The sequence below is a fragment of the Domibacillus enclensis genome, assembly GCF_900156125.1.
GTDB classification, from domain to species: Bacteria; Bacillota; Bacilli; order Bacillales; family Domibacillaceae; genus Domibacillus; species Domibacillus enclensis.
Map to the genome: position 1 here is coordinate 1 of NZ_FTLX01000008.1, position 56,944 is coordinate 56,944.

General features: G+C 45.3%; 63 protein-coding genes and 1 tRNA gene (1 of these 64 cut by a window edge). 24 read left to right on the forward strand and 40 right to left on the reverse strand.

Annotated features, from left to right (window positions below):
• Positions 1–617 (reverse strand): aldehyde dehydrogenase family protein (locus tag BW952_RS15105; RefSeq protein WP_139325451.1); only part of this gene is annotated, 617 nt, incomplete at its 3' end.
• Positions 618–1,089: 472 nt separating this feature from the next.
• Here BW952_RS15105 and BW952_RS15110 point away from each other — a divergent pair.
• Complete coding sequence (locus tag BW952_RS15110) at positions 1,090–1,866, forward strand: 3-ketoacyl-ACP reductase (protein ID WP_045850681.1); 777 nt, start codon at positions 1,090–1,092, stop codon at positions 1,864–1,866.
• 54 nt (positions 1,867–1,920) lie between these two features.
• Here the strand turns inward: BW952_RS15110 and BW952_RS15115 are convergent, their stop codons facing one another.
• From BW952_RS15115 to BW952_RS15160, 10 genes are all read right to left on the reverse strand, one after another.
• Positions 1,921–2,913 (reverse strand): ABC transporter permease, encoded by a 993-nt coding sequence (locus BW952_RS15115; protein ID WP_045850680.1) that lies wholly within the window; start codon positions 2,911–2,913, stop codon positions 1,921–1,923.
• Positions 2,914–2,932: 19 nt separating this feature from the next.
• On the reverse strand, positions 2,933–4,453 hold the full coding sequence (locus BW952_RS15120) for a sugar ABC transporter ATP-binding protein (protein ID WP_045850679.1): 1,521 nt from the start codon (positions 4,451–4,453) through the stop codon (positions 2,933–2,935).
• Positions 4,454–4,511: 58 nt separating this feature from the next.
• The gene (locus tag BW952_RS15125) at positions 4,512–5,465 is read right to left on the reverse strand and encodes a sugar ABC transporter substrate-binding protein (protein ID WP_231581371.1); all 954 of its coding nucleotides are present in this window, start codon (positions 5,463–5,465) and stop codon (positions 4,512–4,514) included.
• A gap of 375 nt (positions 5,466–5,840) precedes the next feature.
• Complete coding sequence (locus BW952_RS15130; RefSeq protein ID WP_045850678.1) at positions 5,841–6,863, reverse strand: Gfo/Idh/MocA family protein; 1,023 nt, start codon at positions 6,861–6,863, stop codon at positions 5,841–5,843.
• Positions 6,864–6,926: 63 nt separating this feature from the next.
• Positions 6,927–8,132 (reverse strand): Gfo/Idh/MocA family protein, encoded by a 1,206-nt coding sequence (locus tag BW952_RS15135; protein ID WP_094031994.1) that lies wholly within the window; start codon positions 8,130–8,132, stop codon positions 6,927–6,929.
• A 32-nt stretch (positions 8,133–8,164) separates the two neighbouring features.
• Positions 8,165–9,028, reverse strand: coding sequence for an AraC family transcriptional regulator (locus BW952_RS15140; RefSeq protein ID WP_045850676.1), 864 nt, complete (start codon positions 9,026–9,028; stop codon positions 8,165–8,167).
• A 35-nt stretch (positions 9,029–9,063) separates the two neighbouring features.
• On the reverse strand, positions 9,064–10,032 hold the full coding sequence (locus BW952_RS15145) for a sugar phosphate isomerase/epimerase family protein (RefSeq protein WP_045850687.1): 969 nt from the start codon (positions 10,030–10,032) through the stop codon (positions 9,064–9,066).
• Positions 10,033–10,562: 530 nt separating this feature from the next.
• Positions 10,563–11,501 carry a sugar ABC transporter substrate-binding protein gene (locus BW952_RS15150; RefSeq protein ID WP_045850675.1) on the reverse strand — a complete coding sequence of 313 codons (939 nt, stop codon included), beginning with the start codon at positions 11,499–11,501 and terminating at the stop codon, positions 10,563–10,565.
• A 151-nt stretch (positions 11,502–11,652) separates the two neighbouring features.
• Positions 11,653–12,162 carry a cupin domain-containing protein gene (locus tag BW952_RS15155; RefSeq protein WP_045850674.1) on the reverse strand — a complete coding sequence of 170 codons (510 nt, stop codon included), beginning with the start codon at positions 12,160–12,162 and terminating at the stop codon, positions 11,653–11,655.
• A gap of 55 nt (positions 12,163–12,217) precedes the next feature.
• On the reverse strand, positions 12,218–12,607 hold the full coding sequence (locus tag BW952_RS15160) for a sporulation protein (protein ID WP_045850673.1): 390 nt from the start codon (positions 12,605–12,607) through the stop codon (positions 12,218–12,220).
• A gap of 229 nt (positions 12,608–12,836) precedes the next feature.
• Here BW952_RS15160 and BW952_RS19515 point away from each other — a divergent pair, with 229 nt between their 5' ends.
• On the forward strand, positions 12,837–12,983 hold the full coding sequence (locus BW952_RS19515; protein ID WP_169714112.1) for a hypothetical protein: 147 nt from the start codon (positions 12,837–12,839) through the stop codon (positions 12,981–12,983).
• Between the two features lie 94 nt (positions 12,984–13,077).
• Positions 13,078–13,404: a YolD-like family protein gene (locus tag BW952_RS15165; protein WP_045850672.1), complete on the forward strand. Its 327-nt coding sequence runs from the start codon at positions 13,078–13,080 to the stop codon at positions 13,402–13,404.
• A 9-nt stretch (positions 13,405–13,413) separates the two neighbouring features.
• On the opposite strand, the gene BW952_RS15170 is transcribed toward BW952_RS15165, so the two are convergent.
• Positions 13,414–13,605 (reverse strand): hypothetical protein, encoded by a 192-nt coding sequence (locus BW952_RS15170; RefSeq protein WP_045850671.1) that lies wholly within the window; start codon positions 13,603–13,605, stop codon positions 13,414–13,416.
• A 215-nt stretch (positions 13,606–13,820) separates the two neighbouring features.
• Here BW952_RS15170 and yyaC point away from each other — a divergent pair, with 215 nt between their 5' ends.
• From yyaC to BW952_RS15205, 7 genes are all read left to right on the forward strand, one after another.
• Entirely contained in the window at positions 13,821–14,381 is a 561-nt protein-coding gene (gene yyaC / locus BW952_RS15175) for a spore protease YyaC (RefSeq protein ID WP_045850670.1), read from the forward strand.
• Positions 14,382–14,469: 88 nt separating this feature from the next.
• Positions 14,470–15,255: an SDR family oxidoreductase gene (locus BW952_RS15180; RefSeq protein ID WP_045850669.1), complete on the forward strand. Its 786-nt coding sequence runs from the start codon at positions 14,470–14,472 to the stop codon at positions 15,253–15,255.
• Positions 15,256–15,386: 131 nt separating this feature from the next.
• Positions 15,387–16,220: an adenosylmethionine decarboxylase gene (speD, locus tag BW952_RS15185; RefSeq protein ID WP_045850668.1), complete on the forward strand. Its 834-nt coding sequence runs from the start codon at positions 15,387–15,389 to the stop codon at positions 16,218–16,220.
• Between the two features lie 203 nt (positions 16,221–16,423).
• Positions 16,424–17,431: an ABC transporter permease gene (locus tag BW952_RS15190; protein WP_045850667.1), complete on the forward strand. Its 1,008-nt coding sequence runs from the start codon at positions 16,424–16,426 to the stop codon at positions 17,429–17,431.
• Between the two features lies 1 nt (position 17,432).
• Entirely contained in the window at positions 17,433–18,128 is a 696-nt protein-coding gene (locus tag BW952_RS15195) for an ABC transporter ATP-binding protein (protein WP_045850666.1), read from the forward strand.
• A gap of 36 nt (positions 18,129–18,164) precedes the next feature.
• Positions 18,165–18,845: a response regulator transcription factor gene (locus BW952_RS15200; protein WP_045850665.1), complete on the forward strand. Its 681-nt coding sequence runs from the start codon at positions 18,165–18,167 to the stop codon at positions 18,843–18,845.
• A complete protein-coding gene (locus BW952_RS15205; protein WP_045850664.1) occupies positions 18,842–20,221 on the forward strand; it encodes a sensor histidine kinase in 1,380 nt (459 codons plus the stop codon). Before BW952_RS15200 ends, BW952_RS15205 begins: the two co-directional genes overlap by 4 nt.
• Positions 20,222–20,254: 33 nt before the next feature.
• On the opposite strand, the gene BW952_RS15210 is transcribed toward BW952_RS15205, so the two are convergent.
• Positions 20,255–20,842, reverse strand: a complete 588-nt coding sequence (locus BW952_RS15210) for an NAD(P)H-dependent oxidoreductase (RefSeq protein ID WP_045850663.1) — start codon at positions 20,840–20,842, stop codon at positions 20,255–20,257.
• Positions 20,843–20,962: 120 nt separating this feature from the next.
• Here BW952_RS15210 and BW952_RS15215 point away from each other — a divergent pair, with 120 nt between their 5' ends.
• Positions 20,963–21,391, forward strand: coding sequence for a MarR family winged helix-turn-helix transcriptional regulator (locus BW952_RS15215; protein WP_045850662.1), 429 nt, complete (start codon positions 20,963–20,965; stop codon positions 21,389–21,391).
• 76 nt (positions 21,392–21,467) lie between these two features.
• Here the strand turns inward: BW952_RS15215 and BW952_RS15220 are convergent, their stop codons facing one another.
• From BW952_RS15220 to BW952_RS15235, 4 genes are all read right to left on the reverse strand, one after another.
• The gene (locus BW952_RS15220) at positions 21,468–22,451 is read right to left on the reverse strand and encodes a tRNA dihydrouridine synthase (protein WP_045850661.1); all 984 of its coding nucleotides are present in this window, start codon (positions 22,449–22,451) and stop codon (positions 21,468–21,470) included.
• A 336-nt stretch (positions 22,452–22,787) separates the two neighbouring features.
• The gene (locus BW952_RS15225) at positions 22,788–24,227 is read right to left on the reverse strand and encodes a hypothetical protein (RefSeq protein ID WP_045850660.1); all 1,440 of its coding nucleotides are present in this window, start codon (positions 24,225–24,227) and stop codon (positions 22,788–22,790) included.
• A 534-nt stretch (positions 24,228–24,761) separates the two neighbouring features.
• Entirely contained in the window at positions 24,762–26,498 is a 1,737-nt protein-coding gene (locus BW952_RS15230; RefSeq protein WP_045850659.1) for an ATP-dependent helicase, read from the reverse strand.
• Positions 26,495–28,579, reverse strand: a complete 2,085-nt coding sequence (locus tag BW952_RS15235) for an ATP-dependent nuclease (RefSeq protein ID WP_045850658.1) — start codon at positions 28,577–28,579, stop codon at positions 26,495–26,497. Before BW952_RS15235 ends, BW952_RS15230 begins: the two co-directional genes overlap by 4 nt.
• A gap of 355 nt (positions 28,580–28,934) precedes the next feature.
• Between BW952_RS15235 and BW952_RS19890 the strand changes: the two genes are divergently transcribed.
• Entirely contained in the window at positions 28,935–29,225 is a 291-nt protein-coding gene (locus BW952_RS19890) for a tyrosine-type recombinase/integrase (RefSeq protein ID WP_052698425.1), read from the forward strand.
• A gap of 194 nt (positions 29,226–29,419) precedes the next feature.
• Positions 29,420–29,575 carry a site-specific integrase gene (locus tag BW952_RS19735; RefSeq protein WP_231581369.1) on the forward strand — a complete coding sequence of 52 codons (156 nt, stop codon included), beginning with the start codon at positions 29,420–29,422 and terminating at the stop codon, positions 29,573–29,575.
• A gap of 134 nt (positions 29,576–29,709) precedes the next feature.
• Here BW952_RS19735 and BW952_RS15250 read toward each other — a convergent pair.
• Positions 29,710–29,781: transfer RNA gene (locus tag BW952_RS15250), tRNA-Val, on the reverse strand.
• 195 nt (positions 29,782–29,976) lie between these two features.
• Between BW952_RS15250 and BW952_RS15255 the strand changes: the two genes are divergently transcribed.
• Positions 29,977–30,561, forward strand: coding sequence for an NADPH-dependent FMN reductase (locus tag BW952_RS15255; RefSeq protein ID WP_045850657.1), 585 nt, complete (start codon positions 29,977–29,979; stop codon positions 30,559–30,561).
• 234 nt (positions 30,562–30,795) lie between these two features.
• On the opposite strand, the gene BW952_RS15260 is transcribed toward BW952_RS15255, so the two are convergent.
• A complete protein-coding gene (locus tag BW952_RS15260; RefSeq protein ID WP_045850656.1) occupies positions 30,796–32,481 on the reverse strand; it encodes an ABC1 kinase family protein in 1,686 nt (561 codons plus the stop codon).
• A 79-nt stretch (positions 32,482–32,560) separates the two neighbouring features.
• Here BW952_RS15260 and BW952_RS15265 point away from each other — a divergent pair, with 79 nt between their 5' ends.
• The 3 genes from BW952_RS15265 (at position 32,561) to BW952_RS15275 (ending at position 34,303) form a co-directional block, all read left to right on the forward strand.
• On the forward strand, positions 32,561–33,274 hold the full coding sequence (locus BW952_RS15265) for an alpha/beta hydrolase (protein WP_094031995.1): 714 nt from the start codon (positions 32,561–32,563) through the stop codon (positions 33,272–33,274).
• Positions 33,275–33,354: 80 nt separating this feature from the next.
• A complete protein-coding gene (locus tag BW952_RS15270) occupies positions 33,355–33,870 on the forward strand; it encodes a YjcG family protein (RefSeq protein ID WP_045850654.1) in 516 nt (171 codons plus the stop codon).
• 4 nt (positions 33,871–33,874) lie between these two features.
• The gene (locus BW952_RS15275) at positions 33,875–34,303 is read left to right on the forward strand and encodes a GNAT family N-acetyltransferase (RefSeq protein ID WP_197075792.1); all 429 of its coding nucleotides are present in this window, start codon (positions 33,875–33,877) and stop codon (positions 34,301–34,303) included.
• A 48-nt stretch (positions 34,304–34,351) separates the two neighbouring features.
• Here the strand turns inward: BW952_RS15275 and BW952_RS15280 are convergent, their stop codons facing one another.
• The 5 genes from BW952_RS15280 to BW952_RS15300 all read right to left on the reverse strand — a co-directional run bounded on the left by BW952_RS15280 (position 34,352) and on the right by BW952_RS15300 (position 36,032).
• Positions 34,352–34,606 (reverse strand): hypothetical protein, encoded by a 255-nt coding sequence (locus BW952_RS15280; RefSeq protein WP_045850652.1) that lies wholly within the window; start codon positions 34,604–34,606, stop codon positions 34,352–34,354.
• A 156-nt stretch (positions 34,607–34,762) separates the two neighbouring features.
• Complete coding sequence (locus tag BW952_RS15285) at positions 34,763–35,011, reverse strand: stage VI sporulation protein F (protein WP_045850651.1); 249 nt, start codon at positions 35,009–35,011, stop codon at positions 34,763–34,765.
• A 23-nt stretch (positions 35,012–35,034) separates the two neighbouring features.
• Positions 35,035–35,142 carry a YjcZ family sporulation protein gene (locus tag BW952_RS15290; protein ID WP_045850650.1) on the reverse strand — a complete coding sequence of 36 codons (108 nt, stop codon included), beginning with the start codon at positions 35,140–35,142 and terminating at the stop codon, positions 35,035–35,037.
• 66 nt (positions 35,143–35,208) lie between these two features.
• Positions 35,209–35,565 carry a stage V sporulation protein AE gene (gene spoVAE, locus BW952_RS15295; protein ID WP_045850649.1) on the reverse strand — a complete coding sequence of 119 codons (357 nt, stop codon included), beginning with the start codon at positions 35,563–35,565 and terminating at the stop codon, positions 35,209–35,211.
• Positions 35,566–35,582: 17 nt separating this feature from the next.
• Entirely contained in the window at positions 35,583–36,032 is a 450-nt protein-coding gene (locus BW952_RS15300) for a YhcN/YlaJ family sporulation lipoprotein (protein ID WP_045850648.1), read from the reverse strand.
• A 133-nt stretch (positions 36,033–36,165) separates the two neighbouring features.
• Between BW952_RS15300 and BW952_RS15305 the strand changes: the two genes are divergently transcribed.
• Positions 36,166–36,675 (forward strand): CotY/CotZ family spore coat protein, encoded by a 510-nt coding sequence (locus BW952_RS15305; RefSeq protein WP_045850647.1) that lies wholly within the window; start codon positions 36,166–36,168, stop codon positions 36,673–36,675.
• Between the two features lie 32 nt (positions 36,676–36,707).
• Here the strand turns inward: BW952_RS15305 and BW952_RS15310 are convergent, their stop codons facing one another.
• Complete coding sequence (locus BW952_RS15310) at positions 36,708–37,088, reverse strand: CotO family spore coat protein (protein ID WP_045850646.1); 381 nt, start codon at positions 37,086–37,088, stop codon at positions 36,708–36,710.
• 74 nt (positions 37,089–37,162) lie between these two features.
• Positions 37,163–37,939, reverse strand: a complete 777-nt coding sequence (gene fabI / locus BW952_RS15315; protein ID WP_045850645.1) for an enoyl-ACP reductase FabI — start codon at positions 37,937–37,939, stop codon at positions 37,163–37,165.
• Positions 37,940–38,104: 165 nt separating this feature from the next.
• Here fabI and prpE point away from each other — a divergent pair, with 165 nt between their 5' ends.
• Positions 38,105–38,842, forward strand: a complete 738-nt coding sequence (gene prpE, locus BW952_RS15320) for a bis(5'-nucleosyl)-tetraphosphatase PrpE (protein WP_045850644.1) — start codon at positions 38,105–38,107, stop codon at positions 38,840–38,842.
• 257 nt (positions 38,843–39,099) lie between these two features.
• Here prpE and BW952_RS15325 read toward each other — a convergent pair whose 3' ends face one another.
• From BW952_RS15325 to BW952_RS15340, 4 genes are read right to left on the reverse strand one after another with little or no spacing between them, the layout of a single operon-like run.
• Complete coding sequence (locus BW952_RS15325; protein ID WP_045850643.1) at positions 39,100–40,035, reverse strand: RluA family pseudouridine synthase; 936 nt, start codon at positions 40,033–40,035, stop codon at positions 39,100–39,102.
• A complete protein-coding gene (locus BW952_RS15330) occupies positions 40,013–40,807 on the reverse strand; it encodes an NAD kinase (protein ID WP_045850642.1) in 795 nt (264 codons plus the stop codon). Before BW952_RS15330 ends, BW952_RS15325 begins: the two co-directional genes overlap by 23 nt.
• A gap of 26 nt (positions 40,808–40,833) precedes the next feature.
• A complete protein-coding gene (gene yjbM, locus BW952_RS15335) occupies positions 40,834–41,451 on the reverse strand; it encodes a GTP diphosphokinase (protein ID WP_045850641.1) in 618 nt (205 codons plus the stop codon).
• 11 nt (positions 41,452–41,462) lie between these two features.
• The gene (locus tag BW952_RS15340) at positions 41,463–41,843 is read right to left on the reverse strand and encodes a UPF0738 family protein (RefSeq protein ID WP_045850640.1); all 381 of its coding nucleotides are present in this window, start codon (positions 41,841–41,843) and stop codon (positions 41,463–41,465) included.
• Positions 41,844–41,976: 133 nt separating this feature from the next.
• Here BW952_RS15340 and BW952_RS15345 point away from each other — a divergent pair, with 133 nt between their 5' ends.
• The 4 genes from BW952_RS15345 to BW952_RS15360 all read left to right on the forward strand — a co-directional run bounded on the left by BW952_RS15345 (position 41,977) and on the right by BW952_RS15360 (position 44,492).
• Positions 41,977–42,549 (forward strand): CYTH domain-containing protein, encoded by a 573-nt coding sequence (locus BW952_RS15345; protein WP_045850639.1) that lies wholly within the window; start codon positions 41,977–41,979, stop codon positions 42,547–42,549.
• 1 nt (position 42,550) lies between these two features.
• Positions 42,551–43,150, forward strand: coding sequence for a lytic transglycosylase domain-containing protein (locus BW952_RS15350; protein WP_045850638.1), 600 nt, complete (start codon positions 42,551–42,553; stop codon positions 43,148–43,150).
• A gap of 119 nt (positions 43,151–43,269) precedes the next feature.
• Positions 43,270–43,668, forward strand: coding sequence for a globin domain-containing protein (locus BW952_RS15355; RefSeq protein ID WP_045850637.1), 399 nt, complete (start codon positions 43,270–43,272; stop codon positions 43,666–43,668).
• Positions 43,669–43,673: 5 nt separating this feature from the next.
• Entirely contained in the window at positions 43,674–44,492 is an 819-nt protein-coding gene (locus BW952_RS15360; protein ID WP_045850686.1) for a ClpXP adapter SpxH family protein, read from the forward strand.
• A 247-nt stretch (positions 44,493–44,739) separates the two neighbouring features.
• Here BW952_RS15360 and pepF read toward each other — a convergent pair whose 3' ends face one another.
• The 10 genes from pepF to BW952_RS15410 all read right to left on the reverse strand — a co-directional run bounded on the left by pepF (position 44,740) and on the right by BW952_RS15410 (position 56,350).
• Entirely contained in the window at positions 44,740–46,554 is a 1,815-nt protein-coding gene (gene pepF, locus BW952_RS15365) for an oligoendopeptidase F (protein WP_045850636.1), read from the reverse strand.
• 64 nt (positions 46,555–46,618) lie between these two features.
• A complete protein-coding gene (locus tag BW952_RS15370) occupies positions 46,619–47,740 on the reverse strand; it encodes a competence protein CoiA (RefSeq protein WP_052698424.1) in 1,122 nt (373 codons plus the stop codon).
• Positions 47,741–47,841: 101 nt separating this feature from the next.
• The gene (gene mecA / locus BW952_RS15375; RefSeq protein WP_045850635.1) at positions 47,842–48,483 is read right to left on the reverse strand and encodes an adaptor protein MecA; all 642 of its coding nucleotides are present in this window, start codon (positions 48,481–48,483) and stop codon (positions 47,842–47,844) included.
• Positions 48,484–48,700: 217 nt separating this feature from the next.
• Positions 48,701–49,096, reverse strand: a complete 396-nt coding sequence (gene spxA, locus BW952_RS15380) for a transcriptional regulator SpxA (protein ID WP_045850634.1) — start codon at positions 49,094–49,096, stop codon at positions 48,701–48,703.
• A 230-nt stretch (positions 49,097–49,326) separates the two neighbouring features.
• On the reverse strand, positions 49,327–49,917 hold the full coding sequence (locus BW952_RS15385) for a GNAT family N-acetyltransferase (RefSeq protein ID WP_045850633.1): 591 nt from the start codon (positions 49,915–49,917) through the stop codon (positions 49,327–49,329).
• 734 nt (positions 49,918–50,651) lie between these two features.
• The gene (locus BW952_RS15390; RefSeq protein ID WP_045850632.1) at positions 50,652–51,593 is read right to left on the reverse strand and encodes an ABC transporter ATP-binding protein; all 942 of its coding nucleotides are present in this window, start codon (positions 51,591–51,593) and stop codon (positions 50,652–50,654) included.
• A complete protein-coding gene (locus BW952_RS15395; RefSeq protein WP_045850631.1) occupies positions 51,590–52,657 on the reverse strand; it encodes an ABC transporter ATP-binding protein in 1,068 nt (355 codons plus the stop codon). The genes BW952_RS15390 and BW952_RS15395 overlap by 4 nt, the downstream gene beginning before the upstream one ends.
• 20 nt (positions 52,658–52,677) lie before the next feature.
• Positions 52,678–53,685, reverse strand: a complete 1,008-nt coding sequence (gene opp3C, locus BW952_RS15400; RefSeq protein ID WP_045850630.1) for an oligopeptide ABC transporter permease — start codon at positions 53,683–53,685, stop codon at positions 52,678–52,680.
• A complete protein-coding gene (opp3b, locus tag BW952_RS15405) occupies positions 53,682–54,614 on the reverse strand; it encodes an oligopeptide ABC transporter permease (RefSeq protein ID WP_045850629.1) in 933 nt (310 codons plus the stop codon). The genes opp3C and opp3b overlap by 4 nt, the downstream gene beginning before the upstream one ends.
• 80 nt (positions 54,615–54,694) lie before the next feature.
• Positions 54,695–56,350: a peptide ABC transporter substrate-binding protein gene (locus BW952_RS15410; protein WP_045850628.1), complete on the reverse strand. Its 1,656-nt coding sequence runs from the start codon at positions 56,348–56,350 to the stop codon at positions 54,695–54,697.
• A 350-nt stretch (positions 56,351–56,700) separates the two neighbouring features.
• On the opposite strand from BW952_RS15410, the gene BW952_RS15415 reads away from it, so the two are divergent.
• A protein-coding gene (locus BW952_RS15415; protein ID WP_045850627.1) for a DUF3899 domain-containing protein crosses the window boundary here: on the forward strand, positions 56,701–56,944 show its 5' portion. Its footprint extends 131 nt past the window's final position; only the first 244 of its 375 coding nucleotides appear in the window; it begins with the start codon at positions 56,701–56,703; the stop codon falls past the right edge of the window.

Consider the following 56,944-nt stretch of genomic DNA (forward strand, 5'->3'; position numbering starts at 1 on the left):
AGCACGCCGTCAGGAAGACCGGCTTCTTTAAACAAGTCGACCAATTTTGCCGCGAGCAACGGTGTACGCTCGGATGGCTTCAAAACAAATGTATTGCCGCACGCAATCGCCAGCGGGTACATCCAGCATGGCACCATCATCGGGAAGTTGAACGGCGTGATGCCGCCGACAACGCCAACCGGGTAGCGGTACATGCCGGACTCAATGTTCGTGGCAATATCCGGAAGCTGGCTGCCCATCATGAGGGTTGGCGCACCGGCGGCGAATTCCACACACTCGATGCCGCGCTGCACTTCGCCCATCGCTTCCGACAGGCTTTTGCCGTTTTCAATCGTGATCAGCTTCGCGAGTTCTTCCCAGTTGTCGACGAGCAGCTGCTGGTACTTGAACAGGATGCGGGCGCGCTTTGGCACCGCTGTCTGCGACCAGGATTGAAACGCTTTCTCTGCTGCTTCAACTGCCCGTTGAACATCCTCTTTTGACGACAATGGCACCTGTGCGATCTCTTCGCCGGTTGCCGGGTTGACGACCGTTTCGAATTTACCGGAAATCGAGTCGACCCATTCCCCATTTATATAGTTCTGCAATGTTTTTACTTCTGAATTCACAATTGTCATCTGTTCGTTCCTCCCTAAATTTCTTTTTCTTATTTTAGATTTTAACTGCAATCGTTTTCAAAACCATTTCAAAAAGAGTGTAGATAAAAACAAAGGTACACAGTCTATAAATAGAAGAGCTGAGAATCTATTACTGAAATCGATTTCAGTAATAGGGGTAAAAAAAGCGATTCCGCTGAATAACCTTTGAAAGCGCTGACTGAAATCGATTTCAGTGTTTGATATAAAAAATCGGTATGAAACTTTATAATTAGATTCTAAATGACAAAGAGCATTTTGTAAACACTTTTTTTGTAATTAAGAAAATATTCAGAACATAAGTCTTTTACTCGTTTTTGCGCTTCCCTATATACACTCCCCCAACGTTCGAAAATGTAAATGGAGATTCTTTTTCTCTCGTGCAAATCCGTTGTTGTCTGTATGCAGGACTGCTATGATAAATGAAGAAAATGTTCACATTGGAGGAATCACTATGGCACAGTCACTCAAAGGAAAAAAAGCGATTATTACGGGCGGCGGACGCGGCATCGGACGGGCGATCGCTGAAGCACTTGCAGCAGAAGGTGTACACATCGGATTGATTGGCCGGACGGAGGAGCACGTTCAGGCTGTTGCAGAGGATTTAGCCATCAATCCCGAGGTCGCCACACGAGATATGTGCGGCCGCCCAGTCTTATTGCCAGCGAAAACAGAAATCAAAACAGCTTTTGCTGCAGCTGATGTGTCCGATCTGGAGAACGTTACCGCAGCCGTTGAAAAAGTAAAAGCAGCACTCGGCGGAGTGGATATTTTAATCAACAACGCAGGTATTGCCAAATTCGGCGGCTTTCTTGAGCTGGAGCCCGATGAATGGAAAAAAATAATCGACGTCAACCTGATCGGTGCGTACAACGTAACACGGGCGGTTTTGCCTGGTTTGATCGAGCAGCAATCAGGGGACATCATTAACATTTCTTCTACTGCTGGCCAAAAAGGAGCCCCTGTGACGAGTGCTTACAGCGCCTCTAAATTTGGCCTCCTTGGGCTGACGGAATCTCTGGCGCTTGAAGTACGCAAGCATAACATTCGCGTCAGTGCGTTGACGCCGAGCACAGTAGCAACCGACCTGGCTGTTGAAAACAACTTAACAGACGGCAACCCGGACAGCGTGATGCAGCCGGAGGACATTGCTGAATTTGTGGTGGCACAGTTGAAATTAAACAGCCGCACTTTTATTAAGTCAGCGGGTCTTTGGTCAACTAATCCATAATGACGAAAAAGCCGAGCGACTGCTGCGTCGCTCGGCTTTTCCATGTGCTTCTTTTTACTTTTTCTTATGCTTGCGCGCATCAATATAAACCGCGACGGTAATAATGACACCCTTTAATATTTGCTGCCAATAGGAAGAAACGTTCATCAAATCAAGGCCGTTGTTCATGACCCCGATAATCAAGGCACCGATGACGGTCCCGCCGATTGTGCCGATGCCGCCTGTGAGGCTTGTTCCGCCAATAACAGCAGCGGCAATGGCATCAAGCTCATACATCGTTCCCGCTGTCGGCTGTCCCGAGGCAATACGTGCCGTCAAGATCATCCCCGCAAGACCTGATAACAGACCGGCATAGGAGTAAACAAGGATTTTCACCTTTGTGACATTGACCCCCGCGATCATCGCAGCCTGCTCATTGCCTCCAATAGCGTAGACATATTTACCGAATTTCGTTTTATTTAACAAGACGTAAGACACAATTCCAATAATCGCGAAAATAATAATCGGAACCGGAATGCCTAAAATCATTCCCTGGCCAAGAAACTGAAAGGAATCAGACAATCCCCCGATCGGCCGGCCTCCGCTGAACAAAAGGGCCAGGCCGCGTGCAGCCGTCATCATGCCGAGTGTTACGATAAAGGGCGCAATATTCCCCTTGGCAATTAAAAATCCGTTAAAAACGCCTGTTGCTGCACCCACCGCCACTGCTGCCAGAACAGCAACAATTAACGGATATGTTCCTTCTTGAGCGAAAGTGGCGACGATAACAGACGTTAATGCAATAACCGACCCGGATGACAAATCAATCCCGCTTGTAATAATAACGAACGTTACACCGATTGCCACAATGCCGATGACCGCCATTTGCCTGACGATATTAATAATATTATTCGAATTGATAAAGTTCGGCTCAAGCGCTGTCATAAGAGCAATGAGTGCAATTAAAATGATCAGCATACCGTATTTTTTGAACAGGACTGCAGCCTTCGATTCCTTGTGAAGCCCCGCATCAGATGTATTATTTGTGACAGTCGATAGATTGCTCATTTTTTCTCCCTCCACCTGTTTAAGATGTTTTCCGTTTGATCAATTCGCCGCGCGTTGCAAGCTCCATAATGGCTTCTTGTGTGGCGTCACTCCGGTCAAGCTCCCCTGTCTGGTACCCTTCGCTCATGACGACAATTCGATCACTGAGCCCGATCACCTCAGGCATTTCCGATGAAACAATAATGATCGCTTTTCCTTGTTTAGCAAGTTCGAAAATTAAGTTGTAAATTTCACTTTTGGCGCCGATATCAATGCCTCTTGTCGGTTCATCCAAAAACAATATATCTGGGTTATGCAGCAGCCAGCGGCCGATCAAAACCTTTTGCTGGTTTCCTCCGCTTAAGTTGCTGATCAGCTGATCCATATTCGGTGTTTTAATATTCATTTTCTTCTTTTGATCTTCACAGTCGTCTTCAATTCTTTTTTGATTAATAATGCCGTTTTTTGTGTATTTGTTAATATTAACCATAATCATATTATCCCGGACACTGAGCGGCAAAAAGCACCCTGTCAGCTTGCGGTCTTCTGTCAGCAAGCCAATTCCCGCGTTGATGGCGTCCTTTGGTGTCCGCATTTTTTTCTTCTGGCCGTTCACTTCGATGTCCCCTGCGTCCGCCTGCATCACGCCGAAAATCGTTTCCAGAATTTCGCTGCGGCCGGAGCCCATAAGTCCTGCGATACCAAGAACCTCGCCTTTTCGCACGTGAAAGTTTACATCGTAAAACTTGCCTTCTTTTGTTAAATTTTTCACTTCCAGCGCTACCTCATGACGGGCTGCGTGCTCTTTATCAAACGCATGGGAAAGTTCGCGCCCCACCATCATTTCAATGAGCCGTTCACGCGACATATTATCAATTGAATCCGTTCCGACATACTGTCCATCACGAAAAACGGTCAATGTATTTGCAATTTGCTTGAGCTCCTCCATCTTGTGCGTAATATAAATAATGCCGACATCCTTTTTCTGAAGAGAACGGATAATATCAAATAAGTGCGCAACCTCTTTGTCCGTAATGGCGGATGTAGGTTCATCCATAATAATGAGCTTCGAGTCAAACGAAACAGCTTTCGCGATTTCGACCAGCTGCATTTTTGCGACCGTCAGATCAATCATTTTTGCTTTCGGATTGATCGTTGTAATATTAAGACGTTCAAATAGCTCTTTTGTGTTGCGGATAAGCTGTTTCTGGTTTACGATCCCTGTTTTTCCATAGGTCGGTTCTCGGCCAAGAAAAATATTTTCAGCCACTGTCATCTCGGGCACGGGATTCAACTCCTGGTGGATCATGGAGATGCCTTTATCCAGCGCTTCGCTGACATTACTGATGCTTAATTTTTCCCCATCAAACACAACGGAGCCGGTATCTGCTGTATAAATGCCAATCAATATTTTCATCAACGTGGATTTGCCTGCCCCGTTTTCACCCATCAACGCATGAACCTCACCTTTTTTCACGTCCAGCTTGACGTTTTGCAGCGCTTTAACACCCGGAAAGCTTTTGGAAATGTCCGACATTTGCAAGATATACGGAGAAGTCATCTGTTCACCTCAAGAGTTATTTTTTGAAAAGAGGAGGCGGCATACAGCCGCCTCACGCTTATTGCCATTTTTCTACATACGTTTGAACGTTATCTGGTGTAATGAGTTCAAAATCGATAAAGTTCATTTTTTCTACTTCTTCACCCTGGGCAGCTTTTGCAGCTACTTCAAGCCCTTTAGATCCTTGTCCAGCCGCATCCTGAAAAACAGATACCTGCAGCTTTCCTGACTCAACATATTCAAGCGCATCCGGCGTGCCATCGATTCCCGCTACAACAACGCCATCCAGTTTGCCTGCTGCTTCAAGTGCCATAATCGCACCGATCGCCATTTCGTCATTATTGGCGACGACTGCGTCGATCTGGTCACCGGATTGAAGCCAGTTTTCCATTAAGGTCATTCCCTTTGCACGGTCAAAGTCTGCATTTTTCTCTAATACAACCTGCATGTCCGGATTTTCTTCGATCACTTGCTTATTTCCTTCTGTCCGCTTAATTTCAGCCTCATGTCCCGGTGTGCCGTTCATGATCGCGATATTGCCTTTCCCGCCTAACAGCTTTGCGACTTCCTCCATTTGAATAATGCCTGAATCAATAGAGTTGCCGCCTACGTAAGCGGTTGCATCTTCAATCCCCTCGTATACACGGTTCACAACAACAATCGGAATGTCTGCTCCATTCGCCATGTCGACAATTGTTCCCACAGATTCTGTATCAACCGGGACGATCGCAATCGCGTCTACACCTTGTGAAATGAATGTTTCCACCTGAGACATTTGCTTGGCCGCGTCGTTCATCGCATCAACATAAATTCCTTCAATATTGCCTGCTTCTTCTTCATACGTCGTCATGCCATCCTGTAAGTAGCTGAGCCATTTATCGTCAAAATCCGGCAGCGCGACACCGATCTTCAATTTTTCTTCTCCATCTGCACTTCCACCATCTCCACAGCCTGCAAGTGCCGATGTTAACACGAGCATCATAACCATGAACCCCAATACTTTCTTTTTCACGATGAATCCCCCCTGAGTGAATGTTTATAATAAAGATGAAATCGATTTCAATAAATTCACTTCGTTTATTTGCACGGCAAAGAAGCTGTGCAAAATAGAGGCGAAAAACTGAAATCGTTTTCACTATTATTATCTAAAAAAGATAGAGATCTCATTGAAGAAGCCTGCCAACACGGATTTAAGTCAGATTGGCAATGATTCTACTTGTCCATTATGAAATCGTTATCATTTTCCCCTTATAAAAGAAACCCACTGTAAAAAACGCTTGATTCTATACATTTCACTCGAAAACCAAGCTTAACTTATCAGAAAATTCTATTTTGTAAGGGCTTAACTAGATAATAATTCATCCTTCAGGAAAGAGCAATCTTTTTTTTATCTTTTTTCCGAAATGGGTTTTTCAGGACTTACAGAAACGAATGTGCCGCCTTTCGCTGACTGCCGGCATGCGTCCATGACAATCAAGTTATTAAGAGCATCTTCCATCAGATCTGCAGAAGGTGCGTTAGACAAAATACGCGCTGACATCCATTCTGCTTCCAGCTTATATTGATCGTCAGTCAAAGACTCGTTTCGCTTTTCTCCTTTTTCGTTTGTGACCGTTATGACGCCTTCGCCAGCAAACAAATGCGGGGTAAACGCCCTTTCCACCTCGATCATTCCATTCGTGCCAATGAGTTCATATTTGTCTGTTTTCATCCGGTCCATGGCCGCATCGAACAAAGCGGTCACGCCGTTTTCCATTTCCATCATTCCGGTCATTGTTGAATCCACCTTGTGAACGGGGTGCATGCTTCGTGAAGCGGCCACTCTCATCGGCTCTGACCGAGTCAGGTTGCGAATCGCATGAATACAATAGCAGCCGACGTCATACAAGCTGCCGCCGCCAAGCGCTGGATTCGTCCGAATGTTGTCAGCTTGATCATCTAGCGTAAACGATAAGCTGACCCGCATCGCCTTCACTTCCCCGATTTCTCCGGATTCGATTATTTCTCGAACTCGTTGATGCTGAGGATGAAACCGATACATGAAGCCTTCGAGAAATAGCACATTGTTTTTTATGCAAACCGTGAGCATCTCCTTTGCTTCTTTAGCCGTTAGCGCAGCGGGCTTTTCGCATAAAACATGCTTGCCTTTTTTAGCGGCTTTCTTCACCCATTCAGCATGAAGTGCGTTTGGCAGTGGAATGTATACCACGTCAATCTGGTCGTCCTCCAGCAGCTCCTCGTATGATCTGTGAATCGTCGGGATCCCAAACTTTTCGGCAATCTGGTCGACAGCAGGATTCGCACTTGCGATGGCTCCAATTTCTGCGTTTTCAGCTCGAGCAAGTGCAGGAAGCAAAAACTCACGGGCAATTTGTGCTGTACTTAATACGCCCCAGCGCACCTTTCGCATGTCTATCCTCTCCTCTCTGCTTTTTGAAAAAGAAGGTGGCACACAGAGCCACCTTCTCCTTTCTTACTTCGCGCTTCCCACCGGCTGGTCAGAGAAGTCCACCCACGCCGAGCCGTTTTCAGCGGAGCGCACACAATTTTCGAGCCAGCGGATGCCGTCGATGCCTGCATCGATGTCCGGATACACGAGGCTGTGAAGTGTTTCTTCGTCACCACGGTTTTTCGCGTCTATTGCGACGGCGAATTTCAGATAAATGTTCGACCAGGCATCTGATAAGCCTTCCATGTGCAGCGCACCGAGCCTCTCGTCTGCGTTGCATTGCTCGTCTAAATACGGCATTGCGCGAATCAACGTTTGAACCGGCTCGCCCTGTACTTCATAGCGCAGCTCGCTCGGCTTACTGTCCCACCATTCAAGACTTGCCTTCGATCCGACAATGCGGATGCGGTGTCCGTCCATGCAGCCCGCATTTACAGAAGAAGTCCACAACCGGCCGACGGCGCCATTTTCGTAATGCATCATCACAAAAGCATTGTCTTCTAGCGGCGCCCGGCTGCTGATAAAGCTCTGGCGGTCGCAAAGCAGCTTTTCAATTTTCATATCCGGCATGATCAGCTTTGACATGTAATACGTATGGGTCGACAAGTCTCCGAGCACAAAGGTCGGACCGGCAATTTTCGGATCAACCCGCCATTTCTGAGCATCGTTGAATTTATCGGCGTCTTCCGTCGAGCTGAAGCCGTGTGTATACTGCAGCTCCACTACCCGAATATCACCGATTTTGCCCTGCTCAATCATCGCGCGCATTTGAAGCAGCAGCTGGTTGCCGGAAAACCCGTAGGTGACACCAACAATTTTGCCTTTTTCCTCCGCAAGCGCCTTGATCTCCTCGCCTTCCGCTGATGTAAAGAACAGCGGCTTTTCGCAGATCACATGCAGGCCGGCTTCAAGCGCCGCTTTTGTAATTTCATAATGTGTGCCGTTTGGCGTGGCAATAGAAACGACTTCAAGCCCATCCTCTTTTTCTGCTTCCTGTGCAAACATCGTTTGATAGTTTTCGTAGCAGCGGCTTTCGTCTACACCTAGATTCACACCGAAGTCTTTGCCGCGCTCCGGATCGATATCAAACGCGCCGGCCACGAGCGTGAATGCGGTATTGTCACGCAGCGCACCAATCCGATGCTTGTAGCCGACTTGACCCAAACGTCCTCCTCCAACCATTCCCCAGCGCAGCGGTCTTGCAATCTTTTTTTCACCATTCAACATAATAAAAGCTCCTCTCTGTTTTTAAGATGATCCGTTTACACTTGATTTCTTCGCCTGTACTCTGCCGGGGTAATGCTCGTTTCCTGCATAAACACCCGGCAAAAATAATGAACCGATGTAAATCCGCACTCGTACGCAATCGATGTAATGGAGCGGCTTGTCGACCGAATCTTTTTCGATGCTTCTCTCACTCGTTCCTGCCGCACATAGGACGTATAGGAAATACCGGTTGTTTCACTGAATAACCGCGATAAATGACGAGGCGAAATATGAAAAAAGTTCGCCACTTCTTCAAGCGAAAGCGGCTGTGCCAGGTTGTCTTGAATAAACCGCTGCGCTTTTTCAACAATTTGCTCCTTGTTGTCATACATCGGCTTCGGTTTCTGGCTGTCGCCTACGCCGCAAAACAGCGATTGAAGCGAAAGTAGCAGGGCAGCCCCCATCGTGGCAAGTACACTTGATGACGCCTGCTGCTCCGCATGCATGAACAGTGTCAGCCATAAAAGGGCGGCCGGCTCGTTTGAAGCATCTGTTCTATACACATTTTTTTCTTGAGCGAGCTGATCAAACAAGTGCCGGTACTCCTTGGATGTGTGCTCTTTCTCCACCTCAAACGCCACCCACAAAAGATGCAGGTTATCGCCTTCATCGATTTTGTGAAGCTGATTCGGACGCGAGCAAAAGAAGGTGCCTTTTTCCAATCGGTACTCCTGTCCGTTTTCCATATAGGTTCCTTTGCCGTCCGCCACGTAGCAAATCTCGAAAAAAGAATGCTTATGAACGGGTGTATCCGCATGCTTGCGGTGCGCTCCCCAGTAGTGAACGCGTATCGAAAGATCCTGTCCGGTGCATACGTGCGCACCACGCTGCAGTGACCGGACAGCCGTATTTAAATTCATCGTAGCCGCCTCCTTTTTCACAGAATGTGCTTGGATTATCTGGCGACTACCGGATCCTTTGCTGCAAAATCTCTCGGCAGTGTGTCCTTCAGCATCTCCATCGATTTTTTCACGCCTGTCAGCGGCTCCATCGTCAAATCTTCCATTTCAAGTACAACCGGTCCTTCATAGCCGGTCATTTTGACAACCGTGAAAAATTCCTTCCACCAGGCTGTATCGTGCCCATATCCGAGTGCCACATAATTCCACGAACGGGAAGCAAAGCTTTCCATCGGCTTCACATCAATCAGCCCCTGTGCATCTACAATTCCCCGCTCAAGACGAACATCCTTTGCATGAACATGGTAAATCGCGTCGCCCAGCTCGCGTGCTGCCGCAATCGGATCCCCGCCCATCCAGAATAAATGACTCGGGTCAAGGTTCATGCCAACCATTGGCCCGACTTCGTTGCGAAGCTTTAGCAGCGTCTCCGCGTTATGAACAAGATTGTAGCCAAGGTTTTCAACCGCAATTTTCTGAACACCGTTTTCTTTTGCGGACTTGACCGCTTGTTCCCAATATGGAAGTGCGACATCATTCCACTGCCAGTCCAGCATCTCAAAGTGCTGAGGCAAGATAGGATGTGTCAGCCAGTTTGGCGTCTGATCCTGCGGGCCGCCTCCCGGACAGCCGGACATCATGACAACCGTTTCAACACCGAGCAGCCCGGCAAGCTGGAATGTTTTTTCTACGCCTTCTTTATGAAGCGCTCCTTCCACTGATGGATTTAGCTGATTGCCCGAGCAGTTCAGCGCCGCGATCGAAAGGCCTCGCTTCTCCAATGCAACCATAAATTCACGACGCTTGATAGCGCTTTCTAACAGATCGTCCAATTGAAGATGAGGTGCCTTCGACCAATTCCCGCAGCCAAGCTCTACTGATTCGATACCCAGCTCAACACATGTATCCAGCATCTCTTCAAACGACATATTTCCTAAAATATCTGTGACCAATCCTGTTTTCATCATGTTTTCGTTCCTCCTATGTGCTCTATGAACACGGTTTAGTATTGTGTGTCATCCCTGTACTTTCAGGACAATCTTATAAGAATATCTTCCTTTTTCACAAAGCTGCCTGTTGAGTAAAAGCCCTTTTGTGCTATCAGTGCTTGTTTTCCTTCTCTAAATGATTGCTAGTGACCTATCAACGTTGAAATCGCTATCATTCTTGTCAATCATTCAAGTTTTATCACTGGTTATGCTCCTCATTATAAGCGGGCAGAACGAAGATGTCTTTATAATATAAGGTCTTTTCTTTGCACTTTCAGGACATTGTAGGCAGCAGCGATTGCCTAAAAAAGAGCCATCCTGCTAATATGTACCTGGCTATCGCTGATAAAACTAAAAAACCGCTGATATGCGCTTGTCTATCGCCGATATCATCAACATATCAGCGATAGAGTCCGTATATCAGCGGTAACAACCATATATCGGCGATCCTGGCTGCCAGAGCATTTTGTTCTGTCAGCTGGGACCCTCATGATGGTCAAACTTCTTTATTCATACTTTTTGATAAATTCGTCGACGTTTTCCGGTACAACCAGCTGGTAAGGTATAATGGCATCCTCGACGTCTTCACCGTTCGCTGCCTTCACAGCTGTTTCAATGCTTGCCTTGCCCTGGCCGGTCGCATCTTGAAAAACGGTTACGTCCAATTTCCCTTCCTTCATCATATCAAGAGCAGCCGGTGTGGCGTCAATGCCTGCGACCACTGTATTTTCAAGCTTCCCTTCTGCTTCAAGTGCCATAATCGCTCCTAGCGCCATTTCATCGTTATTTGCCACAACCGCATCGATTTTTTCACCGGTTTGAAGCCAATTTTCCATCAGCTCAAGCCCTTCTGGACGCACCCAGTTCGCTGTCCCTTCCTTTACTACCTGAATGTCTGGATTTTCTTCAATGATCTGCTTATTTCCTTCTGTCCGCTTAATCTCCGCTTCATGGCCAGTCGTTCCGTTCATGATCGCGACATTTCCTTTGCCGCCGAGTAATTTCGCCACTTCCTCCATCTGCAAAATACCGGATTCAATTGATTCAGAGCCAACGTAAGCCGCAGCCTTTTCTGCTCCGTCGAATGTCTGGTTCAACACGATCAACGGAATGTCCGCTGCGTTAACGGTATCGACAATGTCAACAGCCGCAACCGTATCGACTGGTGTAAAGATGATGGCATCCACTCCTCGTGCAATAAAGGTTTCAATGTCTCCTTTTTGCGTTGAACTATCATTTTGGGCATCAGCGTAAACAAATTCAATATCAGGATGTTTCTTTTCCTCTTCTTCCATCGCATCCAAAATGTATGTGCGAAATTCATCACTGAAATTCTGCAGTGATACACCGATGACCTTCTCGCTTCCACTGTCTCCGCTGCAGCCCCCGAGAATGAGAGCACCTCCCATCATTAATGCACTAAGCCATTTGGTCATTTTCTTCATGTTCCAGCCCTTCTTTCAAATAGTATTTTCGAAAACGATTTCAAAAACGTTTCTGCATTTATTATAGAAAGGGCTTACATTTATGTATTTAGACGATCAAGACAAGCTATTGTCCTTTTAAGACGGCTTTTCCCCAAAACAAAAACAGCTGTTAGCCCACAGCTGTTTTCCATTGTTCCACCAGCGGTCCATCCGTTCCGAATACAGGGTCCTGCTCCGGCAATGGAACCTCTTTAATTTCACTGATTTCCTGAGAAACATCAGTCGAAAGACGTTTTTTCAAATTCGGGCTTCTGCCATCCGGATACGCTCCGACCACAGAAAAGTCCGGGCTTTGGTGAAGGCGCTTATGACCGGTTCCCGCCGGAAGCACCAGAACGTCCCCGGTTTTCAGCTCCAGACGTTTCCCCAGTTCACCACCAATCAGCACAACGGCTTCTCCTGCTCTCACGCCGAGCACCTCATGGGTATTCGTATGAAAATGGTGATAATCAAACACGCCATTTACCCAGCTGTTCGTCCAGCCGTTCCGGTTAAAAGCCGCCTCTATGTCTTCTGGCTTGTCCTTAAAGACACCTTCGTATACGAGAACCGGAAGCGCGGGGTTGTTTGGTATTTCGCCATCATCGATCAGCAAAAAGGCTGTTACGTTTCTCATCATTTTCATCCACTCCTTTTGCGGATTGTTTACCCAAACAAGGAATGGTTATGTCTTTTTATGAAAAAACAGGCTTCGTCACATCAATCGCATCGTGTCCAATGCACTTCTTGCCGTCACCAAAACACAGCTTTGTTTCAAAATAGTAGCGCGAGCCTTCCATTTGCGCTGGCAGCTGAAATGAAAACGGAATGCGCTTTGATGTATTAGGCGGAATCTGCTCCGACATAAAAATCATAATGGCATCTGCAGCCGGCGATTTGACCGACGCATTTTTTGTCACAAGATCGCATTCAAGACGGCTTAATTTCTGCTCAAAAAGACCACTTTTTATTATAAAAGAACCGGTTACTTTTTCACCGGGAGTAAATTCATTTTTGTCCAGCAACAAATCGATATGCGGTGAGCCAATACGGCCTTTGACCTGACTCATTAACTTGTTCAACATACCTCACTGTTCCCTCCATTAGTTCAAAATAAAGATCGGCGTAATCGCCTGATAAACACGTACTATACGCCCGTTTTGACGTTTTGTAAAGAGGAACAGAAAAAATTATATTGTTAAAAAATTGTAAACGCTCTCTTATTGAACAAATGGTTGAAAAGGGAGGATTTTTCTTGACATAAAAAAAGGCGATCAACGCATCCTATCTGTTAACGAAGGGAAGGTGAAACTGATGCAAAAAGCACAGAATACAGGACAGCGCATACAGGAAACAACAGACGAACTAATGAAGCAGGGTGTTCCGCCGAGAGCTGCTGCTTTTGCCGCTTCGATGGGGTTTTTACGGGAGCTTCAAAAATCATCCACTAAAAAGCCATAAAAAGAATCACATCATTTGCATTTACCTGCAGGAATATTTGTTCTGATCGGGAATAGTATAGAGAAAGAACTTATGTTCCGAAAGGGTGTTTGTGATGAAAAAATTATATCCGGACCGCGGCATGATCAAATGGCAGGGCTTTTTGCTGTCTGAGCATAACGAACAGCTGCAGCAGACAAGCAACGAAGCCCCTCCCCTTTTTCTTGATGAACAGGCATTGGAAGAAATGAATCAATTGGTACTTGAATCATACCACTTGAGAAAACCGGTCTCAATCGAAGTGAATACGTTTGGCTTACCTTACATTCAAGGGTCTGGCGTGGTAAAGTCGCTTCATCCGGCAGACGGACGAATTGAACTCGTGGGAAGCGGCTCCTATTGCATAAAGGACATCGTTTCCATTTGCTTTCAAGAAGAATGAGACGGGCAATCAAGCATACTTTCGAAACGTTCTTGCTTCTCCGTAGACGGCGCATTTGGAGCAGACGCTTTTCGTCCGGTGATGCTGCTGAATTTGAAAAAGCGGCTCCCCCTTGACTTTACAACGTGCGCATTTATGGACAAACCGGCCCGTCACGAAATGCCTGGCCGTTTGCCAGTAGGTTAATTTCCACGTATTCATGTAAAAATCACTCTCCTTTTTAACATCATTTCGATAGAATACGAGATTTCCCCTGTAAAAATCGTTCATCAAATCACGACAAAAAATGCGTCATTTGCTGAAAAAAAGCAGGAGGTTTTTTTCATTCAACTGAATTAACAGATGACATTCTTTATAAAGAACGATATACTTTTATTAAGTTCTTTATAAAGAACAAAAAAGGAGGCGGATTAACGATGCGGAAATGTGTGGAGGAACCGTTTTTCGTTCATCATTTAAAAAATGAATTAAAGCCTATTTTATCGAGCCGTCAGGAGGTTGTCTTCGTGTGTATCGGAACAGACCGTTCATCCGGTGACAGCTACGGTCCCTTCGTTGGCTCAAAACTAAAGCAGTCCTTTTTGCTTCGTACCTATACACATGTATCCATCTACGGCTGCCTCGACCATCCTGTCCATGCGAAAAACCTGGCCGAGACAGTTCAAACAATTGAGGCCGCACACGTAAATCCAATCGTGATCGCGGTTGACGCCTGTCTCGGTGCCGCGCAAAACATCGGAACAGTGGTCCTCGATCTTGGACCGATGAAGCCCGGCGCCGGCGTTCAAAAAGACTTGCCGCCCATTGGCCACTATCACATTTCCGGCATCGTGAACGTTAGCGGCTTTCTTCCCCTTCAAGTGCTCCAGGGAACGAGGCTTGCCCTCGTGTACAAAATGGCGAATAAAACGGCTGATTTTATTACACGGGCGCTGGTGGAGCTGGAATACGAAAAAAAGAAAACCGCTGCGGTGTAACAATCCAAACGCTCCTTCTGCGGGCGTTTATTTTTTGTTTAAACGGGAACGACAAAGAGGACACGTCATTTTGACAGGAGGCATACATATGAGCAAAACCATTTTTATCACAGGTGCAGGAACCGGTCTTGGCCGAGGCGCAGCCATTGGACTCGCAAAAGCCGGGCACCGCGTGATTGCCACAACGGAAATTACCGCACAGAAAACGGACCTAATGGAAGAAGCGAAACGGCAAGGCGTTGACATGGAGATTTTCAAGCTAGATATTACAAATCCACGCGATGTGGCTCAAATAATGGAATACGATTTTGATGTGTTTGTCGCCAATGCTGCCATCAATGAAGGCGGACCGCTCGGCGAAGTACCGATGGATCGATTCCGCGCCCTGTTTGAAGTCAATGTATTTGCTACGCTTGAGACCGTCCAGCTTGCTGCCCACCAGTTTGTTCGAAAAGGACGCGGTAAGATTGTGTTTATGAGCTCCATGGCCGGCATTTCTGCGACTCCTTACGTCGGCCCTTATACGGCAACCAAGCATGCCATTGAGGGCATTGCTCAAACGCTGAAGGCCGAGATGGAAGAATTCGGCGTGCAGGTCGCTACGATTAACCCAGGCGCCTATGCAACGGGCTTTAATGACCGAAGCGCCGAGGAAAAATGGAAATGGTTCGATTCTGACATTTACTACACGAAAAAAGAAGCAATGAAAAAGCAGGAGAAAGCATTGAACGATCAATTTGATCCAGAAGATATGATCCAAAAGATGATCGAGATTATCCCGGCGGACCACCATAAATTCCGCACCGTTCATCCTCAGGAAACGGAAGAACAGCTGAAAAAAACAGAAAAAGAACGCTGGGAAATAGACATATAAAGGATGTAAAAGAGCGGAATTACTCCTCCGCTCTTTTTTTCGATGAAATTCATTCGATCTAAAGGTTGTTTTTTCATGCCCCAGACGGGTAACATAATGATAGGAATGACAGACACAAAGGAGCGCGAAAAATGGTTATTAAACAAAACCAAGGCATTCAGCTGCATGATTTCAACAACTTGACGAAATCGCTCAGCTTTAATATGTACGACATTTGCTGGACAAAAACAAAAGAAGAGCGTGAGGAATACATTGCGTATATTGATGAGCAGTACAACGCAGACCGCCTCACGGAAATCTTAAAAAACGTGACCGATATTATCGGTGCTCACGTGCTCAATATCGCCAAGCAGGATTATATTCCGCAGGGTGCCAGTGTAACGATGCTTATATCTGAAGGGCCGGTCGATCCCGAAACCCGCGAGGAATCATTGGAGGAATCACCAGGCCCTCTTCCGGACACAGTCGTCATGGCGCTCGATAAAAGCCACATTACTGTTCATACGTACCCGGAATATCACCCGAATGAAGGCATCAGTACGTTCCGGGCCGATATCGACGTTTCCACCTGCGGCGAAATTTCACCGCTGAAAGCGCTGAATTACTTGATTCACTCCTTCGACACCGATATTATGACGATGGATTACCGTGTACGCGGCTTTACACGCGATATCGACGGAAACAAGCTGTTTATCGATCACGACATTAACTCGATTCAAAACTACATTCCAGAAGACATTAAAGAAATGTATCACATGATCGACGTGAACATTTACCAGGAAAACATCTTCCACACAAAATGCAAGCTGCGCGAGTTTGATCTGGACAACTATTTGTTCGGTCATACGAAGGAAGATTTGGAGCAGGACGAAATCAACAACATCGCCCGCAAGCTGCAGCACGAAATGGACGAAATTTTTTACGGAAAAAATATTGTTCAAAACGACGACAGCCTGGAAAGCTAAAAAGCGAGCAAATGATCAAGCCGAACGATGCGAACACGCACTCGTTCGGCTTTTCTATTTGATCTTTTAAAATGGACTGGCTAACGCCGGTATCCCCTTCGTATTGCCGGTAAAATAAAATACCGGCGATACCGCTATGTGTTCATTCTCCGTTCATATTTGTGCTTTATATTGGATGAAGACAAACAAATGGAGGGATCGGAATGAATCTTGGATGGAAGGAAATGAAACGAAATAAGGGACGGTTTTTGATAGTAGGCTCGATTGTCTTTTTGATCAGCTTTATGACGCTGATGATTTCCGGATTGGCGAATGGGCTCTCGAAGGATAACGCCGGGCTGATTCAAGCCATGCCGGACGGCCAATTTTATTTAAATGAAGACGCAAAGGAAAACTATCTGCTGTCAACAATTGACGAAGGCAGCGAAAAAGGCACGGCTTTTTCGATTCAAATGGGCTCTCTGTTTGACCCGAACGGCAAACAGCAAGGGGTCGCTTTTTTAACGGCTTCCCCTTCCGCTGTTTTCCCTGCTGTTCAAAAAGGCGATGTTCTTTTGGACCGCTCACTGGCGAAGGAAGGCATCCAAATAGGCGATTCGCTCACCAACAATGGGCTGTCGGGCACACTGCGCGTCGCCGGCTTTGTGGACGACAGTAAATTCAGTCATGCACCGGTCGCCTTTATTCATTCGGCTGACTACGAAGACATGTTTCAAACAAACGACAGGCAGATTTTATTCTCCATGAATTCTGCAGCAGAACAACTGGACGGACTCCAGACTTTTTCGAAAAACGAGTTTTTACAGACGATCGAAAGCTACAAGGCGGAGCAGCTGTCTCTGACAATGATCATCTCGTTTTTAGTTATCATCAGCGGACTGCTGTTCGGCATCTTCTTCTACATGATGAACATGCAGAAAATCGGCTTATACGGCATTTTAAAAGCAATGGGCGTTTCATCCCGTACGCTGCTGCGGATGATATGGACCCAAATGGCTGTCGTCACCGGGACCGCCCTTCTGCTTTCTATTTTGGCCAGTCAGCTGTTTAATCAGCTTGTCCCGCAGGAGGTGCCGTTTCATTTATCTGCCGCGAACACACTGTGGCTGTCCGGCGTCTTTTTCATCATCGGGTTTTTAGGCGCTTCCCTGTCAGGTGTTCAAATCAAAAAAGCCGAACCGCTTAAAGCCATTCAGCAAGGAGAGAATTAACATGACCACACTTGAACTAAAAAACATTCGCAAGCAGTTTACAAACGGAGGCGCGTCGGAGGATATTTTAAAAGGCATTAGCCTGTCCCTTCAAAAAGGAGAAGTCACCGCATTAACGGGGACATCCGGCTCCGGCAAAAGCACATTGTTAACGATCGCTGCGGGTCTTCAGCTCCCTTCCTCCGGTGATATTTTATTTGAAGAAAACAGAATGTCAGCCCTCTCTGCTGAGGCAAGAAGGAACATCCGCGCCACCCAGTTCGGCTTTGTGTTTCAATCTGCGCACCTCGTTCCATTTCTGACGGTGGAAGAACAGCTGCTGCTCATGCTCGACACTGCTGAATCAACGCTTGGAAAATCAGAGCGCACCCAAAAAGCAGCGCGGCTTCTTCAGCTGGTCGGACTGGAACACCGTCGTCACGCATACCCCGCGTCCTTATCCGGCGGGGAAAAACAACGCGCAGCCATCGCCCGTGCTGTGATTCACGAGCCAAAGGTGCTGTTTGCGGATGAGCCGACCGCAAGCCTCGATTCCAGCCGTTCACGCGATGTAATGAAGCTGCTGCTTGACCTCACCCGTGAGCTTCAAATCGCGACGCTTCTTGTTACGCACGACGAAGAGATGCTGAATTATACAGACCGTGTGATTCATATGAGTGACGGGGCTATGGCTAGGGCGAATTCACTGATACAATAATGAAAAACATCCCATCTCATACAGGAGACACTTATTATGACGACCATTCTACTTGTCGATGATGACATTCATCTTTTAGAACTGACGGCGATTCAATTATCATCAGAAGGGTTTTCCGTGCTTAAGGCGAAAAACGGGATTGAAGCACTCGACCTCCTTCGCCATTCCCGCTGTGATCTGGCGGTTGTCGATGTGATGATGCCTTTTATGGACGGATACGAGCTGACATCGGAAATACGGAAGCAGCACGGTCTCCCGGTCATTTTGCTCACAGCCAAAAGCCAGTTCGAGGACAAGGAAAAAGGCTTTTTAGCCGGAACAGATGACTACGTAGCGAAACCATTTGAACCAAAAGAGCTCATTTACCGGATCAAAGCTGTGCTGCGGCGATACCAGCATTCGCCCGCCGAAGAAGCTGTAAAGATTGGACAGATCATAGTGGACAAACGAAACTATGAGGTTCACATACAAGATAAAACCATCCTGCTCCCGCTTAAGGAGTTTGAGCTTTTGTACTTTCTTGCCTCACACCCAAAGCAGGTTTTTTCAAGAGAGCAATTAATTGAGCACATATGGGGCGTTGATTACGAAGGAGATGAGCGGACAGTGGATGTTCATATTAAACGGCTTCGTGAGCGGTTCTCCGATTTGACCAATGACTTTTCCATTAAAACGGTCCGCGGCATTGGATATTCGCTGGAGGCCGCAAGCACATGAAGTCACTGTACGGAAAGTTCGCCGTTATCACCATCAGCATTATGGTGCTCAGCAGCATCGTCGCTTTTCTCCTGTCCAATGTGTATTACCAGCAGCACTTAAAGCCGCTCAATGACCAGAAAAACACTCGTATTGCTGAATCCATCGCTGCGTTTGTGCAAGACAATCCGTCTATTGATCTTGAAGACTATTTATCTCATACAGCCGAAACCGGCTACCAGCTGTATTTAATGGACGCCACCGGGCATGAGCAGTCCTTCGGGGCGCCATTTCGGGATCTGTCTCTGTCCGATTCGGCAAAGAAGCACGTTTTGGACGGGCACATTTATCATGGAATCCGCCACTTTCCAACTGACACGTTTGTGACAGGTTTTTTTGCAAATGAATTGCGGAACTCGATCGGGGTCCCGCTGACGTACAACAACACGGATTATGCGCTGTTTATCCGGCCAGACATTGCTCTTTTGTTTAACGAAATGCATTACTTGTTTGCCTGGCTGCTTGTCCTGTCGATAGTGCTAAGCATCGTTTTCGTCCTGATTGGCACAAACTACTTAATCAAGCCGATTGCCACGCTAACAAAGGCCACTCACTCACTCGCCAATGGCCAGTTTCATCTCGATCTTCCAACAGCACGAAAAGATGAGCTTGGACAGCTGGCGAAAAGCTTTGTGCATATGGCCAAGAAGCTTCAGCAGCTTGATGACACACGGAAAGAATTTATCTCCAACATTTCGCATGACATCCAGTCGCCGCTGTCGAATATGAAAGGATATACAGGCCTTTTGGAAAAAGAACAGCTCAATGAAGAGGAAAAAAATCAGTACATTTCGATCATCAACGGGGAAATCAACAGGCTGTCCACTTTAACAAAGCAGCTTCTCCTGCTGGCTTCGCTCGATCGAAACGAGGACCTGCTTCAAAAACAGCCTGTCAACATCAGCACACAAGTCAAAGAGCTCATCCGCAACGCCCAGTGGTCGACACAGGATAAAGGGATCTCGCTCAGCTATTCCCTGCCGGATCTGACGATAAATGGAGACCCTTCCCTGCTGAATACCGTCTGGGACAACCTGCTGACCAATGCGATCAAATACAACCGGCCAAACGGCAGCATCGACATTTCCTTGAAACGAGCGGGATCAAAAGCCATCATGACCTTTTCAGATACCGGCATCGGCATGCAAAAAAGCGAACTGGACCGCATTTTCGAGCGCTTTTACCGGATCGATACAGCACGGACGCGTTCCATCGACGGCACCGGCCTTGGTCTTTCCATTGTGGCGGATATCGTAGATCTGCATGGTGGACAAGTGAACGTAGTAAGCATACCGGGAGAAGGAACCGCGTTTCGTGTCGAACTGCCGATTGCATAAAGAAAAACCTGAAAATGGTTTTTCTTTTTTAATTTAGGATTGGATCGATTGAAAATACCGGAATACCCGGTCCAGCTTTTGTGTCTGTTTTCCTTTAGCGCTTTCCATGCTGCCAAACTCGAAAAATTTCACCTTCTTAATGCCCACAAAGTTCAACAACGCTCTTTTCATCAGTACCTGGTGCGCATTGTTCAGCCAAAACAGCGGATACGTCGCCGGTCCCTTCATCGTTGAAATGCAAACCGCTGATTTTCCCTTGAGCAGCCCTTCCGGAAGGAGCCCCTTTTGATCCTTGTACGCAAAATTCGAGGCAAACAGCTGGTCAATATAGCCGAGCAGCATCGCCGGCGGCCGCCCCCACCAAATCGGATAAACAAACACAAGCTTATCCGCCCAGAGAATCTGCTGTCTGTACCGTTCAAGTGCCGGATCGACATGCATGTCCCGTCTTCGTTTCGTTTGATTGAACGTTAAGACCGGATCGAAATTTTCTCCATAAAGATCTAGCACTTGAACCTTTTGCACATGCGCATTTTCGGCACATCCCGCTGTGACCTTCTTCAAAAACGCGCCATTTAAGCTGTCCTGGTGCGGATACGTATACACCACCAATATATTCAATCAGCCACCTCTTTTATTATCATTTGATAACAAAATAATATCGTTTTTCAATTTAGTTGTCAATTGATAATTGTTTAATGATAACTACTTTGTTATCGTAGAAATGTGAGGTGAGAACCGTTGGACAACCGTCGTTTATTTTATCAATTCGTCGCATTTACAGCTGACGTACACCGCGTTAAGCATGATTGGACAAAGGATGCAAAGCCGGATCAGCTTACCCCGGTTCAATACACCATTCTTGAATACATCGCCGTCAGCCAGCCCGTTACGCTCAGCGACATTAGCGACTGCTACCATATGACCATGTCGAATGCAAGCAGAGAAATCAAAAAGCTTGCGGACAAAAAGCTCATCGAAAAAAAAGAAAACGAGCAGGACCGGAGAAAACAGCACATTTGCTTGTCCAAAAAAGGCCAAGAGACGATGGATGAGACGTTTTCACTCGTTGAAGCCCAGTTTCTGCATCGAATCCAGCACGCAACGGAAGCTGAAAAAGAAGAAATTAGCCGGGCACTCGACGTTCTGCAGGCAAAGATTTTTTATTAACAACGCAAAAAAGGCCGTCATGAATTCGGTTTGCTCCCGTGTTCATGACGGCCTTTTCATTTAGTAATCGTATGCCTTACTGCACTTCTATTCCCTCAAGCTCCTTCGATAAAAACTCATCAAGCAGAGCACGTGCTTCATCGGTGGTTGAAGTATTCATCAAGTCATTTCTCAATCCACTCGCGCCCCGGAATCCACGCACGTATATTTTAAAGAAACGGTGCAGCGCCTTGTAGGAACGCAGCTCTAAAGCCGAGTAATGATCGTGAAGATCGAGGTGCAGCTTTAACAGATCAAGGAGTTCTGTGCTGCTATGCTCTCTCGGCTCTTTTTCAAACGCAAACGGGTTATAGAAAATGCCGCGCCCAATCATCACTCCATCAATTCCGTACTGCTCGACAAGCTTCAAGCCCATTTGCCTGTCCAGAATATCTCCATTGATTGTCAAGAGCGTGTCCGGCGCCACTTCATCACGAAGCTTTTTAATTTCCGGAATCAGCTCCCAGTGCGCATCCACCTTGCTCATTTCCTTTCTCGTCCGCAAATGAATCGACAAGTTCGCAATGTCCTGCTTCAAAATATGAGTGAGCCACTCACGCCATTCATCCACTTCCGTATAGCCAAGCCGTGTTTTCACGCTGACAGGCAGTCCGCCCGCTTTTGCTGCTTGAATCAGCTCAGCGGCCACCTCCGGACGAAGAATCAGGCCGCTCCCTTTTCCATTCTGCGCCACATTCGGCACAGGGCAGCCCATATTCAAATCGATTCCCCGGTAGCCCATCTCCGCCATGCCAATGCTCATTTGACGGAAGAATTCAGGCTTATCCCCCCAAATGTGCGCAACCATCGGCTGCTCATCCTCCGTAAACGTCAAGCGCCCGCGTACACTGCGATTCCCCTCAGGGTGACAATAGCTCTCCGAATTCGCAAACTCCGTAAAAAACACATCCGGCCGCGCCGCTTCACTCACCACATGACGAAACACAACATCCGTCACATCCTCCATCGGTGCCAGTATAAAAAAAGGACGTGGCAGTTCACGCCAAAAATTATCAGTCATCTTGCATTCCAATCCTCTCATGATGGGACCCAAAACCAACGCCTTGTCCCAAAATTAACAAGCAGTTTGTATGCTGCTTCCTTTACACTTATACCATGTGTGGGCGGGTTTTATCAAATGGGCATGTGAGAAGATAAATTAAATTTCTAACTAGTGACCTCTACTCTGTCAAAGCGAAAGAAGACGATCTATTAATCTCGATTATGATTAGCTAGTACCTGATAAATCGTAGGGCACCATTTCGGCACCAATAAATAGTTCTACAAAACCCCTCTAAACGTTGGTATGGCAAGCTTCTTCTATCACAAATAATTAAGTTTTTTATCTCAGCCTTGCTTATTTTCCTTTTAAATTCGAAGCTGACGGTTTATCATCAGTAGCATCTATTACAAATACGTCAATGTATTTATTTAATTCTTCACTTAACTTCTTTGCAACACCCTTTAATATACTCACTTTTTTAAATTCTTCATCTTTTTGAACAATAACAACATAATAACCAATATCAATTCCCTCTGTAGTCAGGTATTGCGGGAGCTGCTGAGTTAATCCTTGCTCAAGTTTTGTGCTACTTGCTCTCTTAACTTCAATTAATACCCTTTCTGTGTAACCATTTGAAAATTTAAAATCCACCGGTCCTCTTCCTGAATTAACTTCCCTAGAAAAATCTACATTGTTCGCTTTACAATGTTCCTTCATTAAGCCATGAAATAACAATTGAGATGCCTCTTCTTTTTTTGGTTTCTTTGGATTGTCATTCCAAAGAAGTTTATAACCAGAATTGTTAATAATAAATGTCCTAAATCCCTCAATTAAGACTTTGACAAATCCAGCTAATTCTTTAGTGTTCCTTGCCACCGGAAGGTTAATAGGATGTTGTTTTGTATATGTTTTTGACTGCTCATACCATTTATAAATCCCATTTGGATCTTTAAGGAGGTTATATGGGTATGAACCTTTATTTTTAATAAATTTTATGTATTCTTCCAGAAGGTCAGTTCGTTCAGTAGCAATTCTAATGATATCTTCTTTTTTCAACTGATTTTTAACCTCATAATTAAAATCAGTTCTTAATAGTTCATTTTCATTTGTCCAAGCCCAATCTAAGAACCCATTGGCATTTATAGTGGGTAAATCCCTTAAAATTTTTAAAGGCAACAGAAGAACTGGATTATCATTAAAAGGGTTTTTGGGGAGAAACACTTTATTATCTTCCCATCTTAAATTTTGAAAATTAAAGGCCGCATGCTTAACTTTAAATTCCTCCAATGGTACATTATGACGTTCACAAATTTCCTTGGTATACTTAATAATTTCATCTTTTATAATATTGCCGCATATATCACTTATCCTGTCGGCACCAATACCTTCTTCTAATATTCCAATTTCTTCAAAATGGTCTAATTCTTTTAATCCTGCTTGTATTGATTTTGCTATCGCTTCTCCTATATTTTTTGAAAAACCAATACCAGAACCAGCTCCTTTTGTACTTTTGTTCGTATAACCTAAACATATTTCATCTACTTCAGGAAAAGTTAGCATTCCTAAAAGTTTTTTGTAAGATAAATTTGTAGTTACTCCTTTGCCTTTTGCAGCTAACATAAATGCTTCATTAAAGAATTTAATTATTTTATCGTGGCAGTTTGCAAAGTGCCCATTGGAATACTTAAACAATAAAAACGGATCAATAAATAATTTAGTATCGATATCTAAAATGGGATCGAACCAATCCTCTTCCGTGCCTCGTTTGATTTGATACAATTCTGAAAATAGCATTTTAAAACCTCTCCCTCTGTCTTCTCTTAATCTATTAGCGTTAATATTATACAGAATTTTCAAATATTTTTTTGAAAACGCTATATATCATTAATTACTTTGTTTCTTATCTACAGTGAATACAAAAAAGCCGAGGCATTATTCCTCGACCTTAACCAATTTCGTATTTTGAAGATTACTTTTCCCTGAGATCGAGTTTGTTTGATATGTATAGAATTACACTTCTTGTATTCCATACGCCCTTTGCTCGTCACTGCGTCCCTAGTTGTCGGATCAATTCTTAATAGAAGAAACTCGCAGCACCAACGCTTTTGAAGCAATATGCCTTCATTTAATTTCACAAAAGAATATTCAAAAATAACGATATGCTGGCGGGCAATATTTTGCAAAACCATTACCGGAAAAAATTCATCAAAAAGTTTGCAAAAAAGAATGTCACAATGTCACTTTTAGATAGTAAGCCTTTGCTACTAATAACTTTTCGAAAGTGACTATAAATTTCAGTTTAACATTCTAATTTGGCACACCATTAAATTAATCGAGGTTCTTTTCTAAACCTATTATTTGAAAGTTAAATTTAGACTCTATTATTCCTCGATTCGCTCTTGATAATTTAGGAGTCACTATAAATAGTCTATCCACAGCTCTACTTATACCTACATAATAAATTCGGTGTTCTTCGTTTCCAGCTAAGGCTGGGTGAGTAAGAAACTCTATCGTATCGGTTATCAATAAGACATTTTGAAATTCATCGCCTTTTGATTTATGAACAGTTCTATGCTGACTAATATCTTCTTTATAATTTATACATACTGCTAACTCTTTATAAGAATACTTATTATAAAAGTCTTGGGTAGCTCCTTTTCTAAAACCGGACATCTCTATATCTTCTCTAACTAATTGATAGAATAAAATTAAAGGCTCATCAAAAAATGCCTCTTGTTTTTTCATTAATCTTTGTAAAATTGATATAGATTTATTAAATTGCTCTTTTTCAGAATAACCAATAAAATTATTACTCATTATTTTTATAGCATTTTTGTAATCACTATGCTTAGCGAACTCTAGAGCTTCCATTGAACTTTTTATAACATTGTATCGTTGTGGATTGTCTTTTGAAGCTAATTCAACAAGCAGTTTAGTATTTAAACTACTATTGTCTATCTCGAATTTCATTGCATTTGACGTTGGGTTATCTCTAGCTAAGGTTTGAATAAACATATCATCGCCGTATATCTCTTGAATTTTCTTATATGCGTCTACACCATTTCCTATAAATAAGATAGGTATGTCATGATCTACATTTCTATGTCTAGTTTGAGCAATATCCACTCTAATTTCATTTAATAAATCAATAATTTGATTAGAACTTCGTCTATTTTCAGTAATAGTATATTCACTTAAATTATCAATTTTAAATTTAAGATAATCATCTATACTAGCACCCTGAAACGAGTATATTGATTGTGCAGGATCTCCGATTACTCCTACAATAGTTTCTTCTTCTGCTAATAAAGATACTATCTTAGCTTGAATAGGATTAGTATCTTGAAATTCATCTATAAAAAAATAAGGAAATTTAGCACGTAAAACCTTTAAAATAAAGGGATATCTTGTAATCAACTCATAACTGAAATACAGTACATCGTCATGATCAATTTTACCATCTTGCCAATATAACTTTTTATAACTAAGTAAGTCTGTTTCCAGCGTTCCAACTATCTTACGCAACTGTCTGGCGTGAGTTTCTTCACATTTCAAATATAATTTCAGGTCGTTATTAAAACTATATTTAAGACTAGATAACCAATTGAATAACGCATCTTTGTTTTTGGGTAGCTTTAGCAATTGTTTTATCGTATAAGGATGCTTTAGTTCTTCACTCTTAGAATGTTTTTCTAACCACAATTCAACTTTTTTATATTTAGGTTCGATGTTATCATGACCTTTTATTTTTTGAAATTCAATGTTAAATACTTCTGCTATATGAGTAATATATGGCTTAACAACATGGCTGTATAAAAAGCTATGAATAGTCGAAACTTCTATTTGATTAACGGACTGAGACCCTAATCTATGCAAAATAGTTTCTACAGCCACATTAGTGTATGTTATACATGCAATTTTACGCGTTTTCTCTAACCGCTCAGAATTTTTCAATACATTTTTAATATGATTTATTAGCCAATGAGTTTTTCCGGCACCCGGACCCGCAGTAACTTTAAAATGTTGCTCAATATCTATTATATCTTCGGAAGAAATAGCAATCATTCTGCACACATCCAGTCTATTGCAGCTTTAATATAATCAGGGACGATAAATTCTTGAAATCCAGTACTTTCTTTTTCATCAGCAATTCTTTTTTTAAATAAGTTTTTCTCTAATTCATAAGCTAACTCTAATGCGTTAACTCCTTTTCCTACTGAATTTAAATATCGAGCAGCAACTAATGCTTTCTTTTTATCCTGATCTTTCCATGTTGAACGTTCGTCTCTTAATGCTTGTTCAATTCGGCCGTTTTCTTCCGACTTCTTTAAAGTTTTAAGCATTGTGTCCAATGATTCATCATTGCTATATTGATCCATTAGTTTAAAAATTTCATCTCTATTAGCTGTAGAATCTGTAACTAACCCCTTAAAGTTAGGGTTAAAACGAATCAAATCGTATTCTAAAGTTTTCCCATATATCTCATCTTGTAAAAAGAATTGAATGTTTTCAGAATAACTATTTGGAGATTCACTTTTCTTGTAAGTATACTCAATTTCACTGATATTCATTTCAAATGGATAACACTTTTTAAATGACTTTTTATTACTTGAGTCTTTACCTTTAGTAAGTAGTTCTTTTCTTTCAGGATCTCTATCTGTTATGCATGCTACTTTTCTTTTAATCGAGTATGGGTTAGAAGAATTAAATAGGTTTAAAAAATGATCGAAATATTTACCACCAACGTTGATTACCGCAATATGACGATCTTCCAAAGAAATATTTAAATATTCAGCGAATAAAGACATTAATAGCTGTTCTGCTAGCCCTTCTACTAGGATGATTTTTTCAGCAAATAGCATATTTGATTTAGTTGCATCTAAAAATCTTTGAATATATTTTTTGCTTTCTTCATTTTCACCAAAAGATTTTCCTGGGTAACCAATTAATGTCTCATTGCCGTTTTTATATATACAAATTAATTCATCCAAATTCACTGCACCTGTTATATGAGTAGAATGAGTAGTAACAAAAATTTGTCTAACTTTTTTGTCACTTAGATTCCTTTTAAGAAAATTTAGTAATTGTCTTTGCATTGTAGGATGCAAATGCGCTTCAGGCTCTTCAATAATTAACATTGGATAGACCTTAGCATTACTACCTAAATATTCTTCATTTCCATCAACCTGCATTTTTGAAAGTAAGAGCGACATAAATATTAAATTATTGTAGCCAAGCCCATTATTGATAATAGGCATTTTAATACCTGTTTCGTATTCAACTATTAGTTTTAAAGCAGAATAGAGTTCAATGTCTGTTATGCTACCGTCAAAGTTAGGAGTAGATTTATCAAATGAAGCACCTATATCATTTGCATATGATAAAATGTGTTTCTTACCTTCTGTCATCCTCTGGTTCAATAGTGCAATTAAATTTCCGGCAAGATCTCCGAATTCTTTCTTCTTTTCCTTAATAGTAGCTTCTTTTTCTTCTTTTGCTAAAGAGCCATCAGATTTTATGTTATAGTCCATAAAGAAATCTAAAACATTCTTTAATAGTGTGTTTTTTCCGCTAAACATATCTCGTTCGACATCCCTTATTGCATCTAAAAATTGAAAATCAAATTTATTTAACGATTCACTATCAGCAGTTATTTGATTAGTAGGATCTCCACCCCAAATTTTATATGAATACAGCCTTAGAAATTCATCTTGAATAGTTTGCCATACCTCAAATATATCTTTCGCTTTATCTATTGCGCTCTTATAAAGTTCATGAAACTTAGTTGGTAAGTAAAATGTATATTGCAGTTTAGCTTCATAAGGTTCTTCTAACTTACTTAGCCAGTTACTCACAGTCACTAAGTCGTCGCTCATTAATTTTTCACAACCATCTTGCTTTAAAGTAGCGGTTATTTTAATACTAGGAGGATGCTCTTTTAATTCTTCAATTGGTATGTTTTTATTAAAATCATCAATTGATAAATGCTTTTTACTATTGGAATTAAAAATTAAGGCTAATGCTCGTAACAAATTTGATTTACCAGCATTATTGTGTCCTATAATAACGTTTATACCATTATTAAAATCTATAGAGTTGTTACGAAAGTTTTTATAATTATTTATATTGATATTTGAGATATACATTAAAATTAAGCTCCCTTATCACTACTGTTTATCCATAGCTTTTTCAATAACTTTTTTATAAATAGCTCTTTTTCCTTTATATAGATGAGCCTGCTATTCATATTTTTATTATACAAATAAAAAAGCAAAAAGTGGTATAAAGACCCAATTTCATACTGCTTTTTTAACAGCTATTTTGTTTTTTAAAGGATTCTATTATGTTTTACACAACTTTATTATTTGCAGACACGTTAGTGTGAATAATTAAAATAGCTTTTTCAATGAAGTTATATACTCTACATCGGAATGCTATTACTTCTTCATCAAGTTTTCATTAGATTATGCAGTTGATATGGAGCTGCTTTCAAGCAATCCCATGAAGAAGATACAACTATCAAAACCAAAAAAGGCGGAAATTGCAGTGTGGGAGTTTGATGATGTCCAAGCTTTCTTGAAAGCCGCCTCCCTCCACTGCTGGTATTCTGCTTTTTATTTAGCGGTTACAACTGGGATGAGGCGCGGGCAGATCTTAGGGCTTCGGTGGAAGGATGTTGACTTAGAAAAGGGGATCCTGTATGTACGACAGACCCTTAAGGACGGTAAACAGTTTCTCACGGGCGCTAAGACCGCTTCAGGGGTAAGTCCAATGAGACGGTGGCGGTCCTAAGAAGGCACAAAGCGGCAGTTTCAAAAGAGAAGCTAAAGACCGGCCCTTCATACTAGGATTTCGATTTAGTCATTTGTACTGACTCGGGTACTCCTGTTAATCCAGAGAACTTGAAGAAGTCCTACAGCCGACTCATTTAGGTATCGGGTGTTCCGAAGATCCGCTTTCACGATCTACGTCATACTCATGCTACTATGCTTTTATCGCAGGGTGTAAATGCGAAAGTAATTTCTGAAAGGCTAGGTCATAGTAACATCAAAACGACCTTGGACATCTACTCGCACGTACTTCCTAACGTGCAGGAAGAGGCCGCAAATCAAATTGATGTGCTGTTCACAAAATCAAAATAGATCGCTTTGACACCAATATGGCACCAAACCTGTTTTTCATTGATGAGAAACGAAAAAAAGACCACCTCCGAAGAAGTGATCTTTTTATAGAGAAACCGTGTTCCTGACGCTCTCTCAAGGGTTTTAACACCCGATGACCCGTACTGGACTTGAACCAGTGACCCCTTGCCTGTCAAGCAAGTGCTCTCCCACTGAGCTAACGGATCGTTATGGAATTTTTTCAGCGCCACTTTTTCGAAAACTCGTTTTACTGACAATTTATATTTTATGCAATTGGCGCCCTTCTGTCAACAACTTTCTTACCAAAATCTTATTATCCGCTTTTCCACTCAAAAAATTGACAATATCCTCACTCACTCCGTACGCTGAAAATATAAACCTGGTGAATGGAGGAACAATACATGACGACTGAACTTCGCATTGCCGTTCTGTGCGGCAGCTTAAGAACGGGCTCTTATAACCGAAAGCTGTTGGAGGCCCTGATCGAAAAAGCACCGGCGCACATGCAGTTTGATGAAATCCGGCTTCACGATGTGCCATTTTTCAACGAAGACATGGAAGCCGCGGGTGATCCGGCTCCGGTCCAGCGGTTAAAGGAACAAATCAAGCAGGCGGATGGCGTGTTAATTGTGTCGCCTGAATACAACGGCTCCGTACCGGCTGCGGTGAAAAATGCGATCGACTGGGCTTCCCGTTCACGCGGCCTCCTGGCGAAAAAGCCGTTTGCGGTAGCCGGTGCGACAACCGGCACGCTTGGAACGGCTCAGGCCCAGGTGCAGCTGAAAGGGCTGCTTGTGCATCTTGATGCATATGTGCTGCCGAATCCGAAAATGCTTGTGAACGGCGTTGAGCAAAAAATAGCAGCTGACACGGGTGCGCTGACCGATCCATCGACGTTAAAGCGGGCGGAGCGTTTTATGCACGAATTTGAGGAGTGGATTCTTTTGTTTACGCATGCCGCTGAAGCCAATCGAGAACAATGGTAATCTCTTCTTCCACCGTACAGTTTTCGTCGATCCGCAGAACCGGGCAGGAGACCTGTTTCAGCCATTGCTCCTGCTGTGTTCTGCTTCTTGTTTCCAGACCGGCCCTTTCGTACAGCGCTGCCTCATGTCGTTGTCCCGGAACCTGATGCCCCTATAATATGAATGCGGTCCACTCCCTTCACTCCCCATCTTTGCAAAACAGGCCCATTGCCGCAACGGACAAGGGCCTGCTTATTATTTAATTTTCCGCCACATTAAGTACAAAACTGTCATAAACAGAATCGTCATTACGACCGCGGTGATCAGCGCGATAATGTATGTGTTGGAGCCGGAGATCGGCGACTGGTTGCCCATGGACACAAAAATGCCGGCCATAATGATGCTGAAGGCGAGCATAATCACGCTCAGGACGATCAGTGACGCCATTCGTTCGATCCGCCTCATCATGTTGTCATCGGCGGTCAGATGCATTTTCAGCTTTGGCTGGCCGCCTTCCCACTCATTCAGCGTTTCATTTAAAATACCCGGCAGCTTGGTGGCGGCCATTTTAAACAAGCGGAAAAACGAGCGGGATTCGCGCATCATTTCCTTCGGGTGAATGCGGCCCATCAGCACTTCATGCGCCATGTCCCGCACCATGCCGGAAAGACTTGAGCCAGGGTCAAGCGCGATGACGGTTTGCTCGACTTTTAAAAACGCCTGTCCGACCTGCACGAAGTCTTTCGGGATGGTAATGTGGTGGCTGCCGGCGACGCTGAACAGCTCCTGCAGCATCGCACCCATCTGGACGTCTGCAAGCTCAATGTCGAGGTATCCTGCCATCCACCGGCTAATGTCACGCTGAAGAATGCGCCTGTCCACCGGCTTTCTTGCGCCCATTTCAAGCACGAGAATTGACAGAGAGGCGGCATCGCGGTCAGCGAGCGCAAACAAGCAGTCCGACAGCAAATGCCTCATGTCTTCAGACAGGCGGCCTGTATTGCCAAAGTCAATCAGCCCGAGCCGTCCGTCGTTTAAGAGAAGCAGGTTGCCCGGGTGTGGATCGGCATGAAAGATGCCGTCGATAAACACTTGACGCAGGACGGTTTCTGACAGGGCGCGGGCGAGATCCTGCCGTTCCTCTGCGTGAAGCTCATTGATCACATCACCGCGCAGCGACCGGCCGCTCACAAACTCCATGACCAGCATCCGTTCTGTTGTCCATTCAGGGTAAATACGCGGCACGTAAATCCGAGGCTCCTTCATCAAATCCCGAACACCTTCTGCTTCCATCGCTTCCATCCGGTAATTCATTTCCCGTCCGAGTGCCGCCGCAAAGTCATCAATGATGGCTTTTAAGCTGACCTGGCGCGCCAGCTCGGAATTTCGTTCAGCGATGCTGGCCAGCTGCCGCAGAATGGATACGTCGTTGCGGATCACCGGTTCAATGCCGGGACGGCGGATTTTAATCGCGACTTCCGTTCCGTCCTTTAAAGCAGCCCTGTGCACCTGGCCGATCGACGCCGCACCGAGCGGCATTTCTTCCATATAAACGAGCCAGTCGTCGAGCGGCTGCCCGGCTTCTATTTCAACAATTTGCTTGATCGCTTCAAACGGCATCGCCGGCGCGCTGTTCTGAAGCTTCGCCAGCGGCTCGGTCCAGGAAGGCGGCAGGAGATCGGTTCTCGTTGATAAAAACTGCCCGAGCTTCATAAAGGTCGGACCGAGCTCCTCGAGCGCACGGCGCAGCTGCTCGCCTTTGACATTTTGTTCTTTTACGCCCCGTCGTGTGAATGGAATCTTTTCTGCGAGGCCTAAATCCTTTATGTATCCAGCAAATCCATGCTTCGCGAACACCGCCACAATTTCCGGCGCGCGCCGAAGCGTTCCGATTTTCACCACAAAGTCACCTTCTCTGCTTCCATCATTTTGTTCCATCATATCACACCCTCTCCCTTTCCCGCTTGAAAAAGAACACCCATTCCCTTATAGTAAGGAGGAGATGTGAGGAGGTTTTTTGATGAAACGCGGAACCATTCAGGATCATTCTATTGATTCGACTGAATTAAACGAGGAGATATCCTTTCTTGTGTACGTTCCGGCGGATTTTTCCCCGATGGTTACGTATACCTTTCTTATCTGTCAGGACGGCAAGGATTATTTCCAAATGGGGCGGCTTCCACGGGTTGCAGATGAGCTGCTGGCGGAGGAAGAAATTGAACCGCTCATTATCGTCGGAATTCCGTATAATGATAAGCACGACCGCCGGGACAAGTATCATCCGGACGGTGAAAAGCAGCAAGCGTATATTCGCTTTTTAGCTCATGAGCTTGTCCCTTACCTGGATAAACATTTTCCAGGACACGGCGACCGCTTCGGACGGGCGCTTGCCGGTGACTCACTGGCGGGAACGGTGTCCTTTATGGCATCGCTTGCTCATCCTGATTTGTTCGGGCGCGTTTTGATGCACTCCCCTTTTGTGGATAGCACGGTGATGGCGGCAGCTGAGCAGGCGGCGTCTCTGCCTTCGCTTTATCACGTCATTGGCACCGAGGAAACGGATGTCCTCATGACAAATGGAGAACGGGCGGATTTTTTCACACCGAACCGGGCGCTTTCTGCGTTGCTGGAAAAGAAAACAACAGACTACGTCTACCATGAATTCAACGGCGGCCATACGTGGACGTACTGGCAAAAAGATATGAAGCCGGCTTTGCTAAAAATGTTTGAATGAGCCCCGGCTCACATGCCGCATTTTTGCCGACGTTTGGTATACTGATAGTGGAGATGTTATTTTAAGGAGAGTGAGCGAACATGAAATACGGTGTTGTGATTTTCCCATCAAAACCTTTGCAGGATAAAGTAAACGGTTACCGCAAGCGCTATGATCCTCACTATGCGCTAATTACACCGCATATTACATTAAAAAGTCCGTTTGACGCAGAGGATCAGGACATTCAGCAGCTCGCTGAGAAACTCCGCCGGATTGCGGCTCTTCATCAGCCCTTTACGTATCATGTCAGCAAGGTAAAATCATTCGAGCCGGTCAACAACGTTATTTACTTTAAGGTGGACCCGAACAGCACACTCGATTCGTTATACAAGGAGATGCATACGGAGGACTTTCCGGGAAAGGAGCCGTACGCGTTTGTTCCGCACATTACGATCGGCCAGCAGCTGTCCAACGATGAGCATTCAGACGTATACGGCTCGCTGCAAATGGAATCCATCGATTTAACGGAAAAAGCGGACCGGTTCCACCTGCTGTATCAGCTTGATAACGGCTCATGGACTGTTTATGAAACATTTTTACTTGGAAAGGATGCATAATATTTTGAACGTCGTGAAAACAACAGACTTACATCAGAGAGAAGATGCGTACAGCGTGCGCACAACCGTTTTTGTCGGAGAGCAGAATGTTCCGCCTGCTCTTGAAATTGACGAACTGGAGGATGAAGCGGTTCATTTCGTTTTGTATGATGACGAAAACAAGCCGTGTGGGGCCGGACGTTTCCGAACCGTCGGTGAATTCGGGAAAGTGGAACGCATTTGTGTGTTGAAAGAAGCGCGCGGAAAAGGAGCCGGCCATTTGATCATGGAGGCGATTGAGCAGCATGCCGCGACCGTTGACGGACTGACAACGCTGAAGCTCGATGCCCAGCTTCACGCCATTTCCTTTTATGAAAAACACGGGTATGAAGTGGTTTCCGGTGAATTTTTAGACGCCGGCATTCTGCACAAAACGATGACGAAGCCGTTTTAATGTGAAAAGGCACGCTTTCCGCAACCGGAAAGCGTGCCTTTTTTTAATTTAAGCTAATTTATCGATTTCAAAGCCTTTGCCGCTGATTTTAGCGGTGTGGACACGAAATGCCTCGTGCTCACTCTGGCGTTTTTTTCTTCTTTCCTCGAGCGTCATCTGCGGCTCTGAACGGTCGCGAAGCACTTTATCAAACGTTACTTTTGATGCGGGATCGATGTAAGAATAGCCGATGCTTGCTTCATTTAACACCCGTTCTCTGTAATCATTGTATTGATATTGCGGAATCGGAAGAACGTAGCCCATGGTTGTCTGCTCCTTTCTTTTTATATTGTTCGTAGTCATCTGTATTAACCATTTCCCCGCTTTTGTTCTTTTGTAAACGATTTAAATGAAAAAGCAGCCCTTTCACCTAGGCGAATAGGAAAAAAGAGCAGCGTCTCCGCTGCTCAATCCGTAGGCTTATTTGATCATTTTAGTGATCGCGTTCATGTCGAGCTTTTTGCCGTCTTTTAAAATCGTCCGGACAATTTCGTCCTCTACTTGCTTTGGCACTTTTTTTCCGGCAAGACCAGCTGTCTGCGCGACGACCGCTCGAATGGTTTGTTCATCTTTAAAGTCTGCGTACTGGAGTGAGTCGACGAGCGCGAATACGTCTGTCATGCGCACGCCGGTTTTTTTCTCAATGCTGCCAAAGATCTTGTCGTTCATTCAGCGCTCCCCCTCAATTCAACTCAATAAAAGCTTGCACCGACGATGATGAGCAAAATGAACAAGACAACGATCAATACAAATGTGCTTGTGCCGCCGTAGCCGCCGCCTCCGCATCCATACATACCCATGACGCATCCCCCTTTCGCTGTTCTCTTCATATCATATGAGAGGACGGAAAAAAGGGATGGGCCAGTTCACCCCTTCGGCTTAAAAAAAAGTGCGCCGATAAAACCGAAGACGATCGCCGCCGAAATACCAGAGCTTGTCACCTCGAACATTCCGGTTAGCACGCCGACGACGCCATGCTTTTCCGCTTCCTGCATGGCACCCGCGACAAGTGCGTTTCCGAAGCTTGTAATGGGAATGGTGGCACCCGCGCCGGCAAAGTCAATGAGTGGTTCATATAAATCAAACCCGGCGGCCACGGCACCGATTGAAACTAAAATCGACAGGGTGTGGCCCGGTGTTAAATGGCCGAGATCCATCATCAGCTGGCCCACTACACAAATCAGCCCGCCAATCACAAAGGCCCAAAAAAACATCGCAAGCATGTGACTGCCCCTTTCCTTTATGCCATTTCTTTTTTCAATTTAATAATTTCCGCCAGCCGGCTGTCTGCTTCTTTTTCTGTTAAATGACCCGCCTCAATATCCTCCTTTAACCGAACGGCTTCAAGAAAGATTTTATAATCACTTGATACGATGACTTCAGATTCTTCTTTTTCGGCCATTTTTTCAATGTGATCATCGAGCTTTTTTTCAATATCCTTCATCTGAAACCGGTCCAGGTGGCGCACCTTGTAGGCGACGAGCAGCTGCTCCGTTCCTTTCACAACCGCAGTATCGTAAATTTCTTCAAATGAATCGGCTTCCTTCTTAATGTCAGCGGCCAAATGGTCGTGGTGTCCATCGAGCTGGACGGCATCCGGGTCCGCTGTTTCAATCATCGCCGTTCCATCATGCTCCGGTCCGCATCCAGCCAGCATCAGGACCACCAGCCATCCTGCTGATTTTTTCATGATCAGCACCTCCGTTTTCATTCAGTATGTGCGAAACCATAAAAAAAATTCCGTTCACTGCGGCAATTGTCCATGCCGTTTTGAACGGAATTCATATTGTATTAGTGTACCGATATTAAAGGAGGAGTGCATAATGGGATGCCACAAGCATCATAACGATGTAGAAAGTGGTTCTGAAAGCTGCGTTTGTGAAGTTGTTCGCGCGATTCGCGATATTCAGGACGCAAGACAGGATGACGACTGCCGTGACTGCAAAGACTGCTTTGCTGAGCCGCTGGGTGACTTGGATGGACCGCGCCGCCGCAATGCCGACACACGTGTTTTCACACTGACAACGAAAAAAGGAAAGCCGTTTTTTGCTTTCTTTAACCCGGATGAAGTAGATGACTGCGACTCAGGCTGCGTCTCCATCTTTTTCCGTGTAGAAGATGTATTCGACAGCTGCTGTGCACGTTTGCGTGTACTCGTGCCGCTTGATGATGAGCGCGAGCCTGTCAACCTTGCTACAGATGAAGGGATCAGCTTAAAGCACGTCTGCAAAGTAGAGTACTTTGCGAAAACACGCAGCTGCATTACAGTAGACTTAAACGAGTTCATTGCTGTGCAGTGCATTAAAGACGTCGATCTTGACGTTTGCCGCTAACTTGCTTCGCCTCTTCATGAGAGGCGTTTTTTTTATGTTCCGGCGATGCGGATATGCAGGATGTCATTAAGCGGCACTTCGACGGCTGCTTTCGTTTCATCATCGATCACCCACACGTGGTTTTCGTCATACCTTTCAATGATGCCACGCGCAGAGCCCGTCGTCCATTCAAAGCGGCACGGAACAGGGATACGCCGCTTGGCTAAATACAGCACTTTTTCCGCTGTATCCATCTCACGAAACGGCTTAAGACGCCCTGACTCGTCTTTTGGCTCTTCTTTTCTGGCCTCTGCTTTAGGGACTGCTTCGACAATGAGCGGTTCGTCTGCTTTTGACACCTCCTGCATCACGGGAATCACCGGCTTTAACTGCGGCTGTCCGATATAAAGAAGGGGACCCGACGGTTTTTTCATAGCACACACCTCCGCTTTTCAGCCAGTATATGCAAAAACACCGCCCAATATGGACGGTGCCTCAAAAATTTTTTTTAGCCAAGTACGTGGTAGCCGGAATCAACGTGAATGTTTTCACCAGTAATCCCGCGCGACATATTGCTGAAAAGGAAAACGGCTGCATCGCCTACTTCTTCCGGTGTCGTTGTCCGGTGAAGCGGTGCCTGCTCTTCAATTTTCGTTAAAATGCTGTTAAAATCGCTGATGCCTTTTGCCGCCAGTGTCCGGATCGGGCCGGCTGAGATCGAATTCACGCGAATGTTGTCCTTGCCAAGATCCGCAGCAAGGTAGCGGACACTTGCATCAAGAGACGCTTTTGCCACACCCATCACGTTATAATTCGTAATGACGCGCTCGCCGCCTAAATACGTTAGTGTGACAATGCTTCCGCCTTCTGTCATAAGCGGCTTCGCATATTTCGCCACAGCGGTTAACGAGTATGCGCTAATGTTATGAGCAAGCATAAAACCGTCACGGGATGTATCAACAAAATCGCCATCCAGGTCTTCTTTGTTCGCGAAAGCAATACAATGAGCGAGGCCGTGGATCGCGCCGTGTTTTTCTTTGATCGCATGAAAGCATTCTTCAATCGCGGCGTCATCTGTCACGTCGCATGATAAAATGAACGGATCATTTTGGTTCTCAAGTGTTGCTGCAAGGTCCCGGACGTTTTTCTCCAGACGCTCACCTGCATACGTAAACACAAGCTTTGCGCCGGCTGCATCCAATGAACGGGCAATTCCCCAGGCGATGCTGCGCTTATTGGCGACACCCATTACAACAAACGTTTTTCCTTCAAGTGAAAATGACATATATCCGTTCCCCCATTTATACAAGTTATTAGTACCTAGTGTTAATATTATCACGAATACGAAAAAAATCAACGGATATCCTGACGGCTTTTGTCCCGCTTTTAAATTCCCGGTAAACGGCTTATACTAATGGCAGTAGACACAACCAATTAAAGGAGCGATTGAATGAAGCTGGATATTATCGGAGATGTACACGGCTGTTACGATGAGTTTCAAGAGCTGACGCGGGCGCTCGGGTACCGTTGGGAAGAAGGCATTCCCATTCATCCTGAGCAGCGGTCACTGGCATTTGTCGGTGACCTGACAGACCGAGGCCCGGATTCTGTACGTGTACTGGATGCTGTGTGCCGGCTGGTTGAAGAACAGGACGCAAAATATGTGCCTGGCAATCATTGCAACAAGCTGTACCGGTATTTTCTCGGAAACAATGTTCAGGAAACACACGGTCTTGAAACGACGGTTGCCGAGCTTGATTCGATGCCGGCCGATGAATACCGGATTCTTCGGAAACGCTTTTTATCCATATATGATCAGTCGCCTCTTTACCAGGTTCTTGATGATCGCCGTTTGGTCATTGCCCATGCCGGCATCCGGGCCGACTACATCGGAAGAATGGATGCCCGGGTAAAAACGTTCGTGCTGTACGGGGATATTACAGGTGAAAAGCATGAAGACGGGTCGCCTGTGCGCCGCGACTGGGCGAAAAAATACGCCGGTGAGCCGTTTGTCGTTTACGGGCATACCCCAGTGAAGGAGCCGCGCCGAATCGGACAGACCATCAACATCGACACCGGGTGCGTGTTTGGCGGACAGCTGACAGGACTCCGGTGGCCCGAGCAGGAAACGGTATCGGTCGAATCCAAGCAGCCGCTCGTTCCCGAAAAGTTCCGGACCTTTGATTAACCTCTGCTGGGAGTTAAATGCCTAACGCCGGTATATCGAAATAAGTGCCGATATATTGCTTCTAACGCTGATATATTGGAATTAGCGCTGATATTTTGCTCCTAACGCTGATATATTCATATATCGGCGTTAGCGCTTCGATATCGGCGATGCAGACATTTTATCAGCGCTAGCGCCAACATACCGGCGTTAGCGCACACTTACCAGCGCTTAAACTACGAAAAAACCTGAATGTGGTCCTCTTTTCCAGAGGCTCCTCATTCAGGTTTTTCTGTTTGTTTCATTTTCTCCTCTTTCAGCAGCTGCTGCATATCATCCGGAAGCGGCATCGTAACGCTGACCTGCTGTCCGGTCAGCGGATGCGGGAATTGAAGCGAACCGCAGTGGAGCGACTGGCGTGCAATCTGGGCGCATCCTCCTCCGTATAAATCATCTCCCGCCAGCGGATGACCGATATGAGCGAAGTGAACCCGAATTTGATGCGTTCTCCCCGTTTCAGGCTTGACGGTCACATGAGCGAACGTTTCATGCTGCTGGATCACCTCATACGCAGTCCTCGCAAACTGGCCGTCTGCGCGCACCGTCCGTTCAATGATGCTCGTATCACTTCTGCCAATCGGGGCTTCTATCACACCGGTGGAATCGATCAGAACGCCTTCCGCCAGTGCTTCATACCGCCTGGAAACAAGCTTCTTTTTTTGCATGTCTGACAGAAGATGATGTACGTAGCGGTTTTTAGCGGCCAGGACGATGCCGGATGTATCCCGGTCCAGTCTGGTGACGATATGTGCCGTTGCCTGAAGGCATCGTTCTTCATACAGCCATAGCAAGCCGGATGCGAGCGAGCCTGTCGGATGCTCACGCGACGGGATTGTATTCATCCCCGGCGGCTTGGCGACAGCAATGAAGGCATCGTCTTCATACAGGACAGCTAAAGGAACCGGCTCCGCCTTGATTCCCTCTGAAGGGACCTCCGGCGGAAACACTACCCGGACCTTGTCTCCTTTTAACAGCTGATACCGGACGTTTTCTTCCTGCCCATTCACTTCAATCCGGCCGCCCGTAAATTTAATATCCGTTAATGCCCGTTTGGAAATGGACTGCTCCTGCAAAAACGCCCGGAGCAGCACCGCTTCGTTTACGGTCCATTGCAGTTCAAATGGCTTTTTTTCAGCTGCTGACAAAGGAATCATGCACCCTTTTCCAAAATGGGAATGGCCGGAAGCGGGCAAAGCGGATTTTCTCCGATGCCACCCGGTATTGAATCGATTTCACGTCTTTATGCAAAATCGTTAAATGGTCAATCGTCACTAAAAAGTCCAGGCGGTTGACCGGCTTCAGCATACACGTATGGTGCGCCGGCAAAATAAGCGGTGACCCGACTGTCCGAAACACCCGGTTGTTAATCGACGCCATTTCCGCCAGCTGCAGCGCACGGATGGACGGATGCAGGATCGCTCCGCCAAGCGCTTTGTTGTAAGCGGTACTGCCAGACGGTGTCGAAACGCAAAGCCCGTCCCCTCTGAACCGCTCAAATTGCTCTCCGCGAATTTCCACGTCCATGACAAGCGTGCCGTCCACACTTTTAACTGTTGATTCATTCAGCGCCAAATAACGCGTTTCTTTCCCGCCGTCCTGATAGCGAATAATGGCTTCAAGCAGCGGGTATTCAATAATCTGATACGGCGTCCGGGCGATGGCGATGACGAGCTTCTCGATCTCATCCGGTGTCCAGTCCGCATAAAAGCCAAGGTGTCCTGTATGCACGCCGACAAAAGCCGTTTTATCGAGACGGCCGCTATACCGGTGAAAGGCATATAAAAGCGTTCCGTCTCCGCCAACAGAAATGACAATATCCGGTTCATTTTCATCATATGTCAGCTTAAAGTCCGTTAAATAGTTGCGGATTTTATGCATGAGCGCATTTGATTTTGCATCCCCTTTTGATGTAATCGCAAACTTCAATAACCTCACCCCTGCCCGATTAATGGTTACTCTTTTTTCTTTGTAAAAAACAGCTGCGCTTCCTGAATTTCTTCACGGATCAAGGACATTTCCTCATCCAGCCGGAACGCCGCTTCTGCCGCACGCTGAAGGCGCAGTTGAATTTGTTCCGGAAAGTCACCGTTGTATTTGTAGTTGAGCGAATGCTCGATCGTTGCCCAAAAATTCATCGCCAGCGTCCGGATTTGAATTTCAGCCAGCAGCTTTTTTTCGCCATGAATGGTTTGGACCGGATATTCAATCACAACATGGTAAGACCGGTATCCGCTCGGCTTTTTATGCGAAATGTAGTCTTTTTCTTCAATAATTTTAAAATCGTTTCGTTTTCTTAAAATGGTGACTACATTTTTAATGTCATCCACGAACTGACACATCATGCGCAGTCCCGCGATGTCCTGCATATCCAGCTGAATGCGGTCCATCGGAATTTTTTTCGTTTCCATTTTATCAAGGATGCTCGGCACCGGCTTGACTCTGCCAGTGACAAATTCGATCGGCGACCGGTCATCTTCAATCGCAAACTGCTTGCGGATTCCGCGCAATTTCACTTTCAGTTCTTCTACTGCCTGTTTGTAAGGCGCTAAAAACTCATCCCAATTGTCCATCGCTTCCCCCATCAGCGCTGTTCAGCGAAAAAAACACGTTCGACTTTCTCGACCATTTCTTCGCCGTAGTTGCTGTTTCCTTCGATGTTTACGATCAAGTCGTTCATTTCCTCATGGAATGATTGGAGCATAAACGTACCATCTGTGCCCACAGCCACGATCGGGTGGTTTTCGTCGAGCGCTTTCTTCACATCCACCCATGTGTTCTCGTGAATATAAAGATAAACGTACCCTGGCTCCGCTTCCGCCAGGTATACAAATGCAGCCGCATCGGAGTCCGTAATCACTTGATTGACCGGCTGAAGGTGCGTCACTTCAACCTCCTCCTCTGATAATAAACGAAGCGTATCATCCGCCCATTCTGTTTTCGTAAAATGCCATTTCGTTCTCATTTCGTTCACTTCTCCTTTGCAACATCCGTTCATGAAAACTTCGTAAACATTTTACCACATTTTGCTCTTTCAAACACGGATCGAACAAGATACAATAGAAGAAGATAAATAATGGGAAAAAGAGGCCGATAAATTGAACGAAGAAATTGAAATCGAATTTAAATGCGTCGTCACCAAAACCCAATTTGAGACTCTTGTTGCTGCACTGAAGCCAGGACCTTTTCAGCAGCAGCATAACCACTACTTTGACACACCTGATTTTTTGCTGAAGCAGGCGGGTGCTGCTCTTCGAATTCGTGAAAAAAACAGCAAAATGGAAATGACGTTAAAAGAACCAGCCGACACCGGATTGCTGGAGTCAACAGTCCCGCTTTCCAAACAGGAAACGGAGGACGCACTCAAAGGTCTTTTGCCGGACAATGATGTGATCGAGCGGGCAGCTGAACGTTCCGGCGCTGCGAACTTTGTTCATTTCGGCACACTCTCGACTACCCGTGCGGAAATGAGCTATGAAGGCGGTCTGCTTGTTTTTGACTATAGCACCTACCTTGGCCGTGAGGATTATGAGATGGAGTATGAAGCAAAGGACGCTTCAGGTGAAGCCGTCTTCCATGCGCTTTTAACGCAGTATGACATTGACTATATACCGGCTCAAAATAAAATTCGCCGCTTTTATGAAGCATTACACCAAGATGGAGGAAACTAACGTGGATACAACGTTCTTCAACACGATGATCAACACAACTGCTGCCAAAGCCGCCACTGGAACCCCCTCATCCCCTTTGTCTTCCGGGATGGGCACCAACGCCGTGTTTGGTTCGATTTTACAGCAGGCGCTGGCGCAGGGTCTGCAAATCGTCCAGTCCGATGCCGCACCCGCTAAGCCGGCTCTTTATACAAAAGCAGGCGCGGATCTTGTGAACGCCCCTGTGACTGATTTTGATGATATTATTACCCGCGCAGCTGAGCAGTTCAATGTTCCTAAAAAGCTGATTCAGTCGGTGATCAAGCAGGAGTCCAACTTCAACCCGAATGCGGTCAGCCACGCCGGAGCAACCGGCTTGATGCAGCTGATGCCTGGCACAGCGAGCTATCTCGGCGTCCATAACTCTACCGATCCCGAGCAAAACGTGTTCGGCGGCACTAAATATTTACGGCAAATGCTTGATATGTTTGGCGGTGACATTTCGCTGGCACTTGCGGCATATAATGCAGGACCCGGAAATGTAAAGAAATACGACGGCATCCCGCCATTCAATGAAACACAAAACTATGTGAAAAAAGTAACCGGCTACTACAATGCGTAGAGCCGGCTTTTTTCTTCACCCTGAAAAGAGATTTCGTGAGCCTTCAATCCTATCATTTGTTTTATGACAGAAGCCTTGTTAAAATAAATATACATTACGAGGAAAAAGGAGTCACGTTTATGGCCGAGCAATCCAATGTTCCATTCGACATCATTGGCGAGAAACAGCTTTCAGAACTGGTTGACGTTTTTTACAGCCGCGTTTCGCAGCATCCGGATCTTGCGCCGATTTTTCCCGATGATTTAACTGAAACGGCCCGAAAGCAAAAGCAGTTTTTAACTCAATTTTTAGGTGGTCCTTCCCTATATACAAATGAACACGGGCACCCGATGCTCCGGGCACGACATATGCCTTTTCCGATCACGCCAGCGCGCGCAGCTGCCTGGCTTGCGTGTATGGAATCCGCAATGGAAGATGTGCAGCTAACCGGCGAATTGCGTGCTTTCTTTTTTGAGCGACTTAAACAAACGGCCTATCATATGGTGAACCGGCCGGATGATGAGGGTGATGTTCTGTGAATTCAATGCAACTCTCTGAACGGATTTGTTCCGCGCGGCAAAAGCCGCTTGAATTGTATGTATTTGTTGATCCGCTTTGTTCAGAATGCTGGTCACTCGATCCGATTGTCCGGAAGCTGCAGATTGAATACGGACATTATTTTAAATTAAAGCAAGTGCTGACTGGTAAGCTTACCTCTTTAAATGCTGTACGGCGGCCGCTTGCGGTAGAGAGAAACGGTCTGGTCTGCGAGGAATCGGTTTGGGTTGATGATTCTGCATCATCTCCCTTTCTTGCCTCTATTGCGATCAAAGCAGCCGAATTGCAGGGGAAACGAGCGGGAAGCAAATTTTTGCGGAAATTTCAGGAGCAGCTTTTTCTGGACAAGGAAAATGTGGCGGATGCTGCTATATTAAATCGCTGCGCCGAAGAAGCGGGTCTCGACACGAGTGAATTTTTAAATGATCTGTATTCAGCGGGCGCGACAAAAGCCTTTCAATGTGATTTAGCGATCACCTGTGAAATGGATGTAGAGCAAACGCCGACCATTGTCTTTTTTAATGAACGAATTGAAGAGGAAGGCATTAAAATATCCGGATTGTATTCCTATGATATTTACGTGCAGATTCTGCAGGAAATGCTCGAGGAAATACCAGAGCCGCTCGAGCCGCCTTCTCTTGGAGAATTCATGCAGTACTTCCGCATCGCTGCCACAAACGAAATAAGCGGTGTTTACGACTGGACAGACGCGCAAACAGAATGCGAAATGAAAAAGCTTCTGCTGCAGCGAAAGGTCCGCAAGATCAATACAAAGCACGGCACCTTTTGGGAATATATGCAATAAAAAAACGCCAGTATCGATACTGGCGTTTTTTTATAGAGAAAACAGAAAAAGCCCCGCCGAGGCGGAGCTTTTTCTTACGAACAAAGGGGATGGGAGAAATTTTTCACGGTCAAACAAAGGGGTATATGTTTGTTTGTGATCAACTTCACGACCTCATCGTACCATGCATGGCACGTTTTTTGCAAGAGATGCCTATCCCGTTCACAACATTGTCAAAAAAATGGATTTGATAGCGTTAACTGACAAATTAACCCAATAAATTTTCCATTTCTTCAAGCGATTCTTCGAACACACGGCACGCCGCTTCGATGGCATCCGCTTCTGTCATATCTACACCCGCGCGCTTCAGCACCTCAATCGGATCAGCCGAGCTGCCGGCTTTTAAAAACTCATGAATGTAGCGGTTCGCTGCCGGCTCGCCGTCCTCCAAAATTTGCGACGACAACGCAATCGCAGCACTTAAGCCGGTTGCGTATTGATACACATAGTAGTTGTAGTAAAAATGCGGGATACGCGCCCACTCCAACGCAATTTCTTCATCAATGACCATCTCATCGCCGAAATACTTTTTGTTCAGCTCATAATAAGCGGCACTTAGTCCATCCGCTGTTAACGCTTCCCCATTTTGCGCTTTTTCATGTACAAGATGTTCGAACTCTGCAAACATCGTCTGACGGAAAACCGTTCCACGGAATGTTTCCAGAAAATGATTCAGTAAGTATATGCGTTTTTTTTCGTCGTCCGTTGTTTTCAGCAGGTAATCGTTTAAAATCGATTCATTGCATGTCGAGGCTACTTCAGCCACGAAAATAGAGTAGTCTCCGTAAATATAAGGCTGATTTTCACGCGTGTAGTAGCTGTGAATGCTGTGGCCAAATTCGTGAGCCAGCGTAAACAAGTTGTTGACGTTATCCTGCCAGTTCATTAATACATACGGATTGGTCCCGTATGCACCCGATGAATACGCTCCGCTCCGCTTTCCTTTGTTTTCAACGACATCCACCCAGCGGCTTTCCAGTCCTTTTGTTAAAATGTCGTTGTACTCGTTTCCAAGCGGCTGCAGCCCTTTTTGAAGCAGGTCTTTTGCTTCCTCATACGTAACATCGAACTTGCCTTCTGCCACGAGCGGCGTATACAAATCATACATATGCAGCTCATCAAGCCCGAGCACCTTTTTGCGCAAGGCAACGTACCGGTGCAGAAGCGGAAGGTTTTTGTTGATGGTTCCAACAAGATTGTCATACACCGCTTCCGGAATATGATTGCGGGAAAGCGCCGCTTCACGGGCACTGTTATAATGGCGGACCTTTGCCGAGAAATTGTCTTTTTTAATTTGACCGGACAATGTCGACGCAAATGTGTTTTTAAACGATCCGTATGTGGCATAAACCGCTTTAAACGCTTCTTCTCTTACACGGCGGTCAGAGGATTCCAGAAAACGCACATAGTTGCCGTGCGTAATCTGCACATTTTCCCCGTTTTCATCTTTAATGACCGGGAACTCCAAATCGGCATTATTCAGCATGCCAAATGTTGTACTGGATGAACCGAGCACGTCTGATGCCTGCGCCAGTAAATTTTCTTCTGCGGCTGACAAAATATGCGGCCGCTGTTTATTTAAATCGTCCAGCACTTTTTTGTATAGTTGAAGCGGCTCAAAAGAAGCAACAAAGCCGTTGACCTTTTCTTCCTCGATCGATAAAATTTCCGGATCCGCAAAGGAAAGCGCACCAGCAATTTGCGTATACAGCATTTTAGCCCGGTCGTTCATGCCCTGGTAGTGCGCATTTTGTGTATCTTCATCGTACCGCATGTGCGCGTACGTATACAATCTGCCCATCCGCTCAAGCAGCACGTCCTGCCAGGAGAAAAAGGCATGCATCTGCTCTGCACTATTGCCAAGTGTTCCGTTGTAAGAAGCAGCTTCTCCAGCCAGTTCCTGAATCGATTGAAATTCCGTTTCCCACTCTTCATCCGTCGAAAAAATATCTTCTAGCCGCCATTTCAGCTCTTCCGGTACCTCAGAACGAGCCGGCAGCTGCTTTACTCCACTATCAGCCATAAAAAAACCTCCCTTTATGTATAACCATTCTCCTTCCTCATTATATATTCCTTTCGAGTGCACCTCAAAACATTAGCCTGCTGGTCAGCTTTTCTCCAAATACTTTTACAAACTGCTCTTCCTTCTGCAGCTTGTGAAACATCGTCGAGCTGTCAGCGGTCGCGTTCGAAATGCCTAATTCATTGATCAGCGCCATGTATTCAGCGGCAGCTGCTTCAGGTGTGACGTCTGGCGCAAGCGGCAACGGCTGTTCCTTTAAATGCCCTGCTTTAATGCGAGAGCGGATAATGTCTTCCACTGGCCGCTTATGCTGCTCTGCTAAAAGGTAAAACTGCCATTCAATCGGATGGCTCCTGATGGACATGCCACTCGGCACAGGCAATCCAACAAATTCCGGCAATAAATACGGATTGCGCCTGGAGGCATATACAGCTTTGAAAAACGGGTGGCTTCGTCCCTGCTGAAAATAAAGCGATTGATCGATCCACCTTCTTTTTTCGTCAAAAAACGCCTGCAAAGGAAATGGGGCTGCCGCTTTAAACGGGATTGAAGGCGGAAAGGTCATGTCCTCCACTTTTGCAAAGCGGCACGATGCGGTACAAAGTGAGGGCGTAAGAGGCATAATGTGTTCAAAAATCGTAAACATCTTTCGGTCCGGACAATAAGAAATGAAATAAAACCCCAGTTGAGCGTTATAGCGTAAAAACAAACGCTGAAAGGGCGACAGCTTGATGTACGTCCCTTTTCGCTCAACCGCCTTGCCTCCATATATCCAAAAAGGCGTTAAGTTTTTGGCCGTATACTTATCCGTCCGCTCTTTAAAAAGAGAGGCTGGAATGGAGGAACATTGATATTCTACGGCGATGCGGCCGGTTAAAATATCAGGGCGCTGCGATTGATCCGGCAGACGCGCTTCCATTTGCGCTTCAGCGGTTTTCGTAATCCATTGAAATAAATCGCTTTTCCCGGCGAGGTGACGAGGGGATTCAGGTTCTGAGAACGAGTCACAAGAAGTGGAGGAAACGTGGGCAAAATGCGGAATATTGATTTCTCCCGCTTTTACGATAACCGGGCTTTCGCATTGAGGGCAAAAATGTGGAATTTCTTTTAAGCGGGTGGCCAGTGCTTTTGCTTGGGGTCCAGCCAGCACAACGGCTTCGCCATGTGCGTCTACTGCTGACAGCATACCAATATCACTCCCTTTCTTAGTGTATCATTCGACAGCACGAAGAAAGTTCCTCCATTTGAACAAAAAAAGATCCTCTCGATTGCTCAAGAGGAAAAGAATTATGAAAAATATTGGCGAACCGTTTCAAACACATTGTCCGGCATGACGGTTGTGCCGTATTCCTGAAGCGTATGAATCGTCATTTTTGATTCATGCGTATATTCAAGCAGCATGCTGAGTGCATCATCAATATCTTCTTCCTGAAAGCGCTCTTCGTCAAACTCAACAAATAAGTAATAACGATTTTCGTGCGCGTATAATGACGTTGTCAAGTGATCGAGACCGCCGCGATTGGCCAGCGCGATAACGTCTTCAAAATCGCGGAAGGCAAGAACGAAATCAAGCGGTGTGTGATCTTCTTCCGAACGGTCAAAATGTTCTTCAAGCAAATCTTCAATCTGTCCGTTGACATCCATTTTATCACTCGTAAATGGCAGCTCCAATCGCTGTCCATCTTTCGTTAAATTCGCTTGTGTTACTAAAATTTCAAGCCCTTTATCAAGCGCATGCACTTGAATCCAAAGCGGGCCATCCACTGTGAAATCTTCTTCGTCATGGACTTCTTCCATCATATCCCAGAACAGTTCTTCGCTGCGTTCCCGGTTGTACCAGATTTCTTCGCGGTCAAAGCCCCGTTCTTCTATATCAATATATGATATGAAAAACTTCACCGTATTGTCATTAATGCGTTCAATTTCCATTGTGCGGTCTCTCCCTTCCATTTAGAGGGTTCACAGGGCTGCGGAAAAACATGATCCCCATCCCTTTGTTCTATTGTATGATAAACATGGTGTAAATGAAAACAGAAAGACTTCTGTGTTTGCACATTCTAACTGAAATCCCCGCATTCTTCAAGCCGGAGGAGCTTAAAAAAAGCAAAAAAATTCCCGCTGTAACAGCAGGAACTTTTTTTGTCCATTAGTTGACCATACGCTGCGCTTCAAGAAGCTGGAACGTACGAACTTTTCGTGGCAAGAAGCGGCGGATCTCATCTTCATTATATCCAACTTGCAGGCGCTTCTCATCCATGATGATCGGACGGCGAAGCAAACCAGGGTTTTGACGAATCAATTCAAACAAATCTTGAAGCGGAAGTGTTTCAAGATCAACATTCAATTTTTGGAAAATTTTCGAACGAGTTGAAATGATTTCATCCGTTCCATCCTCCGTCATACGCAAAATCTCTTTGATTTCATCAATGCTTAATGGCTCAGAGAAAATATTGCGTTCCACGTAAGGAATTTCGTGCTCTTCTAACCACGCTTTTGCTTTCCGGCATGATGTGCAGCTTGGTGACGTGTATAGTGTAACCATTCCTCATTCACACTCCTTAATTAAAATGTATAATACCTGTCAATTTGAGGAATTGAACGTTCATGGAGATTTCAAGTGTAAGTGAAACTCCTCAACAACCGGCTACATATGTATTATACCATGAAATGACAGCCCATTGAATATCATTTTCATTTGTATTCTGAAATATTTTCTTTACAAATACATTGTACCCGGGGAATGTGTCAACTAAACGTCAAAGCTGCTTTTTTTTACACTTTTTCAAGCGGATCAAACGGTTTTAGTATGTTGTCGCTTCGATTTTCTTCAAATGACAGCGTCTCATCGATCGGCGCAAAGGCAGCCCCGTAAATTTCTTTATCTTTATATTTGTGAATGTCCCGGTACGTCTGCACCATCGCATGAAAAATCGTTTCTTCATCTGCGTCATTGGGACTCCAATATAAAATCTCCATGACAGTTTCCTGGCCGGTTGCAAGCGAACGGCGCCGGTAGCCGATTTTGGTTGCATGCTTGAAATTTTCACGCGCATAAAACCGGAGCCGCTTTTCGGTATCCGTATCATCATACTGAACCGGTTCAACTTCAAGAATGACCGGTTTGTTTTTCGACTTTAACTTATCAATTAACTTTCTGCCAAGACCTTGCCCGCGGGCATCTTTAGACACAAACAGATAGTCGACAAAAACAAACCCGTCAAACTCCACGTAAATAAGTACGTGATTTGGCCCTTCATCTTTATGGTATACGTCGCCGCGCTCCGCCAGCAAAACGTCCATCTGTTCCTTTGATTTCATTTCCTCAATCGGAAAATATTGATTTAATTTTTCATACCAATTCATCGCATTGCTCCCTCATTTCTGATTTTTTCCTTCATTATATTATAAACATATTTCACCACTTTAAACAAATCCACATAAGAAAAACGACCCGCTTTAACGAGTCGTTTCGTAGTGTTGAAAATCAAACGTGTCAAGGGAATACAGGTGTTTCCTTAGCAAAATAAAGACTATCATCTTTCTAGAAAAGAACATTCAGGGGCTACGGGCTACCGGTTCCGCTTTCCTACTGGGCGAACGCTGAACCAGCCCAAAAACTATGGCTGTTTCACCCTGTCCGCTCGTCCAGTGGGAGTCTTCACCGGCAACCCTCCGCCCGTAGTGGTTCTGAAGGTACAGAGAGTATAAAAGACAACTGTTCCTTCAAGAGCTTTTTTCAATTTGAAGACGCCTATTAATCAAGAACGACCTCTTCCTTTTCTACATCTTGAAAACAGAGAGGGCTTTTCTTTGTCTTTTTTGATAAAAGCGATTCCTTTTTTGATATTACAATCTGCTTTTCCTCCCCACTAAGGGCGGCTGACGCAGGACGGACACTCCTTGGGGATCAGCGGGTCAGGTGAGATCCACTTTTGACGCGGCAGCGGCAAAAGTTAGCTCACCGCCCGCCCCCAGGAACGCGCAGTCCTGCAGAAGCCACCCAGACTGTGTTGGCGCAAGCACATTGGTGTTGAAAAAGCGAAGGTCACCGGCTGTTCATTGATAAAACCTTTTTTCAACAGAGGAAATGACCCGCGTTAAAGGGTCGTTTCGTCGGTTTTCTTATATTCAGCAAACTCTTTTTCAGAGCAGTAGACGAAATGGCCAGGTGCCACTTCACGCATTTGAACATGATCATCTACTGTATACTGATGCACGTCCGGCGAATACACTTTGCGCGTGCGGCTCCGTTCATAGTCCGGGTCCGGCAGCGGAATGGCTGACAGCAGCGATTTAGTGTACGGATGAAGCGGGTTTTTGTACAGTACATCGCTTGGAGCTAGCTCCACCAGCTTGCCGAAATACATCACGCCAATCCGGTCTGAAATGTATTTCACCATGGATAAGTCATGCGCGATAAACAAATAGGTAAGGCCTTTTTCCTTTTGCAGCTTTTTCATCAGATTGACGACCTGAGCTTGAATTGACACGTCAAGCGCAGAGATCGGCTCATCTGCAATAATAAAATCGGGTTCTACTGCGAGTGCCCGGGCGATGCCGAGACGCTGGCGCTGTCCGCCTGAAAATTCATGCGGGTACCGGTTCGCGTGCTCCCGGTTTAACCCGACTGTTTGCAGCAGCTCGTACACTTTGTTCATCCGGTCTTCCTTTGATTTCGCCAGACCGTGAATATCAATGCCTTCTGCAATAATATCAGCGACCTTTAAGCGCGGATTCAAGGAGGCATACGGATCCTGAAAAATCATCTGCATTTTCCGGTTAAATTGCATCAGTTCTTTTCTTGATTTTTTCCCGTGAACGTCTTCCCCGTTAAACAAGACCTGTCCATCTGTTGCATCATACAAGCGAATCATCGTCCGGCCTGTTGTTGACTTGCCGCAGCCGGATTCCCCGACAAGGCCGAGTGTTTCTCCTTTGTAAATATCAAAGGAAATATCGTCGACCGCTTTCACCATATTCGGCTTTCCTTCATTAAAATACTGCTTTAATCCTTTTATTTCGAGCAGCTTCTCCATTATATTCCCTCCCCGGCCAAAACGGGCTTGGCGTAATTGCCAGGCATCTCGCGGCGCAGTTCTTTTACCATCAGAGGAGGCTCAACAGCCGGTGCCTGCTCATGCAGCAGCCACGACTTCACATAATGTGTATCTGATACCTGGTAAAGGGGCGGCTCCTGTTCAAAATCAATTGCCAGCGCATACTCACTGCGGAGCGCAAAGGCATCACCCTTTGGCGGATTAATCAAATCGGGCGGTGTGCCCGGAATCGCGCGAAGTTCCGTTTCGTTATCGGTATCAAGGCTTGGCATAGAGGATAACAGCCCCCATGTGTACGGATGTCTCGGGTCATAAAAAATTTCATCCACCGTGCCCGTTTCCACAATCTGCCCGCCGTACATGACCGCCACACGGTCTGCCACGTTTGCGACAACACCAAGATCATGCGTAATGAAAATAATCGCTGTATCGATCTTTTTTTGCAATTCCTTCATTAATTCTAAAATCTGCGCTTGAATCGTCACGTCAAGAGCGGTTGTTGGTTCATCCGCGATCAACACTTTCGGGTTGCAGGCAAGCGCGATCGCTATGACGATCCGCTGGCGCTGGCCGCCGGAAAACTGGTGCGGGAACTGCTTCATGCGCATCTCCGGGTTTTGCAGGCCGACGAGCACCAGCAGTTCAGCTGCCCGCTTATGTGCTTCCTGCTTGCTGAGCTTTTGATGCTTAATGAGCGGCTCCATAATTTGTTTGCCAATTTTCATCGTCGGATTCAGGGATGTCATCGGATCTTGAAAAATCATTGACATTTCTTTCCCGCGAATTTTCTCCATTTCTTTTTCCGGCAAACGGGCTAGATCACGTCCATCAAACAAAATCTGCCCCTGCTTAATTCGGCCTGGCGGATTTGGAATTAACCGCATAAGCGCTTTTGTTGTCACGGATTTGCCTGAGCCGGATTCACCGACAATGGCCAGTGTCTCTCCTTTTTCCAAATGGAAGTCTACACCTCTTACCGCACGCACTTCCCCGGCGTGCAAATCAAAGGATACGTGTAAATCTTTTACATCCAATACTTTTTCCATTACATTGTCCTCCTTTCTTGTTACTTTTTCATTTGTGGATCTAACGCGTCACGAAGTCCGTCCGCCAGCAGGTTAAAGCTTAAAATCAGCAAGCTGATAATAACAGATGGAATGAGCAGCATATGCGGATACAGCTGCATCGATTTAAACCCGTCGTTAACGAGTGAACCGAGTGAGGCTTCCGGCGGCGCGATGCCAAGACCGATAAAGCTCAGGAACGCTTCGGTGAAAATCGCACTCGGAATCGTAAACATGGTGGTCACGATAATCGGCCCCATCACGTTTGGCATTAAATGCTTCCAAATCAGCCGGCTGCCAGAGGCGCCAAGCGTTCTAGATGCCAGAACAAACTCTTGATTTTTCAGCTTGAGAAACTGGCCGCGGACAATCCGGGCCATACTCACCCAGCCGGTGATCACCATGGCCATCGTAATCGAGAAAATGCCCGGTTCAAACACGAGAATAAACAAGATCACAACGATCAAGTGGGGAATCCCCATCAGGATCTCAATAATCCGCTGCATGACGTTATCAACGCGGCCGCCGTAAAATCCGGAAATGCCGCCGTAGGCAATGCCGATGATAAAATCAATCGCAGCAGCGAGGACACCGATATAAATGGAAATACGCGTACCGTACCAGGCGCGTGTCCATAAATCACGGCCGAGGTCATCGGTCCCGAACCAGTAATATTGTTCGACCCCTTTTGATTCGTACAAATCGAAACCGTCTTTGTCCCGGCCGTCAAATGGCAGCCAGTGAATATCTTCAAGGGCGGCAATTTTTGGCGGAAGCTTCGCATGAGCAATGTTTTGCTCCTTGTACGTGTAGTCACTCATAGACGGTCCGAAAATCGCCATAAACATAATGATCACGATCAGGATCAGTCCCGCAATGGCGCCTTTATTGCTTCTAAGGCGAATCCAGGCATCATGCCAGAAATTCAAGCTCGGACGGCCCATTTGCTCGGCTTCATGTGTACGCGATCCTTGTCTGTCAAATAATTTTGGATCAAGCTTTTGGCTCATTTCCGGTCACCTCCACTTACACGAATACGCGGATCAATAATGCCGTATAAAATATCAACAATAAACACAACAGCAATAAACAAAACGCTGTAAAACAACGTAATCCCCATAATAACGGTATAGTCATTTGTATTAATCGAACGGACAAACTGTTCTCCGATACCCGGTATCGCGAAAATCCGTTCAATCACGAGCGAACCGGTCATGATATTAACCGCAAGCGGACCAAGCAAGGTAATAATGGGAATAAGCGCATTCCGCAGCGCATGCTTTACCATAATAACCGGTGCACTCACGCCTTTTGCCCGCGCCAGCATAATATAGTCTGAATTCAGCACTTCAAGAAGCTCAGAGCGCATGTATCTGGCAACGGTCGCAATAACAAAAACAGATAAAGACAGCGTTGGCAAAATGGTGTATTCAAACCCTTCCCACGAAGCAACCGGGAACCATTGCCACTCAACACCGAAGTAATATTGAAGCAGGCCTGCAAAAACAAAGGACGGAATGGAAATACCAAGTACCGCTATTGTTGTCGCCGTGTAATCCCAGATGGTGTTGTGCTTTAACGCTGCAATCACCCCTAGAAGTATGCCAACAATCGTTCCGAAGACAATCGCTTGAAAGCCAAGCTCTGCTGACGGACCAATTCGTTCCGCAATCATTTGGGCAACCGGCCGGTTATCGTATTGAAAGGACAGGCCGAGATCTCCTTGCACCAGATTTGTCATATAGTTTACATATTGAATGGGAAGAGGATCATTGAGTCCGTATTTGTCCAAAATGAGTTCCTGCTGTTCCGGAGATAATCGTTCTTGATTCGTAAGTGGCGAGCCAGGGAGGAGTTTCATTAAGAAGAAGGTAATGGTTGCGATAATGAACAATGTCAGCACCATATAAAATAATCTTTTTAATGTGTATTTCACCATGACTAGTCCCTCCTTTGCGTCATTTTTTTAACAGGGAAAAAGGAGAGCAGGCCGGCTGGCCGTACCCTCCTTTTCTTTATTTAGCGTGTGACAGACGTCCATTTAAGCGAGTAATCCGCTCCAAATTTATGATATAGAACGCCTTCCACTGCCGGTTTTGTCAAATAGGCACGTGCACGCTGATAAACAGGAGCAAATGCTGCATCTTCAAGCATCAGCTTTTCCGCTTCCACAAGTGCATCCCAACGAGCCTGCTCATCTGTTAGAAGAGTAGTTTTCGCATCTTGAACGAGTTTGTCCACTTGCGGGTTTGAATAACCGGATTGGTTATGCGCACCGTCTGTCACAAACATGTCAATGAACGTCATCGGATCCGGATAATCCGGGCCCCAGCCTGCAAGAGACGCTTCGTAGTTCATAGACGATTCAAGGTCAAGCTTTTGCTTAAACGGCTGAAGCTTAATGTTAACCGTTAAGCCTTCAAGGTTTGTTTCAAGCTGTTCTTTTAAATATTCAGTTATTTTCTTCGAAACGTCGTCATCGTAGCTTAACAGCTCAAGCTCCACTGCATCCTGGCCAAGTGCTTCTTTCGCTTTTGCCCAGTGCTCAGCAGCTGCTGCCTGATCGGTTTCAAGGTAAGAGCCCGCTGTTTCACGGAAGTCTTTCCCGTCTGGACCTTGAACGAATTCAGCTGGAACGAGGTAATCCGCCGGTACCGAACCGTTGTTTAACAATGAATCGGTAATGCCTGTTTTATCAAAGCCCATGGCAATCGCTTTACGCGCATCTGCATTTTTCAGCACGTCATTAGACGACTGGTTTAAGCGAAGGAAGAAAACAGATGCCTCTTTAATTGTTTGGAAGCCTTCTTCTTCTTTATACTTGTCCACAAACTCCGCAGATAATTTCACGCGGTCTAATTCGCCGCTTTCATACAGGTTTACATCTGTTTGTGTGTCTTTAACGATTTTCGTATTAACCGTTTCGAGCTGAACGTTTTCAGCATCCCAATATTCAGGGTTTTTCTGCAAAACGAATTGATCTTCATGCTTCCACTCTGTCATTGTGAACGGACCGTTGTATAAAACCGTGTCCGCTTCAAGACCGAACTGGTCAGCCTGCTCTGTTACGTAAGCTTCGTTTTGCGGATAGAATGTCGCAAATGTGAGAAGCTCTTTGAAATAAGGAACCGGGTTTTCTAATTGAATCTCCAGTGTTTTCTCATCGATCGCTTTTACGCCTAGCTCTTCAGGTGTCATTTCCCCAGCGTTCACAGCCGCTGCGTTTTTCAAATCATACATAATGTACGCATACTCCGCTGCTGTATCCGGGTTTAATGCTTTGCGCCATGCAAACACGAAATCGTTTGCTGTGACAGGCTCACCGTTTGACCAGTTCGCATCACGCAGCTTAATCGTCCACGTTTTGCCATCTTCACTGATTTGCGGCTCTCCGTCTGCCATACCTTCTACCGCTTTATCATCTTCTCCAAGACGATAAAGCCCTTCCATTACGCTGTTCAGCGTATTAAACGATACGGCATCTGTTGCGAGTGCAGAGTCCATAGACGGAATATCCTGCGTTTCCGTCAGGTTAAGGACATTATTTTCTCCTCCACCATTGTCTGAAGTCTGACCACTATCATTAGAATCAGATGAACCACCGCCGCACGCTGCGAGAATGGTGCTGACCATAAGCATCAAAACAAGGAAAATCGACAACTTTTTCTTTTGCATTGATTCCTGCCTCCCTTTATTTTATTTTCGACCTTCTTAATAATTCAGAAGATTTGTTAACATTATATAATGCCTTTTCACTTTATTGCAATAACTTATTTACGGTTACTTTACATTTACTACATAGTTTTAATACTATGTAATAAAGAAATAAACCTTTATAATAAGCCTTTTTTCATTTTCCTTTTCTGCTTATTATTTGAAATAGTATAGTAATATAAGACTACTATACTTTATAAAAATAATATTCTTTGTATAATATCAACAGGAGATCACGTTATTTTTGTTGAAACATGCATACAGTATTCGTTATGCTTTTTTTACCCCTTTATGGAAGATGGTGTCGTTAAATGAAGAAAAAAATCGGGTTACTTTTTTTTATTCTGTTCATTAGTTCTATCGGATTTAGCTTTTTCCAGACACATTTCGTTCGCGCACTGATTGATTCTTTATTTATGATCGGCTTGTTGCTTTTCATTATCGGTGTTTCCCTGTTTGTACAGGAAAAAGGAGTTTTTAACGGGGTGGTTCATGGATTTAAGCGGCTCCGCAAGTCTTCTCATGAAGGCGCCTATACGGCTCAGTTTGATGACC

Coding starts and splice junctions, on each gene's coding strand:
- mecA (WP_045850635.1), bottom strand. CDS start 48,483: ATGGAAATTGAACGCATTAATGACAATACGGTGAAGTTTTTCATATCA.
- BW952_RS15280 (WP_045850652.1), bottom strand. CDS start 34,606: ATGGGCTACGTTCTTCCGATTCCGCAATATCAATACAATGATTACAGA.
- prpE (WP_045850644.1), top strand. CDS start 38,105: ATGAAGCTGGATATTATCGGAGATGTACACGGCTGTTACGATGAGTTT.
- BW952_RS15220 (WP_045850661.1), bottom strand. CDS start 22,451: ATGACTGATAATTTTTGGCGTGAACTGCCACGTCCTTTTTTTATACTG.
- BW952_RS15145 (WP_045850687.1), bottom strand. CDS start 10,032: ATGAAAACAGGATTGGTCACAGATATTTTAGGAAATATGTCGTTTGAA.
- fabI (WP_045850645.1), bottom strand. CDS start 37,939: ATGTCATTTTCACTTGAAGGAAAAACGTTTGTTGTAATGGGTGTCGCC.
- BW952_RS15225 (WP_045850660.1), bottom strand. CDS start 24,227: ATGCTATTTTCAGAATTGTATCAAATCAAACGAGGCACGGAAGAGGAT.
- opp3C (WP_045850630.1), bottom strand. CDS start 53,685: ATGAGCCAAAAGCTTGATCCAAAATTATTTGACAGACAAGGATCGCGT.
- BW952_RS15120 (WP_045850679.1), bottom strand. CDS start 4,453: ATGACTTCTCCGTATATCTTGCAAATGTCGGACATTTCCAAAAGCTTT.
- BW952_RS15260 (WP_045850656.1), bottom strand. CDS start 32,481: ATGATGGAACAAAATGATGGAAGCAGAGAAGGTGACTTTGTGGTGAAA.
- yyaC (WP_045850670.1), top strand. CDS start 13,821: ATGCGGAAATGTGTGGAGGAACCGTTTTTCGTTCATCATTTAAAAAAT.
- BW952_RS15165 (WP_045850672.1), top strand. CDS start 13,078: ATGAAAAAATTATATCCGGACCGCGGCATGATCAAATGGCAGGGCTTT.
- BW952_RS15360 (WP_045850686.1), top strand. CDS start 43,674: ATGCAACTCTCTGAACGGATTTGTTCCGCGCGGCAAAAGCCGCTTGAA.
- spxA (WP_045850634.1), bottom strand. CDS start 49,096: ATGGTTACACTATACACGTCACCAAGCTGCACATCATGCCGGAAAGCA.
- BW952_RS15170 (WP_045850671.1), bottom strand. CDS start 13,605: ATGAATACGTGGAAATTAACCTACTGGCAAACGGCCAGGCATTTCGTG.
- BW952_RS15150 (WP_045850675.1), bottom strand. CDS start 11,501: ATGAAGAAAATGACCAAATGGCTTAGTGCATTAATGATGGGAGGTGCT.
- BW952_RS15285 (WP_045850651.1), bottom strand. CDS start 35,011: ATGAACGACAAGATCTTTGGCAGCATTGAGAAAAAAACCGGCGTGCGC.
- BW952_RS15190 (WP_045850667.1), top strand. CDS start 16,424: ATGAATCTTGGATGGAAGGAAATGAAACGAAATAAGGGACGGTTTTTG.
- BW952_RS15255 (WP_045850657.1), top strand. CDS start 29,977: ATGACGACTGAACTTCGCATTGCCGTTCTGTGCGGCAGCTTAAGAACG.
- BW952_RS15180 (WP_045850669.1), top strand. CDS start 14,470: ATGAGCAAAACCATTTTTATCACAGGTGCAGGAACCGGTCTTGGCCGA.
- BW952_RS15140 (WP_045850676.1), bottom strand. CDS start 9,028: ATGAATTTAAATACGGCTGTCCGGTCACTGCAGCGTGGTGCGCACGTA.
- BW952_RS15235 (WP_045850658.1), bottom strand. CDS start 28,579: ATGTATATCTCAAATATCAATATAAATAATTATAAAAACTTTCGTAAC.
- BW952_RS19515 (WP_169714112.1), top strand. CDS start 12,837: ATGCAAAAAGCACAGAATACAGGACAGCGCATACAGGAAACAACAGAC.
- BW952_RS19735 (WP_231581369.1), top strand. CDS start 29,420: ATGCTTTTATCGCAGGGTGTAAATGCGAAAGTAATTTCTGAAAGGCTA.
- speD (WP_045850668.1), top strand. CDS start 15,387: ATGGTTATTAAACAAAACCAAGGCATTCAGCTGCATGATTTCAACAAC.
- BW952_RS15410 (WP_045850628.1), bottom strand. CDS start 56,350: ATGCAAAAGAAAAAGTTGTCGATTTTCCTTGTTTTGATGCTTATGGTC.
- BW952_RS15325 (WP_045850643.1), bottom strand. CDS start 40,035: ATGATTCCTTTGTCAGCAGCTGAAAAAAAGCCATTTGAACTGCAATGG.
- BW952_RS19890 (WP_052698425.1), top strand. CDS start 28,935: ATGAAGAAGATACAACTATCAAAACCAAAAAAGGCGGAAATTGCAGTG.
- BW952_RS15340 (WP_045850640.1), bottom strand. CDS start 41,843: ATGAGAACGAAATGGCATTTTACGAAAACAGAATGGGCGGATGATACG.
- BW952_RS15200 (WP_045850665.1), top strand. CDS start 18,165: ATGACGACCATTCTACTTGTCGATGATGACATTCATCTTTTAGAACTG.
- BW952_RS15310 (WP_045850646.1), bottom strand. CDS start 37,088: ATGAAAAAACCGTCGGGTCCCCTTCTTTATATCGGACAGCCGCAGTTA.
- BW952_RS15290 (WP_045850650.1), bottom strand. CDS start 35,142: ATGGGTATGTATGGATGCGGAGGCGGCGGCTACGGCGGCACAAGCACA.
- BW952_RS15300 (WP_045850648.1), bottom strand. CDS start 36,032: ATGAAAAAATCAGCAGGATGGCTGGTGGTCCTGATGCTGGCTGGATGC.
- BW952_RS15160 (WP_045850673.1), bottom strand. CDS start 12,607: ATGTTGAACAAGTTAATGAGTCAGGTCAAAGGCCGTATTGGCTCACCG.
- BW952_RS15355 (WP_045850637.1), top strand. CDS start 43,270: ATGGCCGAGCAATCCAATGTTCCATTCGACATCATTGGCGAGAAACAG.
- pepF (WP_045850636.1), bottom strand. CDS start 46,554: ATGGCTGATAGTGGAGTAAAGCAGCTGCCGGCTCGTTCTGAGGTACCG.
- BW952_RS15270 (WP_045850654.1), top strand. CDS start 33,355: ATGAAATACGGTGTTGTGATTTTCCCATCAAAACCTTTGCAGGATAAA.
- BW952_RS15305 (WP_045850647.1), top strand. CDS start 36,166: ATGGGATGCCACAAGCATCATAACGATGTAGAAAGTGGTTCTGAAAGC.
- BW952_RS15395 (WP_045850631.1), bottom strand. CDS start 52,657: ATGGAAAAAGTATTGGATGTAAAAGATTTACACGTATCCTTTGATTTG.
- BW952_RS15155 (WP_045850674.1), bottom strand. CDS start 12,162: ATGATGAGAAACGTAACAGCCTTTTTGCTGATCGATGATGGCGAAATA.
- BW952_RS15205 (WP_045850664.1), top strand. CDS start 18,842: ATGAAGTCACTGTACGGAAAGTTCGCCGTTATCACCATCAGCATTATG.
- BW952_RS15130 (WP_045850678.1), bottom strand. CDS start 6,863: ATGCGAAAGGTGCGCTGGGGCGTATTAAGTACAGCACAAATTGCCCGT.
- BW952_RS15370 (WP_052698424.1), bottom strand. CDS start 47,740: ATGCTGTCAGCAGTAGACGCACATGGCGAAGCCGTTGTGCTGGCTGGA.
- spoVAE (WP_045850649.1), bottom strand. CDS start 35,565: ATGCTTGCGATGTTTTTTTGGGCCTTTGTGATTGGCGGGCTGATTTGT.
- BW952_RS15385 (WP_045850633.1), bottom strand. CDS start 49,917: ATGAATTGGTATGAAAAATTAAATCAATATTTTCCGATTGAGGAAATG.
- BW952_RS15195 (WP_045850666.1), top strand. CDS start 17,433: ATGACCACACTTGAACTAAAAAACATTCGCAAGCAGTTTACAAACGGA.
- BW952_RS15110 (WP_045850681.1), top strand. CDS start 1,090: ATGGCACAGTCACTCAAAGGAAAAAAAGCGATTATTACGGGCGGCGGA.
- yjbM (WP_045850641.1), bottom strand. CDS start 41,451: ATGGACAATTGGGATGAGTTTTTAGCGCCTTACAAACAGGCAGTAGAA.
- BW952_RS15115 (WP_045850680.1), bottom strand. CDS start 2,913: ATGAGCAATCTATCGACTGTCACAAATAATACATCTGATGCGGGGCTT.
- BW952_RS15230 (WP_045850659.1), bottom strand. CDS start 26,498: ATGATTGCTATTTCTTCCGAAGATATAATAGATATTGAGCAACATTTT.
- BW952_RS15265 (WP_094031995.1), top strand. CDS start 32,561: ATGAAACGCGGAACCATTCAGGATCATTCTATTGATTCGACTGAATTA.
- opp3b (WP_045850629.1), bottom strand. CDS start 54,614: ATGGTGAAATACACATTAAAAAGATTATTTTATATGGTGCTGACATTG.